Source organism: Pseudescherichia sp., assembly GCF_032052675.1.
GTDB lineage: Bacteria > Pseudomonadota > Gammaproteobacteria > Enterobacterales > Enterobacteriaceae > Pseudescherichia.
Genome location: NZ_DAMBWA010000001.1, coordinates 227708 through 285378 on the forward strand (window position 1 = coordinate 227708; position 57671 = coordinate 285378).

Below are 57671 nucleotides of genomic sequence, written 5' to 3' on the forward strand. Positions count from 1 at the left end.
GCCGAGCTGTGCTGGCCCGGCGCATCCAGGCCGTGGACAGTTTCAAAATGGGTATCGCGCAGGTTGAGCTTCTGCGCGTAGCTGTTCATCATCTTCACAAACTGCGGCTGTCCTCCAGCGACATAGTCCGCCAGCGCTACGCAGGCATCGTTGCCAGAGTCAACGATCAGGCCACGGCTGAGGTCACGCACCGAAATGCGATCCCCCGGCTTGATAAACATCAGCGAGGAGCCATCAAATACCGGATTTCCCTTCGCCCAGGCGTCTTTACCAACGGTAACAATATCGTCCGGCGTGATGCGCTTGCTATCAATAGCGCGGTCAACCACGTAGCCGGTCATCAGCTTGGTCAGGCTTGCTGGATTACGCTGCTGATGTTCATTGCCTGCGGTCAATATCTGCCCCGTGGTGTAGTCCATTAATACCCAGGCACCGGCCTGGATCTGCGGAGGCTGTACAGCGAAAGAGAGATCGGCAGCCAGTGCAGAATTCACGCAAACAGCAAGGAGGGAAGCGGCAATAAACAGACGGCGTTTCAAGAGGATATCCTTAAGGTCGTACAAAAGAGCTGACCTTTTTACGGAAAATGTTGTGTCGGGTCCTGGAACAATTGCAAACAAATGTGACAAAGAGGGAGAGAGACGGAAGCCGCTACGCAGTACAGGTAAAAATAACGCTTTTATTTCTGCTTAGCAGGCAGCATGGTTTACCATAAAGAGGACATACAACAACAGGACGATTTCAGGTGTCAGATTCCGCTGCGCAGCCCACTTTTCTTTTTCACGACTACGAGACCTTCGGTACCAGCCCGTCGCTAGACCGGCCGGCGCAGTTCGCCGCGATCCGTACCGACGAGGCGTTTACGCCTATCGGCGAGCCGGAGGTGTTCTACTGCCAGCCTGCCGATGACTATCTGCCGCAGCCGGAAGCCGTGATGATCACCGGTATTACGCCGCAGCTCGCCCGGGAAAAAGGAGATAATGAAGCCGCCTTCGCCAGGCGGATCCACGACATCTTCACCGTGCCGGAGACCTGCGTGGTGGGCTATAACAACGTCCGCTTCGATGACGAAGTCACGCGCAATATTTTCTACCGCAACTTCTACGATCCCTATGCCTGGAGCTGGCAGCACGGCAACTCCCGCTGGGATCTGCTGGACGTGATGCGCGCCTGCTACGCCCTGCGGCCGGAAGGTATCAACTGGCCGGAAAACGATGATGGCCTGCCAAGCTTCCGCCTGGAGCACCTGACGCAGGCTAACGGCATCGAGCACAGTAATGCCCACGACGCGATGGCGGATGTCTACGCCACCATTGCTATGGCACAGCTGGTCAAAGCCCGCCAGCCCAAGCTGTTTAACTACCTCTACACCTACCGCAGCAAACAGAAGCTGACCACGCTGATCGATGTGCCGCAGATGAAACCGCTGGTGCATGTTTCCGGCATGTTCGGCGCCGACCGGGGCAATACCAGCTGGGTTGCACCGCTGGCCTGGCACCCGGAGAACCGAAACGCAGTGATCATGGTGGATCTGGCCGGGGATATGTCTCCTCTGCTGGAACTGGACGCCGACGCGCTGCGCGAGCGTCTCTATACGCCTAAGGCGGATCTGGGCGATGAGTCCGCCGTACCGGTGAAGCTGGTGCATCTTAATAAGTGCCCGGTGCTGGCGCAGGCGAATACGCTGCGTCCAGAAGACGCCGATCGGCTGGGTATTAACCGCCAAGCCTGCCTGGCGAACCTGCAGATCCTGCGCGATAACCCAGTGATTCGGGAGAAAGTGCTGGCTATCTTTGCTGAAGCAGAGCCGTTTGTACCTTCGGAAAACGTTGACGCCCAGCTATACAATGGCTTCTTTAGCGATGCCGATCGCGCAGCAATGAAAATCATACTGGCGACCGATCCGCAAAACCTGCCGGCGCTGGATATCACCTTTGCCGACAAGCGCATTGAGAAGCTGCTGTTTAACTACCGGGCGCGCAATTTCCCCGGCACGCTGGATGAGAACGAGCAGCAGCGCTGGCTCCAGCATCGCCGTAACGTCTTTACGCCGGAGTTCTTGCAGGCATGGGCGGAGGAGCTGGAGGCGCTTTACCAGCAGCACGCAGGCGATAGCGAGAAGCTGGCCCTGATTAAAGCGCTCTATCAGTATGCGCAAGAAATCGTGTGAATAAAGATCGTAGGTTGGGCAAGGCAGAGCCGCCGCCCGACATGAGCGACACCGCCGGATGGCGCTGCGCTTATCCGGCCTACTCTCTGACATCCAGCATCGCATAAAAAAAGCCAGCTTCTCAGCTGGCTTCTCTTTTTACTTACGGCTTAGCGCATTACGCAACGTCTTCGTACTGCGGAACCGGGTTGCGGAAGCTTTTGGTCACGCAGGCCAGATAGACCAGACCAATACCGCCCCAGATCAGGCCCAGAATCATTGAGCTCTCTTCCAGGTTCAGCCACAGCGCGCCCACGGTCAGGGCACCACACAGCGGCAGGATCAGGAAGTTGAAGTGATCTTTCAGCGTCTTGTTACGCTTCTCACGGATCCAGAACTGCGAGATCACCGACAGGTTAACAAAGGTGAAGGCCACCAGCGCACCGAAGTTGATCAGCGCCGTCGCGGTGACCAGGTCAAAGTTAATCGCCAGCAGAGCAATCGCGCCAACCAGCAGCACGTTCCAGGCCGGGGTACGCCATTTCGGGTGCACGTAGCCAAAGAAGCGGCTCGGGAATACGCCGTCGCGACCCATCACATACATCAGGCGAGAAACGCCCGCGTGCGCCGCCATACCGGAAGCCAGTACGGTGATGGTCGAGAAGATCAGCACGCCGAACTGGAAGGTTTTACCCGCCACGTAGAGCATGATTTCCGGCTGCGACGCATCAGGATCTTTGAAGCGGCTGATGTCCGGGAAGTAGAGTTGCAGGAAGTAGGAGGCCACGATAAAGACCAGGCCGCCAATCAGCGCCGTCAGGAAGATCGCTTTCGGGATCACGCGCTCGGCGTCTTTGGTCTCTTCCGACAGAGAGGAGATGCCGTCGAAGCCCAGGAACGAGAAGCACAGAATGGTCGCACCGGTGATCATCGGCACTACGTGCGCGCCTTCTGACCAGAACGGACGGGTGCTGGTCAGCGTACCCGCGCCTTCGCCGTGCGCTACACCATAAACAATCAGACCGACGATAGCTGCCACAATACCCATCTGCAGAATAACGATCAGGGTGTTGAAGTTGGCAACGGATTTAATGCTGCGCAGGTTCGAGATGGTCATAAAGGCCACCAGCGCCACCACAAAGATCCACGACGGCACGCTGGGCACCAGCGCTTCGAAGTAGATTTTAGCCAGCAGGATGTTGATCATCGGCATGAACAGGTAGTCCAGCAGCGACGACCAGCCCACCATAAAGCCAACGGCCGGGCTAATGGATTTCTGGGCATAGGTATAGGCTGAGCCAGCAGACGGGAAACGACGCACCAGTTTACCGTAGCTCAGCGCAGTAAAGAGAATAGCCACCAGCGCAAACGCATACGCGGTCGCGACATGACCATCGGTCAGACCAGAGACAATGCCGAACGTATCGAACAGCGTCATCGGCTGCATATAGGCAAGACCCATCATAACAACCGGAATCAACGTAAGCGATTTACGCAGTTCCACGCGAGAGGTTTTTGGAGTAACGTTATGCGACATGGTCAGCCCCCATTACGGCGAATGCCGTCGCAATAGCAAAAAATTGCCCCATTTTGTTTCTTTCCTCAGCGACAACGACTGTCGGTTTTTAAATGTGTATCTATCCGGTACGAAGCCCGGCCTCTTGGTTTTAAATGACGTTTTGATGCAAAAAAATAACCGACGCGTTTAACGTCGGTTAGTGTCATTTTTTGCAGGCGACATATTTTGCCCCAAAGTGAGGCGCGATGACAAGATGGTATACCACCATCAGGCCATTCTTTTTTAACGCATGCCTGATTCACGGCCACTCACCGAATCGTAAACGCCAGCGATCGCACTACTTGCTAAAATTTCCGTGCACCACCAGCCGCTTGCCAGCCCTGCAGTCTGCTCATTCCAGCCAATCCATACCGGTTCGGCTGGCATCTGCGCGACCACCCGCTTCTCTACCAGCGCACCGCTGTTCAAAAAAAGCTGTGCCAGGTAGCGTGGCAGATAACCGCAGCCAAGACCGCCAATGAGCAGATCCAGTTTAGCCTTAAAATCAAAAACGGCGATCGCCTCCTGATCCTCCAGCAGCAGTTGGGAACGCGAACAGCCTGGACTCGCCTCCCCCACTACGATAGCGCGGTGGCGTTTGATCTCTCGCCGGGCAAGCGGCTCTGCCGCCTGGGCCAGCGGATGGTGGGGGGCTACGGCAAATACCTGCTCGAGGCTGCCGAGGCGGGCAAAGCCAAATCCGCTTAGCGGAGGGGGGTCGTGCAGCGCGCCGACGATAATATCGGCTCGCCCTTGAATCAATGCCTCCCACGAGCCGGACAGCACGCCGTTGATAAATTTTAGCCGGGTGACACTGTGCTGCTGATAAAAGACGTCGATAAGCGGCAGCAGCAGCGAGAAGGGAAAAGTATCATCCACACCAATGGTGAGATAGTTCTCCCAGCCCTCGTTGAGCTTAATAGCCTGCTTCTCCAGCTCGCGCACCGTATGCAGCACCTCGCGCCCCTTCTCCAACAGCATCTGGCCGGTACGGGTAAATTTTGCCCGATGGCCGCTGCGGTCAAGAAGCTGGATGTTGAGATCGCTCTCCAGCTTATGCACGGTGTAGCTCAGCGCGGAGGGCGTTTTGTAGAGCTTCGCCGAGGCCGCGGCAAAGCTGCCCTCTTTTTCGAGGGCATCAAGGATAACGAGAACATCCAGCAATGGTTTCATGTTCGCCCCATAGGGTATGCGATCAGTCCCCAGGCTGCTGCCCCTACTCCATCGGCATGATCAGCGGATCGGGGTACTGGTATTCAAACCCTAATTCATTGGTGATGCGGCTTCCATCAACGAGCTTGCCTTTGCTGCCGGCTCCGCTCTCGGTAAACAGCGGCGGCTCGAGGCCCAGCTGACGTGCCATCACCGGGTAAAATTCGGATCGCGCCGGGTGTCGGGGGGCGCATAAATTGTAGATATGCCCCCCTTTCGGCGCCTGCAATAACAGCGTAATCGCGGCGATAACGTCCTCCAGATGCACCAGATTGACGCCGTGGCCTCCGTCAGGGGCGGTTTTACCGGCAAAGAAGCGGCCCGGATGGCGGCCCGGCCCGACCAGCCCGGCAAGGCGTAAAATATCCACCGAGGTACCCGGCAGATTGTGCAGCCACTCCTCCAGCTCTTTTAAGGTACGCCCGCTTTGGGTCACTGGTTGCAGCGGCGTGCTCTCTTTGACGTTGCCCTCTGCATTACCGTATACCGAGGTTGAACTGGTAAAGATAATGCGCGGAATACGCCTCGCCAGCGCGCTGTCGACAATCTCCTGCACCGCCTGCAAATAAAAGGTGTCCCCGCTGCCGCTCCGCCGGGCGGGCAGCGTGACCACCAGCGCATCTACGTTCATTAACGCTTCCAGATCGTCGGCGTCGCACACCAGCTCCGGTTCAAGCTTCAGCGGGTAGCTTTCAATACCGCACATGCGCGCCGCCTCGACGCCGTCCTGGGTGGTTTTACTGCCGGTAACCTGCCAGCCCTTTGACTGCAGCGAGAGCGCCAGCGGCATCCCCAGCCAGCCTAAACCGACAATCGCGACTTTTTTCATCCTTAATTCTCCCGGCTTTCATACGTTAGGATTAAGGCTACGCCAGGCAAGCGCAACTGACAATTCAGGAAGCAAGATGAAATGATTTAATGTTGAAAAAAAGCCCTTGCTTTCAGCGGGCAAAGTGGTTTAGGTTAACTGACAAGACATGAATAAGCATTCATTGGAAATTTTATGACACGCGTTCAATTTAAACACCACCATCATCACCATCATCCTGACTAGTCTTTCAGGCGATGTGTGCTGGAAGACGTTTGGATCTTCCAGTGGTGCATGAACGCATGAAAAAGCCCCCGGAAGATCCTCTTCCAGGGGCTTTTTTTTGAACCTAATTCAGGCAGGATAAGAGGATAAGCAGAATGTTAGATAACTCCCGTTTACGCATAGCTATGCAGAAATCTGGCCGTTTAAGCGATGATTCTCGCGAACTGCTGGCCCGCTGCGGCATTAAAATCAATCTGCACACTCAGCGCCTGATTGCGCTGGCAGAGAACATGCCTATCGATATTCTGCGCGTGCGTGACGACGACATTCCTGGGCTGGTTATGGACGGCGTAGTGGATCTCGGCATTATCGGCGAGAACGTGCTGGAAGAGGAGCTGCTGACCCGCCGCGCTCAGGGCGAGGACCCGCGTTACTTTACCCTGCGCCGCCTCGATTTCGGTGGCTGTCGCCTGTCGCTGGCTACTGCCGTTGACGAGCCGTGGGATGGCCCGGCGGCGCTGGACGGTAAACGTATCGCCACCTCCTATCCGCACCTGCTGAAGCGCTACCTCGATCAGAAAGGCGTCTCCTTTAAATCTTGCCTGCTGAACGGCTCCGTCGAAGTGGCTCCGCGCGCTGGCCTGGCCGATGCCATCTGCGACCTGGTCTCGACCGGGGCGACCCTTGAGGCCAACGGCCTGCGTGAGGTAGAGGTCATCTACCGCTCTAAAGCCTGCCTGATTCAGCGCGACGGCGAAATGCCTGCGGCCAAGCAGCAGCTGATCGACAAGCTACTGACCCGTATCCAGGGCGTCATTCAGGCCCGCGAATCAAAATACATCATGATGCATGCCCCGACCGAGCGTCTGGAAGAGGTGATTGCCCTGCTGCCGGGTGCCGAGCGTCCGACCATTCTGCCGCTGGCGGGCGATCAGCAGCGCGTGGCGATGCACATGGTAAGCAGCGAGACGCTCTTCTGGGAGACGATGGAGAAGCTGAAGGCGCTGGGGGCCAGCTCTATTCTGGTGCTGCCGATTGAGAAGATGATGGAGTAACAGCAGTTTTAATGTGCCCGGTGGCGCTGCGCTTACCGGGCCTACAGGTCTTGTAGGCCGGATAAACAACGTGCCATCCGGCAAAAAGGAAAACGATTATGAGCTTTAATTCCATTATCGACTGGAGTATATGTAGCGACGATCGGCAGCGCGATCTGTTGATGCGCCCGGCTATCTCTGCCTCGGAGAGCATCACCCGCACGGTGGTGGAGATCCTCGACAACGTTAAAGCGCGCGGCGACGATGCCCTGCGCGAGTACAGCGCTAAATTTGATAAAACCGAGGTCGGCGCGCTGAAGGTTACCGCGCAGGAGATCGCCGACGCCAGTGCCCGCCTGGGGGACGATATCAAGCAGGCAATGGCCGTGGCGGTGAAGAACATCGATACCTTCCACCAGGCGCAAAAGCTCCAGCCTGTGGATGTGGAAACGCTGCCCGGCGTGCGCTGCCAGCAGGTGACGCGTCCGATTGCCTCCGTGGGTCTCTATATTCCCGGCGGCTCCGCGCCGCTCTTCTCAACGGTGCTGATGCTGGCCACCCCGGCGCGCATCGCGGGCTGCCAGCGGGTGGTGCTCTGCTCGCCGCCGCCGATTGCCGATGAGATCCTCTATGCCGCCAGCCTCTGCGGCGTGCAGGAGGTCTTCAAGGTCGGTGGAGCGCAGGCTATTGCCGCCCTGGCCTTTGGCACCGAATCCATCCCCTCAGTGGATAAGATCTTTGGCCCAGGCAACGCCTTTGTGACCGAAGCGAAACGCCAGGTAAGCCAGCGGCTGGACGGGGCGGCGATTGACATGCCTGCCGGGCCTTCCGAGGTGCTGGTGATTGCCGACAGCGGCGCAACGCCGGATTTCGTCGCCTCGGATCTGCTCTCCCAGGCCGAACACGGCCCTGATTCCCAGGTGATCCTGCTCACGCCGGACGCGCAGATGGCCGCCGCGGTCGCCGATGCCGTTGAGCGCCAGCTGGCCGAGCTGCCCCGCGCCGAGACCGCGCGCCAGGCGCTGGCCGCCAGCCGCCTGATCGTCGCACAGGATTTGGCTCAATGCGTGGCTATCTCTAACGCCTACGGCCCGGAGCACCTGATTATTCAGACCCGCGATGCACGTTCGCTGGTGGACGGCATCACCAGCGCCGGATCGGTGTTTCTCGGCGACTGGTCGCCAGAGTCGGCGGGGGACTACGCCTCGGGGACCAACCACGTGCTACCGACCTATGGCTATACCGCCACCTGCTCAAGCCTCGGACTGGCGGATTTCCAGAAGCGCATGACGGTGCAGGAGCTCTCCCGCGAGGGCTTCTCCGCGCTGGCGGCGACCATTGAGACCCTGGCGGCGGCCGAGCGCCTGCACGCCCACAAGAATGCCGTTACCCTGCGCGTTAACGCCCTTAAGGAGCAAGCATGAGCATCGAAGAATTAGCGCGCGAGAACGTGCGAAACCTGACGCCCTACCAGTCTGCTCGCCGCCTGGGCGGTAAAGGCGACGTCTGGCTGAACGCCAACGAATTCCCTACCCCGGTGGCCTTTGAGCTGACCCAGCAGTCGCTCAACCGCTACCCGGAGTGCCAGCCGAAAGCAGTGATTGAGGGTTACGCCCGCTATGCTGGCGTGCAGCCGGAGCAGGTTCTGGTCAGCCGCGGCGCGGATGAAGGTATCGAGCTGCTGATCCGCGCCTTCTGCGAACCGGGCAAGGACGCAGTGCTCTACTGCCCGCCGACCTACGGCATGTACAGCGTGAGTGCCGAGACCTTCGGCGTCGAGGCGCGCACCGTTCCGGCGCTGGAGAGCTGGCAGCTCAACCTGGACGGCATCGCCGACGCCCTCGACGGGGTGAAGCTTATCTATGTGTGCAGCCCTAACAACCCAACCGGGCAGATTATCGACCCGCAGGATATGCGTGCCCTGTTAGAGATGACCCGTGGCAAAGCGTTGGTGATTGCCGACGAGGCCTACATTGAGTTCTGCCCGCAGGCGACGCTCAGCGGCTGGCTGGCAGAGTATCCGCACCTGGTGATCCTGCGCACCCTGTCGAAAGCCTTTGCGCTCGCCGGCCTGCGCTGCGGTTTTACCCTGGCAAGCCAGGAGATTATCGCCCTGCTGCTGAAGGTGATTGCCCCCTACCCGCTCTCGACGCCGGTCGCGGAGATCGCCGCCCAGGCGCTCTCCCCGGCGGGCATTGATGCCATGCAGGGACGTGTGGCGCAGATCCTTAATGAACGCCGCTACCTGATTGAGCAGCTGCGCACCATTCCCTGCGTGGAAACGGTGTTTGATTCAGAAACCAACTATATTCTGGTGCGTATGACTGCCTCAAGTGCAGTATTTAAATCCCTGTGGGATCAGGGCATTATTCTACGCGACCAGAACAAACAACCCTCTTTAAGCGGCTGCCTGCGGATCACCATCGGCACCCGGGAAGAGAGCCAGCGCGTCATCGACGCCCTACGTGCGGAGCAAGTATGAGCCAGAAGTACCTTTTTATTGACCGTGACGGCACCCTGATTAGCGAGCCGCCGAGCGACTTCCAGGTCGATAGCTTTGAAAAACTGGCCTTTGAGCCAGACGCTATTCCGGTGCTGCTGAAGCTACAGGCCGCAGGCTTTAAGCTGGTCATGATCACCAACCAGGATGGGCTGGGTACGGCCAGCTTCCCGAAGGAGCACTTTACCGGCCCGCACAACCTGATGATGCAGATCTTCACCTCCCAGGGCGTAGTTTTTGATGAAGTGCTGATCTGTCCGCACCTGCCCGCCGACGAGTGCGACTGCCGCAAGCCGAAGGTCAAGCTGGTTGAGCGCTACCTCGCTGACGAGGCGCTGGACAAAGCCAACAGCTATGTGATTGGCGATCGGATGACAGACGTGACCCTGGCCGAAAACATGGGCATCACTGGCCTGCGCTACGATCGCGAGACGCTTAACTGGCGCGCCATTGGCGATCGGCTGACCAAACGCGATCGCTATGCCCACGTCGAGCGCAAGACCAAAGAGACGCAGATTGACGTGAAGGTGTGGCTGGATCGTGAAGGTGGCAGCAAGATCAACACCGGCGTTGGCTTCTTTGACCACATGCTGGATCAGATTGCCACCCACGGTGGGTTCCGCATGGAGATTCAGGTGAAGGGCGATCTCTATATTGACGATCACCACACCGTAGAGGATACCGGCCTTGCGCTCGGCGAGGCGCTGAAGCTGGCCCTCGGCGACAAGCGCGGCATCAACCGCTTTGGTTTTGTTCTGCCGATGGACGAGTGCCTGGCCCGCTGCGCGCTGGATATCTCCGGACGTCCGCACCTTGAATACAAGGCCGAGTTTACCTACCAGCGCGTGGGCGACCTGACCACTGAGATGGTTGAGCACTTCTTCCGCTCGCTCTCTTACACGATGGCCGTCACCCTGCACCTGAAAACCAAGGGCAAAAACGATCACCACCGCGTAGAGAGCTTGTTTAAAGCCTTTGGCCGTACGCTGCGCCAGGCGATCCGTGTGGAAGGCGATACCCTTCCCTCCTCTAAAGGAGTGCTGTAATGAACGTGGTGATCCTCGATACCGGTTGCGCCAACCTGCACTCGGTGACATCCGCGATTGCCCGCCACGGCTACGCGCCGGTGGTAAGCCGCGATCCGGACGTGGTGCTGCGCGCCGATAAGCTCTTTTTGCCCGGGGTGGGTACGGCGCAGGCCGCAATGGATCAGATCCACCAGCGCGATCTGGTCAACCTGATCAGAGCCTGCACCCAGCCGGTGCTCGGGATCTGCCTCGGCATGCAGCTGCTGGGCAGCCGCAGCGAAGAGACCCACGGCGTTGAGCTGCTGGGGATTATTGATGAGCCGGTGGTCAAGATGGAGGACGTCGGCCTGCCGCTGCCCCATATGGGCTGGAACCGCGTCTACCCGAAAGCGGGCGATCGCCTGTTTCGCGGCATTGAGGATGGGGCTTACTTTTACTTCGTGCACAGCTACGCCATGCCGGTGAACGCCCAGACCATCGCCCAGTGCCACTACGGCGCGCCCTTCACTGCCGCCGTGCAGAAGGATAACTTCTACGGCGTCCAGTTTCATCCGGAGCGCTCTGGCGCGGCGGGCGCGCAGCTGCTGAAAAACTTCCTGGAGATGTAATGATTATTCCAGCGTTAGACTTAATTGATGGCACGGTAGTACGCCTGCATCAGGGTGACTACGCGCAGCAGCGCGACTACGGTAACGATCCGCTGACCCGCCTGCAGGGCTATGCTGCCGAGGGCGCAGAGGTGCTGCATCTGGTTGATCTCACCGGGGCGAAAGATCCGGCTAAGCGGCAGATCCCGCTGATTAAAACCCTGGTGGCTGGCGTAAACGTGCCGGTGCAGGTCGGCGGCGGGATCCGTACGGAAGAGGACGTTGCCGCGCTGCTGGCGGCGGGCGTCGCCCGTGTGGTGGTCGGATCGACCGCGGTAAAATCTCCGGAGACCGTTAAGGGCTGGTTCACGCGTTTCGGCGCAGAGGCGCTGGTGCTGGCGCTTGACGTGCGCATTGACGCCGAGGGCGTAAAGCAGGTCGCGGTCAGCGGCTGGCAGGAGAACTCCGGCGTTTCGCTGGAGGAGCTTATTGAAATTTATCAGCCCGTTGGCCTGAAGCATGTCCTGTGCACGGATATCTCCCGCGACGGTACCCTGGCGGGCTCCAACGTCTCGCTGTATGAAGAGGTGTGCGCGCGTTATCCGCAGATCGCCTTCCAGTCCTCTGGCGGCATCGGCGGGCTACAGGACATCGCCGCCCTGCGCGGTACCGGCGTACGCGGCGTGATCGTTGGCCGGGCGCTGCTGGAAGGCAAATTTAACGTAACGGAGGCGATCCAATGCTGGCAAAACGGATAATTCCCTGTCTGGACGTGCGCAATGGCCAGGTGGTAAAAGGCGTACAGTTCCGCAACCATGAGATCATCGGCGAAATCGTGCCGCTGGCAAAGCGCTATGCCGAGGAAGGCGCAGATGAGCTGGTCTTTTACGATATCACCGCTTCCAGCGATGGGCGCGTGGTGGATAAGAGCTGGGTCTCCCGGGTAGCGGAAGCCATTGATATCCCCTTCTGCGTGGCAGGCGGGATTAAATCCGTTGACGATGCGGCGCAGATCCTCTCCTTCGGCGCGGACAAGATCTCCATCAACTCGCCAGCGCTGGCCGATCCTGAGCTGATTACCCGGCTCGCCGACCGCTTTGGCGTGCAGTGTATCGTGATCGGCATCGACACCTGGTTTGATGAAGCCACCGGCAAGTATCACGTTAATCAGTATACCGGCGACGAGAGCCGTACCCGCGTCACCACCTGGGAGACGCTGGACTGGGTGCAGGAGGTACAGAAGCGCGGCGCGGGTGAGATTGTGCTTAACATGATGAACCAGGACGGGGTGCGCAACGGTTATGACCTGACGCAGCTGAAAAAGGTGCGCGAAGTATGTCATGTTCCGCTGATCGCCTCCGGCGGTGCGGGAACCATGGAGCACTTCCTGGAAGCCTTCCGGGACGTTGATGTGGACGGCGCGCTGGCCGCTTCCGTCTTCCACAAGCAAATTATTAATATTGGTGAACTAAAAGCGTACCTGGCACTGCAGGGCGTGGAGATAAGGATATGTTAACAGAGCAACAACGCAGCCTGCTGGACTGGACTAAAACCGATGGGCTGCTGCCTGCCGTGATCCAGCACGCGGTGTCCGGTGAAGTGTTAATGCTGGGCTATATGAACCAGCAGGCGCTGGCGAAAACCGAAGAGAGCGGACTGGTCACCTTCTACTCGCGCACCAAGCAGCGCCTGTGGACCAAGGGTGAAACCTCCGGTAACGTGCTTAACGTGGTCAGCATCACGCCGGACTGCGATAACGACACGCTGCTGGTGCTGGTCAACCCCGTCGGGCCGACCTGCCACACCGGCACTACCAGCTGCTTTGGTGAAGAGAAGAGCCATCAATGGCTGTTCCTCTACCAGCTGGAGCAGCTGCTGGCGGCGCGCAAAAGCGCCGATCCTGCCAGCTCCTATACGGCGAAGCTCTATGCCAGCGGTACCAAGCGCATTGCGCAGAAGGTGGGTGAAGAGGGTGTTGAGACCGCCCTTGCCGCGACCGTTCATGACCGCGAAGAGCTGACTAACGAAGCGTCCGATCTAATCTACCACCTGCTGGTGCTGCTGCAGGATCAGGATTTGGATATGACGACGGTCATCGAAAATCTGCGTAAGCGGCATAAATAAAAAAGACCGGGGAAGACCGGTCTTTTTTTGTAGGATACAGTGCTGATCGGGTCGCTTGATGTCGGGTGGCGGCTGACACCTTACCCGCCCGGCAAATAGCGCAGCGCCATCAGACGCGTGACTGGTAGTTACGCAGCGTGTTACGCCCCAGTACTACCCCGGAGCCGATAATCCCGCCCAGCAGCACAGCAAGGATCAGGATAATGGCTTTTTTCGGGCTATCGCGACGAACAGGCAGGTTCGGCTTCATAACGTAACGATAAGCATGAATGGTTGTCGGGTCGAGTTTCAGCTTCTCGATATCCAGCATATTCTGTTTGTTCTGGTAGTAGGCAGTGGAGAAAGTTAACGGACGAGACGCTTCATTCTCCATCATGGAGTTAAGCGCATCGCTGCCTAACAGGAACATGCTTTCCTGTGTGACGTCTTGCGTCTGCTGGATCCGCGGCGTGGTCACTTTGGCCGCCTCGGCATATTTCAGCGCCTCGGCAATCTGCTTCATACGCAGATCTTTCTGCTCCTGGGCCACCGTCTCCATGTTTTCTATGGAGTCGTTAAGGGTCTTAAGCTGCTGCTTGATGTTATCGTTAAGGTCAACCACCAGCTCTTTCGCGATTTGCTCATCCACCTGCTGAATATATTGAGCGAGCTGCTTTTGCGCCGCGTCCGCCGATTCAGCAACGTAAGAGACGTTTAACGGCAGGTTTTGCCCCTTCACGGTGGGTTCAATGGTTAATGTTTCCGGTACGTCCTGGTTATCTAGCGCTTCGGAAAGGGCACTAAAAGCAGAATTAAAACGACTGATGGCCCGGTCCTGAACATCGAGCATCTTCGGGGCCGCGCCACCGTAGATGATATTCAGCGCGTTGCTGTAGGTCGCAATCTGCGCCGCATCAGGCTGGGTAATAATCGCCGTCGAGGTCCATTTCTCCTTGGCAACGAACAAATAGGCTACAGCAAGAAGAATAAAAACGACGATAAATGCACCAATTGTCCACTTACCCCGCCACAATTGCATTACTAAATCAATCAAATCAATCTGTTCCGGGTCACTGCTTCTGCTGACCACGTTATTGTTGCTTTGCGTCATACGATCCTTAACGGCAAAAAGCGCAAAAAAGAGATTTATTTATGTAGTGTATCGTCTGCTGTAGAATTTTCTATAGGAATACGGTCTGTTATATCGAAAAGATTGGTTTGGTAACCCGTGTCTGGCACGTTATCATAGCCGCCATCCCGGTACTCTCAAGTACCCGCAAGATAAAGTATTAATGAGGATCGATATGAAATTTTTGGTAACCGGCGCGGCAGGTTTTATCGGCTCAAATGTCAGCAAGCGTCTGCTCGACGCCGGGCATCAGGTCATTGGCATTGATAACCTGAATGATTACTACGACGTGAACCTGAAACAGGCGCGCCTCGATCACCTTGCAAATGGACGCTTTACCTTTCGTCAGCTTGACTTGGCAGACCGTGAAGAAATGGCGACACTGTTCGCTGAAGAGAAGTTCGACCGCGTTATCCACCTTGCCGCCCAGGCTGGGGTGCGCTACTCGCTGGAAAACCCGCATGCTTATGCCGATTCTAATCTGGTAGGCCATCTGAACGTACTGGAGGGCTGCCGCCACAACAAGGTACAGCACCTGCTCTATGCCTCTTCAAGCTCCGTGTATGGCCTGAACCGCAAAATGCCCTTCTCCACTGACGATTCGGTTGATCACCCGGTTTCACTCTATGCGGCGACCAAAAAAGCCAACGAACTGATGTCGCATACCTATTCCCATCTTTATAACCTGCCGACCACCGGCCTACGCTTCTTTACCGTCTACGGCCCTTGGGGCCGCCCGGACATGGCGCTGTTCAAATTCACCAAAGCGATGCTCGAAGGTAAAAGCATTGACGTCTATAACTATGGCAAGATGAAGCGTGACTTCACCTATATCGATGATATTGCTGAAGCCATTATTCGCCTTCAGGATGTGGTTCCGCAGGCAGACACCAGCTGGACGGTAGAAAGCGGTTCCCCGGCAACCAGTTCTGCGCCCTACCGTGTCTATAACATCGGCAACAGCTCACCGGTTGAACTGATGGACTACATCACGGCGCTGGAAGAGGCACTGGGTATTGAAGCAGAAAAAAATATGCTGCCGATTCAGCCAGGTGATGTGCTGGAAACCAGTGCCGATACCCAGGCGCTGTATGACGTGATTGGCTTTAAACCGCAAACCTCCGTCAAAGAGGGGGTGAAAAACTTCGTGGAGTGGTATCGCGAATTTTATAAAGTTTAAAAAGCCATAAAATAACAAAACCCGGTGCGATACCGGGTTTTTTAGGTCTGCTAAAAGTCAGTCGCTGCCAAACAGATCGCGGGTATAGACCTTATCTGCTACGTCAGCCAAATCCTCTGCCATCCGGTTAGAAATGATCACATCCGCCTCTTTCTTGAAGGCATCCAGATCGCGCACCACGCGAGAGTGGAAAAATTCCTCTTCCTTCATTGCCGGCTCATAAATAATTACCTGCACGCCCTTAGCCTTGATACGCTTCATGATTCCCTGAATGGAAGAGGCGCGGAAGTTATCAGAGCCGCTTTTCATGATCAGACGATAAACGCCCATCACTTTCGGGTGACGCGCCAGGATGGAGTCAGATATAAAGTCCTTACGGGTGCGGTTAGCATCAACAATCGCGGAGATCAGGTTATTGGGCACCGACTGGTAGTTAGCCAGCAGCTGCTTGGTATCTTTCGGCAGGCAGTAGCCGCCATAGCCAAAAGATGGGTTGTTGTAATGGTTACCGATACGCGGGTCGAGGCAGACGCCTTCGATAATCTGTTTGGTGTTCAGCGCCAGGCTTTCAGCGTAGCTGTCCAGCTCGTTAAAGTAGGCAACGCGCATGGCCAGATAAGTATTGGCGAACAGCTTGATGGCTTCCGCTTCGGTAGAGTCGGTAAATAGCACCGGGATCTCTTTTTTAATGGCCCCTTCCTGAAGCAGGGCGGCAAAACGCTCTGCACGCTCGGAACACTCGCCAATCACGATGCGTGATGGATGCAAGTTGTCATAGAGCGCTTTGCCCTCGCGCAGAAACTCTGGCGAGAAGATCACGTTATCAATGCCGAGCTCTTCTTTGATGGACTGGGTAAAACCCACCGGAATAGTCGATTTGATCACCATCACCGCTTTCGGGTTTATGGTGATCACATCCTTAATTACCGCTTCAACACTTGCGGTATTGAAGAAGTTGGTTTTGGGGTCGTAGTCGGTCGGCGTGGCGATAATCACGTAATCCGCATCGCGATAGGCATCTTGTTTGTCGGTGGTGGCGCGGAAATTCAGCGCCTTGTTGGCAAGATAGTCCTGGATCTCTTTATCGACAATCGGAGAGATTTTCTGATTGAGCATGTCCACTTTGGCCTGCACAATGTCCAGTGCCACCACTTCATGATGCTGAGCAATCAAAATACCGTTTGAAAGACCAACATAGCCTGTTCCTGAGATGGTTATTTTCATTCTTTCACTTCTTCGATTATATGAGTGTAATGCAGCGCCATCGCGCCATCGCAATAAATAACTGTTGTGGTTTTTACCTCTTCTCATGAGCTGCTGTCAAGGCAAAGACTCTGTTAATAGAATGAGGAAAATCAGCCAGTTATTCTGTTAACAGACGTTTTCGCGTCAAAAGTGAAACAAATGAGCAGCGAGGAGATAAAAAAAGCCCGATGGATTTCACCGGGCTGAGGTATTAAACGAGGCTAATTCAGATTAATCCAGCCACTCGGTGTGGAACACACCCTCTTTATCGGTACGCTTATAGGTGTGGGCACCGAAGTAGTCGCGCTGTGCCTGAATCAGGTTAGCAGGAAGAACCGCCGCACGGTAGCTGTCGTAATAGGCAACGGCTGCGGAGAAAGTCGGAACCGGAATACCGTTCTGTACCGCGTAGGCTACTACGTCACGTAATGCCTGCTGGTAATCGTCTGCGATTTTCTTGAAGTACGGTGCCAGCAGCAGGTTAGCGATACCAGCATTTTCTGCGTACGCATCGGTGATTTTTTGCAGGAACTGCGCACGAATAATGCAGCCAGCGCGGAAAATCTTCGCAATCTCACCGTAGTTCAGATCCCAGTTGTTTTCGTTCGATGCGGCACGCAGCTGGGAGAAACCCTGTGCGTAGGAGACGATTTTACCAAGATACAGCGCGCGACGCACTTTCTCAACGAAATCGGTTTTGTCACCGGCTGTTTTAGCCTGTGGGCCTGACAACACTTTCGAAGCCGCAACACGCTGCTCTTTCAGAGAGGAGATATAACGCGCGAATACGGATTCCGTAATCAGGGAGAGCGGCTCACCCAGATCCAGCGAGCTTTGGCTGGTCCATTTACCGGTGCCTTTGTTGGCGGCTTCATCAAGGATCACATCGACCAAGTATTTACCCTCTTCATCTTTTTTAGTGAAGATGTCTTTGGTGATGTCGATCAGGTAGCTGCTCAGTTCACCGTTGTTCCACTCGGTAAAGATTTCTGCCAGTTCTTCGTTAGAGAGATTCAGGCCGCCTTTCAGCAGAGAGTACGCTTCTGCAATCAGCTGCATATCGCCATATTCAATACCGTTGTGCACCATCTTCACATAGTGGCCCGCACCGTCCGGCCCGATATAAGTCACGCACGGTTCGCCATCTTCGGCAACGGCGGCGATTTTGGTGAGGATAGGCGCAATCAGCTCGTACGCTTCTCTCTGACCGCCAGGCATGATAGATGGACCTTTCAGTGCACCTTCTTCACCGCCGGATACGCCGGTACCGATGAAGTTAAAACCTTCTTCGGAGAGTTCACGGTTACGACGAATGGTATCCTGGAAGAAGGTATTACCGCCATCAATAATGATGTCGCCTTTTTCGAGGTAAGGTTTCAGGGAGTCGATGGCAGCATCAGTGCCCGCGCCCGCTTTCACCATTAACAGGATACGGCGAGGCGTTTCAAGAGACTCAACGAACTCCTTCACCGTATAGAACGGAACCAGTTTCTTACCTGGGTTCTCAGCGATGACTTCTTCGGTTTTTTCACGGGAGCGGTTGAATACGGAGACGGTATAACCACGGCTTTCGATGTTGAGCGCCAGGTTGCGCCCCATCACTGCCATACCGACAACGCCGATCTGTTGTTTGGACATTATTTACTCCTGTCAGGTGTGGACGCCGCGCCTATACGCAGCTTGGAAATTATATAACTTTAAATGGAAATTAGCACAATGAATAGCTAAATCATAAAAACACTTTTAATAAAAAAAATTCTTATCCAAATTTATTCTTCTAATAAGCTTTTCATAGGCAGTTTAAATCTTTTGCTGTATAAAAACTTTAAGGCACTAAATAAATGCCAGAAAAAATGCGCGCTTAATAATCTCCTATTATTATGCTGAGCCTTGTGAACAGCTTTGATACCAGGAATATATTTTAAATTAAAACCCTGTTTTTTTGCTCTAAAGCATATATCTATATCTTCACAATACATAAAATAGTTTTCATTAAATCCTTTTAGTGAAGCGTAAACATCTGCTCTGAAAGCTATGAAAGATCCAGCAGCCCACTCCATATCAATACAAGGTTCTTTAGAATTTTCAGCTATGTCTTTATAACTTGCACCACTATCCATAAGAGATCTTAGAAATGTAATAAATGTTGGATACTTCCTTATAGAGAAATCCCGTAAAGTAAATTCCTCATCTTTATATAATGAGATACCACATAGGTCAATCATATATTCTTTCATTAAAATAATCAATTTTTCTATGCTTTCATCACTAATGACCACATCCGGATTTATCAAGATAAAGTAATCATTATTTGTCATGCTCAAACTATTTTGGCAGTAATTAAATATATAATTATTGTTACCACCGAAACCTAAACCATAAGATTCATCCAAATAATATATTTTGTTTTGTAAGCAATATTCTTTTAACTTAACACTGTCATTGCTGGCGTTATTTTTTAAAATAACTTTAAACTTATTTGACAGCTTACTTAAACTGTCAAGATCAATAATCATATCAGCATGATTATGTGACACTACGGCTAAATATATATTCATTTATGGACCAATATAATTTATCACAGTAATTTAGAAGTAGACACAATAAAAACAACAACAATAAGAGTTAAAACAAAGCGAAAGATGAATCTTCCCGAAAGGCTGAATAATTGTAAAAGGGAAGCAATAAAAAGCAAATCATAAAATGCAAAAAAATCGGAAAATCTGATAGATAACGCATCATTTATTCGAAAGAACCAATATAACCCTAATCCCGTCAAGGATATAAAAAAAAGGATATAAAATAAAAAATAGTTTTCGACTGTAACGGTTGATTGATTCTTGTATAACCAATAAATAAAAATCATATATGAGATTAATTTCACAGCAATGTAACTGTTAAAAATAGGTGCAGATATGATTTCATATTGTCCATTCAGGTAAGGAGAAATCCTAGCCTGAAGAATTGGAATCGTCATCATCTGTTCTATTATAGGTTTAAACGGATCCAAGATGACAATGCATATAAGAATAGCAAATATAAATAGGATAGAACCTAATAAATTTTTTTTTTGTCGTTTAAATAAATAGCGTTTTATAGGTAATATTAATAACATCAGTAGTGCTGAAAGATGAATACAAAGCGCTATGCATAATAGTAGAAAAGCTTTAGTCTTGTTTCCTTTAATGTACAAATATGTAAATAAAGAACTGACACCTACTGCCGCACCAGCTCTATACTGTATGACATCATGTATTATAAATAACCTTGCTATATAAAGGATAACTACCCAAAAAAAAACCTCTCCTGTATAAAATTTTTTCACGAAAAAGAATTTAAAAAAAAGAGAGATAAATACTAAAGAAAAAATCACTCCATCAATACCCAACCCAATATTATATGAAATATTAGATAAAACAAAAAACGCAGGATCTTTAAAATAAACCCATTGGTTATTTAAAGAACCCCTTATAGAAGTTTCATACCAATTTAGATAGGAATAAAAATCAGGGGTTTTACTTATATCGTAAAAAAAGAAAAAAATACAAATAGCACATCCAAAAAAAATAATAACAAAAAAATCTAGGGCGCGACTCATCGTTTTTTACCTGAGTATCCTAAAACGCCATCTTTAATACCAGTAATCATCGCTTTAATATGGTTCAATCTGTTTTTAGTAAAGAAAGCATAGACGATAAACCGTGGTAATAATTTGAGCATCTCATGTTTTTTCCACTGCGGATGAATATATTTTAGCCTAAGTAAAAGAAATACATTTCTGAAATAATAATAATGCCTTATAGGTGAATGGTTCACATATTTTTTCCGGGCAATTCTTACAGGTTCTCCACCTATTTCATGTGTCATCGTAAGCCAAGGCAGACCTAAAATTTCGTAACCAAAATATCTAGCTCTTAGACACCATTCGATATCAACAAAATCAATAAATAAGTCATCTTTCATTAATCCAATTTTTTCGAGCGTGCTAAGTTTAAGCATCGAACCAGATGTAATAACGTAAGAGGCGCTTATAGGCAAATTACCTTCTGCAGGTTGCCTCTCTATGCAATTATCCTTACAAAGGATAAATTCTGCTTTCCTTTCAATAGCTTTATCATAGTATGCAGGTGACACTAAGCAAACCTTTTCTGGCGATTCGCGTATGTAATCTAATAATGATAATATTAGAAAATCCTCCGGTTCACTATCTTGATCGAGCAAAAGAGCATATTTATAAGCATCATTGATAAGATCTTTGATACCAATATTTAGCGCTGTTGCGATACCTTGATTACCTTCTAAAAAAATAATTTTTGCCCGAGGTATATGATAGCTTCCATTAATTTCACTATTATCCACAATAACTAAACTATGCTTTTCACTCAATTTTATTGCAGCGTTAATATTCTCACGAGTAGGATTATAAAAAACAATGACAATACCTAATTCTTTACTATCCATACTTAAACCCCCATTAATTTCATCAAAATTATATTAATTTTTGCTTTTAGTTTTCTTTTGAGATTGTCGCGATTATTATCATGCTTATGCAATTTAAAGTGGTGATGTTTAAATCTAGCATCGCTCTCGCCTAAAGAATATATTTGATGTTGATGAATCCAAGCAACATAAGTTAAAGATAATTGATCACGTTTACTTTTTGTTAAATACTCATTGAACCAACTTTTTAATAAAAGATCCAATTTGTTATTTTCTTTCCTAACTATTATATTACATTCATACAATCCACTTTCCACAGGGAAACCTACATTTTTATAATCTTTAATTTGTTTTGCAATAACCCAATACCATTCATGACCTATTTTTAAGCATTCGAGAGCTTCTTTATATAAACAGTCACGCCCAAAATGATTATACATAAATATGTCACCATCTTTCTGCGAGACATCTTGTAAAAGCGAAGATAAATCATCACATATTTCTATATTACCATCAATGTATATTGTCTGTTTATAATCCAATAAATAGCCAAACTCACGCGGACATATTTTTATTGCTCGATTTAATGTTTTTCGATCATATTTATTGCAGATATCACTTTCGCTTAATAAATGTAATTTCCATGGAAAAGGGACATCAATATTTTCATCGCTAAAGCATATATAGTCGATATTGTTGTTAATAACGACTGGTTTGCGGATGATATCATAACCACCTGTTATACAGGTATAGACTGCAATTTTATTTTGCATATAAAAAAACTGACCTTTTTATTTTTTTCCATATGAAATTGTAGAAAAAACATGAAAAATTTATAATTTGAGCTAGCGCCAAACCGATTAACCAACCTTCTGCTCCTATATAATTAAGCATTATAATACCTAATATTAAAGAGAGGATTGCAGTCGCAGAATTAATAATGATTATTACTTTCCCTGCCCCATTCAAGGTGAGATAACCTGTAATTACTGGGCCATATATTGAAAAAAACATAAGCAAACATGCAGAATATAACATGTATCTAATTTCTAAATTATACTTTCCAAATATATAAAGCTGTATTTCATAGTTAAAAATCAGCACTAAAGACGTAATTGCAACCATAAATACCGTATAAAGCACGATAACGAAATAAATGACTTTATAATACTTTTGAATATTTTCCCTAAATAACCTTGCCAATTTAGGATAAGCCGCAACATGAGTTAAAACTCCCAATGAAATGAATAGGTTCATAAACTTCTCGGTTGCTGAATATATACCACCTGAAGCTAATCCTTCAAAATGAGTGATAACAAAGACCCCTGACATTGTATATAAAGCAGATATTATTTGAGAGAAGAATAAGCTAAGCCCATTTTTTAAAACAGGTAATGGATTCATAAGACAAAAGGAAACAATATACTTTCTTGCCATTAAAAACGTAAGTAAGCCGTTAATTATTGCGGACAGAATCAAACATAATATAGGTAAAAATAAAGAACTCGAATTTTTTATAAAAAGATAAGCAATTAAAAGGGTAAATAATGAACCAGCGATTGAACAGATACTACTTGCAATAAACCGACCATTTGATTGTAAATACCAAACACTATTCAACACCCATGATAGAGGCATCAAAATAAAAAGCAGATATTCAAAACTATATTTTTTAGAATACCCGTAAAAATAAGCCATAAAAATAAAGGCTGAAAATAAAAATAACACAATCTTCGCCGTAAATATTTTATTAAAAACTGAATTTCTGTCCTCATTTTCAGCAATTAATTTTGGGCCAATCATGTTAAATGAATATTGCACAATCAAAGAAATATAAGAGACCGCACTTAATACAAGAGCAATTTTCCCATAATCATACAACCCAATTTTTTTTATGATTAATGGAGAAACATAGAGCACCGTCACACCGCCGAAAAAATACTGGATTATTAATGAAAAATTATCCACTAATATTTTTTTATATAGATTCATGATAATACTAACTCGAGTGAAAATAATGAAAATAAAGCACAGTTAATTATAACCGTGCTAAAATCATTGCTTCAGGCTCAAATTAAAAATTTAATTTATCCAAACATGGTTGGTTATTATCTTTTTCAGATAATAGTGGAGCACCTTGCAGCGGCCAATTTATATTTATACTCTGATCATTCCAAGCAATTCCTCTATCACTCACAGGATGATAATAATTTGTAGTCTTATACACAAATTCTGCCATCTCGCTTATAACAAGAAAACCATGTGCAAAACCTTCCGGTATCCATAATTGGCGTTTGTTTTCTGCAGAAAGATGCACCCCAACCCACTTACCGAAAGTTGGCGATGATTTACGAATATCTACTGCAACATCAAATACTTCACCGAAAACGCAGCGTACTAGTTTACCCTGCGCGTATGGCTCCAGCTGATAGTGTAATCCACGAAGCACACCTTTACAGGACTTCGAGTGGTTGTCTTGAACAAATTCAACTTTACGACCAACGGCCTCTTCAAATACTCTCTGATTAAAACTTTCGAAGAAAAATCCGCGATCGTCACCAAACACCTTTGGTTCAAAAATTAGCACGTCAGGAATAGCGGTTTTAATTACGTTCATAACTTAATAACCTTTAATCATCTTGAGCAGATATTGACCGTAAGCATTTTTGGATAGCGGTGCGGCAAGCTTTTTGACCTGTTCGGCATCGATAAAGCCTTTACGGAAAGCAATCTCTTCCGGGCAAGAGACTTTTAAGCCCTGTCGCTCTTCAATCGTCTGGATAAAGTTACTGGCCTCAATCAGGCTCTGATGAGTACCCGTGTCAAGCCATGCGAAACCACGACCCATCATGGCCACTGACAGCTTACCCTGCTCCAAATAGAGACGGTTGATGTCGGTAATTTCCAGCTCGCCGCGTGGAGACGGCTTAAGATTCTTCGCCATTTCCACCACGCTGTTATCGTAGAAGTAGAGGCCAGTTACCGCATAGTCGCTCTTCGGCTCCAGCGGTTTCTCTTCCAGAGAGATCGCCGTACCGTTGCTGTCAAATTCCACCACGCCATAGCGCTCCGGATCGTTAACGTGGTAGGCAAATACCGTCGCCCCACTCTCTTTGCTTACGGCTGCTTCCAGCTGTTTCGGCAGATCGTGACCGTAGAAGATGTTATCCCCTAGCACCAGCGCGCAGTTATCGTCACCAATAAACTCTTCGCCGATGATAAAGGCCTGAGCCAGGCCATCCGGGCTCGGCTGTACTTTATACTGTAGGTTCAGGCCCCACTGGCTACCGTCACCCAGCAACTGCTCAAAGCGTGGCGTATCCTGCGGTGTACTGATGATCAGAATGTCACGAATGCCCGCCAGCATTAACGTTGAGAGCGGGTAGTAGATCATCGGCTTGTCATAGATCGGCAGCAGCTGCTTGCTGACGGCCATAGTGACAGGATAGAGACGCGTGCCAGAACCGCCGGCCAGAATAATACCTTTACGTGTTGTCATTTTTTTCTCTGCATACAGAAAATGCCCGTTTCCGGGCATTAGAAATGTCAAATTAGAATGAGGTGGTGGTAAACAGCTCAGCCAGCATGCGTTTAATACCCACATCCCAGGCAGGCAGAACCAGATCAAAATTTTGCTGGAACTTATCCGTGTTTAAACGGGAATTGGTCGGTCTGCGAGCCGGCGTCGGGTAGGCAGAGGTCGGAACGGCATTAAGCTTCTCAATCGCCAGTTCGATGCCTGCCGCTTTCGCTTCGGCGAAGACCAGCGCGGCATAATCATGCCAAGTCGTTGTCCCGGACGCTACCAGATGGTATAAGCCCGCCACTTCTGGCTTGTGCAGCGCGGTACGGATGGCGTGCGCCGTGCAGTCGGCCAGCAGCTCCGCGCCAGTAGGGGCACCAAACTGATCGTTAATCACTGACAGCTCCGGACGATCCTTGGCCAGGCGCAGCATGGTTTTGGCAAAGTTGTTGCCTTTACCCGCATAGACCCAGCTGGTGCGGAAGATCAGGTGCTTGGTGCAGTGCTCCTGCACCGCTTTCTCGCCAGCCAGCTTGGTTTCACCGTAGACGTTCAATGGCGCAACGGCATCGGTTTCCAGCCACGGCGTTTCTCCAGTTCCTGGAAAAACATAGTCGGTGGAGTAGTGGATCAGCCACGCGCCGAGCTTTTCGGCCTCAACGGCAATGGCTTCGACGCTGGTCGCGTTTAAGAGCTCAGCAAATTCACGCTCGGACTCGGCTTTATCAACGGCGGTATGGGCCGCTGCATTGACAATAACATCCGGACGCACGCGGCGAACGGTCTCCGCCACGCCTTCCGGGTTGCTAAAATCACCGCAGTAGGTGGTTGATTTAACGTCAACCGCCGTCACTGTACCGAGCGGCGCCAGCGCACGCTGCAGTTCCCAGCCTACCTGGCCCGTTTTACCAAACAGCAGAATATTCATTCTTAACGTTCTCCGTAATTCTGCTCGATCCAGGTCTTATAGCTGCCGCTTTTCACGTTATCCACCCACTGCTGATTATCCAGATACCAGCGGACGGTTTTACGGATACCGGACTCAAACGTCTCTTCTGGCTTCCAGCCCAGCTCGCGGCTGATTTTATCCGCATCGATGGCGTAGCGGCGGTCGTGGCCCGGACGGTCTGTCACATAGGTGATCTGGTCGCGATAAGAGCCCTCTTTCGGCACGATCTCGTCCAGCAGGTCACAGATGGTATGCACCACGTCCAGGTTCTGCTTCTCGTTATGGCCGCCGATGTTATAGGTCTCGCCAGGTGCACCCTGCGTCACCACGGTATAGAGCGCGCGGGCATGATCTTCAACGTAGAGCCAGTCGCGGATCTGATCGCCTTTGCCATAGATCGGCAGCGGTTTGCCCTCAAGGGCATTGAGGATGACCAGCGGGATCAGCTTCTCGGGGAAGTGATACGGGCCGTAGTTATTGGAGCAGTTGGTGACCAGCGTCGGCAGACCATAAGTACGACGCCATGCGCGCACCAGGTGATCGCTTGACGCTTTTGAAGAGGAGTACGGGCTGCTGGGGGCATAGGCGGTCTGCTCGGTAAACAGCGGCAGCGCCGTGCCCTGCAGATGTTCGTCCGGGTGCGGAAGATCGCCATACACTTCGTCGGTAGAGATATGGTGGAAGCGAAACGCGTTTTTCGCCTCGTCGCTTAAGGTCAGCCAGTAGGCGCGCGCGGCCTCCAGCAGAACGTACGTTCCGACGATATTGGTTTCGATAAAGTCAGCCGGGCCGGTAATGGAGCGGTCAACGTGGCTCTCTGCCGCCAGGTGCATGACTGCATCAGGCTGGTGCTCGGCAAAGACGCGAGCAACCTCAGCGGCATTACAAATATCCACGCGCTCAAAGGCATAACGATCGCTATCGGCGACGTCAACAAGCGATTCCAGATTACCGGCGTAAGTCAATTTATCAACATTCACAACGGAATCTTGGGTATTTTTAATAATATGTCGGACGACCGCAGAGCCGATGAAACCCGCTCCGCCAGTAACAAGGATTTTCACGCTATCAATTCCGTCAATTCAATAAGGAAGGGGTGTTTTACGCGAGACTGTGTGAAACAGGTTAGCCTCACTCCGTTCGCAGGCACGCTACCGCCCCAGGCTCAACAGCTACCTGTGGACTGTACGGACCGATTTTGTACAACAACTCATGCCTACCAATGAGATATAGGCGATAAATCAGATGCTAATTGTCATCCCAAACGCGCAGAGAAACAAGGAAAATTCTTATGGTTTTGCTGTATAATTAATCATCACAACCCCTTGATCTACAAGAATTTGGGGGTTGTAAAACAAAAACGGCAAGGGATAGTTCATCGCGATTTATTACCGCTTAGTGAACGATCTCTTGCCGTTGAATTAAATAAATATTACTTAATCGTGACTTAGGCCTGGCTTTGGCTCAGCAGCTTCTGAATGCTATTGCGGAACTTTTGCCCTTCCTTCAGGTTACGCAGACCGTACTTCACGAACGCCTGCATGTAGCCCATTTTCTTACCACAGTCATAGCTGTCGCCGGTCATCAGCATCGCGTCAACGGACTGTTTTTCCGCCAGGCGAGCGATAGCGTCGGTAAGCTGAATACGGCCCCACGCGCCCGGCTCGGTTTTCTCCAGCTCTGCCCAGATATCCGCCGACAGGACATAGCGCCCTACCGCCATCAGGTCAGAATCCAGCGTCTGCGGCTGATCCGGTTTCTCGATAAAGTTGGTAATACGGCTCACTTTACCTTCGCTATCCAGCGGCTCTTTAGTCTGGATCACGGAGTATTCGGAGAGATCGCCCTTCATGCGTTTTGCCAGCACCTGGCTGCGGCCGGTCTCGTTAAAGCGGGCTACCATTGCCGCCAGGTTGTAGCGCAGCGGATCGGCACTGGCGTTATCCAGAATAATGTCCGGCAGCACCACCACGAAAGGGTTGTCGCCGACGATAGGACGCGCGCAGAGAATGGAGTGGCCCAGACCCAGCGGCTGCGCCTGGCGCACGTTCATGATGGTCACGCCCGGCGGGCAGATAGACTGCACTTCCGCCAGCAGCTGACGCTTAACGCGCTGCTCCAGCAGAGCCTCAAGCTCATAGGAGGTGTCGAAGTGGTTCTCCACCGCGTTTTTAGAGGAGTGGGTAACCAGAACGATCTCTTTGATCCCTGCAGCAACCACTTCGTCGACGATGTACTGGATCATTGGCTTATCGACGATCGGCAGCATCTCTTTTGGGATCGCCTTGGTGGCAGGCAGCATGTGCATCCCCAGACCCGCTACCGGAATAACCGCTTTCAAATTAATCATTATCACTTCCACCTATAAAATGGTTGCTGAATTATAGCCCTTTGATCTCGTTTAGCCAGTACGATTTAGCTGAATAACAGCTATCAATTAAGGCATCTGCAATAGATGTAATACGAAGCCGTGGGTTGAGGCTCCAGGAATCCTCGCAAAATGGCCGTACAACAATTATGAGCGCTTTGCCGGCAGGGAAAAGTTTAATTTTTCAGCGTTAATAACCTGCTGATCGAGTCGGTCAATATCTACCGAGCTTTGCCCTTTTTCATTTACGGCTTGAATATTTGCCAGTGAAAGCAGGGTATCCCGCTTCGCCATAAAGCGGCCGCGCACGTCCTTACGCAGGTCGAAGTGGAGCTTCAACGCCGGGCCTGTCGCGGCCTCCTGCATTATCTGAATATTGCGCATAAACAGGTGCTGGGGCTTATTATGCATCTCCAGCGAGGCGCGCTGAATATTGAGGTTGGTGATAGAGACAAACGAATCGGCATTCCCCGATGAGATCTGGATCCCACGTAATTTCCGCATCTGCTCGGCGTTGTCGAGATGGATCGCGTTTAGTCTGAAGTTTTGTGGTATCGAAAGATAATTGCCTTTGATTACCCCATAACCAATTAACATTCCGGCGCTGTTGCGCATTTTAACGTCGTCTATCACGAAATTATCGCAGCCGTAAATCGCTACCGTCGCGTTATCAATGCCCGCTTTTTTACTGTAGTCGGGAGTGATATCCGTGGCCGTGATATGACGAATCACAAAGTGCTTGCCGTTTTCGACATGTACCAGCTGGCGACAGTGGCTGCCGGTAATGTTGGCGACAGTAAAATGCTTTACCGCCTGGTCTTCCGGATAGTCGTTGTCATAGGTGCTGCCCGCCAGCCCGATGCCGATCCCCCAGTTGATTTTGCCGTTGGTACAGTCGATATGGTCGATGACGTGGTCGGAGATGAGCAGGTTGCGATCGTTAATCGCCACGTTCCACTCGATGGCGTCCCCTTGCAGATAGCTGAAACGGCCGTTGGTGATGCGCGCCCCGTCTATCTGGTTGTGAAAGCCCTGGCGCAGAATGGCGTAGTTGGCTTTGGTCACCGTAATATTATCGATGACCAGGTTACGCATGACCCGCTTCTCTTTGCCGCCGATATAGATCTGCGTCACCGGGCCGTAGCCGCTCATTGTTACACCCTCGATAGTGCAGTCCGAGCCGCGTACGTCGAGAGTGATATTATAGAGGCTTCCGCCCTCTTCCCCGCGTACCCGGCAGCCGTCCTGCAATACGAAGCGCCCTTTACCGTTGCCCTTGAGCGCACCACGGATCAGCAACGTCTTACCTGCCGGGATAAATATTGCGGTGTTGATGTTCTCGCAGATGACACCCGCCGGCACCAGCACCGTGCTGGCTTCGGCAAAGGCCTGCTTAAACGCGGCGATAATGTCATTTTTCAGGTAGCGGCGGATATCAACGCTGCCGGACGCCTGAGCCTGGAGCAGCGGCGAGTGCAGAAGGGGCAGCGCCGCCAGGGCAGAGCCTGCCCCAATAAAGCGACGGCGTGAGAGTAGGATATCTGACATATAACCTCTGGCTTAGAGCGCTTGCAACAGCGTGGCAAGCCGCTGGTTAATGATTCGCTGATTAAACTCGGTTTCAACTTTTTCACGGGCGCGGGAGACGACCGGCACCAGCGCCTCCTGCTGGATAGCGCTCAGCGCCGCCAGCCGGTCCGCGAGGGCCTCAGGATCGTTCTCCGGCACCAGCCAGCCGGACCGATCGGCGTCGATAAGCTCCGGGATACCGCTGTGGACGGTGGAGACCACCGGCAGACCCACCGCCATCGCCTCCATCAGCGCCACCGGGATCCCCTCCATATCGCCATCCGCGCCGGTGATCGAGGGCAGCAAGAAGAGATCCGCCTCGTCCAGCATCGCCTTCACCTCGTGGCTCGGCTTGAAGCCCGGCATCTCAATCATCTCCTGCAGACCATACTCGGCAATCAGACCACGCAGACGCTGCTCCCACGGCCCGATACCGAGAATGCGATAGTGGAAGGCAATGCCCCGCGCCTTGAGCAGACGGCAGGCCTCAATGGCCACGTGCAGCCCCTTTTTCTCGGTCAGGCGGGCAACGGAGATGATATTCAGCGGGTTTGCCGGGGCCTGCACCAGACGCGGAGAGAAGCGTGACATATCAACACCCATGCGCGAGACGGCAATTTTATGCGCCGGACAGCCCATATTCATGAGCCGTCCAGCCCACAGCTCGCTGATGGGCAGCATCAGGTCGCCCCGGCGAAAGAGCTGTTGATACTCCGGCGTATAGTGGCTGAGAACCGCCCGGCTGGAGATGTCGATGCCGTGGAATACGGTGGCGATTTTGCCGTTAAGGACGCCGAGCTCGCGCAGCTTGGCGGCGGTAACGCCCGCCGGGCCAAAGTGGGCGATAAAGACGTCGGCATGAAACGTGCGCGGCGCGAGGCCGCACATGGCTGCAAGGATCAGGTTGCGTGCCTCGGCCCCGTAGCGTCCGACATTAAGCGCCCGCCATGTCGCGCTCCGCCCTGCCCCGCGCAGCAGCGCCGCGCCGCGATAGCGCAGCTTCGCCAGCTTGCCCTGTGGCTCGTCCAGCAGCCAGTGGGTCTTCTCCGCCAGCCGATACTGCTGAAACGCGGCATGGGTATTGCTCAGATCCCCTTTATGCATCGCTACGATCTCAACCTCGTAGCCCATCTCAATAAAAGCGACGATCTGATCCAGCACGAAGGTCTCCGACGAGAGGGGGAACTTCAGCAAAAAGAAACTGACCTTCATTTACCCTCCCGGACGCGCTTCAACACCGATTCCACCATCTCCATGCCGTGCTGTCGCTCGTGGGCCACGGCATCGTTGAGGCGCTGCTCCAGGACCGGGAGCTGACCGAGGGTGTCGGCCACCATTGCCTCCAGCGAGCCGTCCAGCAGATGACGAATATCGATCGCCATCTCCGGCATCCCCAGCTGCTGCATAATGCCCGCCGACTTGTGTTCGTAGTTGATGGCAATCGCCGGGGTGCCAAAGTTCATGGAGATAATCGCCGAGTGCAGACGCGTGCCCACGGTCAGATCGCAGGCGGCAAAGATTTTGCCCATCTCAAGGTCGTTCAGCTCGTCCATCACCACGTGATAGCGCGAGGGATCGCTGACGTGCTCCCGCAAGTTGAGCGCCACCATGCGATCGTCTTTGTTGTAGCTGTCGATGCCGGTACAGGTGGAGAGCGCCAGCACCTGGTAGCCCGCATCAATAATGCGGTTGACCACCCCGGCAAAGGCCTTCTCGTAGGCTTTCTGCGTGGTGCCGAGCCGCTTGTCGAAGGGGGCCAGCTCGCGCAGGGTAATGGCGACCGTCTTCTCTTTTGCCGCCATATCGAGCCAGTGTGCGACCGCATAGTTCGGCACGAATGTCTCGTCGTGATCCACCAGCCAGGCGGTATCTACCCCCTGCTCGACTTTCACGGTGGTGATCTGGCTCTGCTCCATCAGCTCCAGGCTGACGCGCTCGCGGAGGATGAGCGCGTCGCAGTGGCCGAACACGTAGTTCGCCAGCTGGTTAAACTGGGCATCCTGGAACGGGCCAACGCTGTGGCCGATCATATAGAGCGGCTTTTTCGCCATAAAGGTGCAGAGAGCGTGCTCAAACTGCGGCACGCCGTAGAGATCGACAAAGAACGAGCCGCCTACCTGGATAATGGCGTCATAGCCTGACAGCAGGCGGACGAAATCGGTAAAGCCCTGGGCGATGGCGATGTTGCGCAGCTTGCCGCTGTCGGTCACCCGGGAGAGCAGCACCTGATGCTGATAGCGGCGGCGCAGCACCTTCTTGACCCGCCCCATCACTCCGGCGGCGTTATTGTGCTGCTTCATCTGGCTATAGAGCGGATCGCCCATTACCGGGCGGTTCAGCAGCCAGGAGGAGCTCACCGGGTAGCGGCTCATCACGTCCACCTCGGCGTTCGGCTCCAGTACGGCTATCGCGTCCAGCAGGCCGCGCAGGATGGCGCTGTCGCCACGGTTCCCGCAGGTATGGTTGCCCAGAATTAATAGTTTCATAGTGACCTCAATAAACAAAATTGGATTAACCTGCCCGCAGGAGCGTTCTTAATTTTTCATTGCGGCACAGCTGGCGTTTGATCTCCACCACCAGCGCGTTACGCGACAGCGCGAGGGTAACCGCGAACGTCAGCGCACCCGCGGCGATCTGGACGATCAGCAGGGTCACCAGCGGCAGATGGCCGCTCAGCGCCAGCCCCAACCCGTAGCTCACCGCCAGCATGGGCAGCGAGAGGTAGAACGGCAGCCAGAGGCTAAGGACATACTGACGGTAGCTCGGGCCGAGCACCGGCCTGATCATCACGAAGTAGCTCAGTACGGTATTGATCACCTGTACCAGCAGGAAGCCCAGGGTAACGCCCAGCGCCCCCGCCCACTGGCCGCCGAGAATAATGGCGGGCACAAAGAGCGCGGTTTTGAACAGGTTAAACTTAAAGCTGATATCGACCCGCGCCTTGGCCATCAGCAGGGAGCCAATCGGGTTCCCCACGGCGCGCAGCAGGCCGACGATGCACAGCAGCTGCAGGATCGGGATAATGCCGCGCCACTTCTCGCCAAACACCAGCGGAACCATGTTATTGGCGACCACCATCAGGCCCAGCAGCACCGGGAAGTTGATGATCCCTACCGCCGACAGCAGCTTGTAGAAGTTGAGCCGCAGCTTGGCCGTATCGTCCTGGATTTTGGCGAACGCCGGGAACAGCACGCGGGTGATGATGGGGTTAAGCTTCATCGGCGGCACCACCGCCACGTTGTAGGCAAGGTTATAGCCCCCGGCTACGCTGGCCCCGAGAATACGTGCCAGCACCAGCGTGGAGAGGTTGGTATTGATGTAGTTGATGACGCTATCCGCCGTCAGCCAGGCGCCAAAACGCAGGTTGGCGCTGACCGAGGCGAGGGAGAAGTGCAGGCCCGGACGGTAGATTTTGCGGCCAAAGAAGCCAAACAGCAGCGTACGTACGGCGGTGTTAACCAGGTAGCCAACGATGGCGGTCATCGCCAGCGGCCAGAACCAGGCCCCAATCACCGTCACGCTGAAACCCGCCACCACGGAGAGCGTTTCGATTGCGCCAATTTTGCCGAACTCTAACTCTTTTTGCATCAGAGCGCGGAACTGCTGGCCGTGGGGGATCACCACGAAGGCCAGCGACAGGGTTTTGATAAGCGGGGCGATATCCGGGTTGTGCAGTACCCGCGCCAGGGTATCGCTCAGGAGGAACATCGCCACGCAGACCAGCAGCCCCAGCCCGACGTTCAGCCAGTAGAGCGTGGTCAGCTCCAGCTGGCTGATCTCTTTGCGCTGGATAATGGAGTTGGCAATGCCAAAATCGGACAGCGTGTCGGCGAGCGCAATAATCGTCAGCGCCACGGTCAGCAGGCCAAACTGGTGGCTATCGATAATGCGCGCCAGCCAGGTCATCTGTACCAGTCCGAGGCCAATGATGGTGACGGTGGCCATCGCCGACCATTTGGCCCCGCTCAGGGTTTTTTCTCTCAGGCTCACAGTGTGCTCACTCAGTAGGCCGCTTTGTTAACAAAGCCTTTGAAAATGGTCAGGAAAACGATCTTGATGTCGAACCAGAGGCTCCATTCGCGAATGTACTCCAGGTCGAACTCGATCCGTTTCTCCATCTTCTCCAGGGTGTCGGTCTCTCCGCGCCAGCCGTTGATCTGCGCCCAGCCGGTAATGCCTGGCTTGACCTTATGGCGCAGCATGTAGCCCTGGATCAGCGTCCGGTACTGCTCGTTATGCGCCACGGCGTGCGGGCGCGGGCCAACAATCGACATGCCACCGGTGAGGACGTTAATAAACTGCGGCAGCTCATCGAGCGAGGTGCGGCGCAGGAAGTTGCCGACGCGAGTGACGCGGGGATCGTTCTGCGTTGCCTGGGTGACTACGCTGTCGTTCTCCATTACCTTCATAGAGCGGAACTTCCACACCATGATCGGCTTACCGTCCATGCCGTAGCGGGTCTGACGGAAGATCACCGGCCCCGGCGAGGTGAGCTTCACGGCGGCGGCGATGCTCAGCAGCACCGGAGAGATCATCAGCAGGATCAGCGACGACAGTACGATGTCTTCGACGCGCTTCAGCACCCGGTTCAGGCCAGAGAGCGGCGTGTCGTACAGCGGCACCACCGGGATCCCATTCATCTCCTCAATACGCGAATGCAGGATATTGAAGGTAAAGACGTCGGGGATCAGGATCACCGAGCAGGTGGTATCCGCCAGCTCGTTCACCAGCTTTTTAATGCTGGCAGCGTCATTCATCGACATGGCGATATAGACGTTGTGAATTTTCGCTGCCTTGGCGTCCTCAATGAGCTGCTCGATAGTGCCCGCCCAGTCCGCCGAGACCCCCTCGGGGCTCACGTCGTGATAGACGCCCACCACCTCGAAGCCCAGCCACGGCTCGTTGCGGAAGCTCTCCAGCAGCATCTGCCCTACCGGCAGATCGCCAGCAATAGCCACCCGGCGGGTGTTGTAGCCACGGTTACGCAGCCAGCCCGCGCCGAAGCGGATCAGCGAGCGGCAGACCACCAGGCCAATGCTGCTCAGCACGTACCAGGCGAAAAACAGCGAGAAGTCGTCATTAAAATCAGCATTGAAGGCCATCAGCCCGGCGCTGAAAATGAGGCTCAGGGTCCAGTTTTGCAGCAGCAATACCAGCTCGGTGGAGATTTTTACTCCGCGCCACGAGCGGTAGAAATCGGTCATACCGCCAATCATCTGGAAAACCACTAAGGCGATAAGTGCCATCAGCAGATGCAGATAGAAAAAGGGTAAGGCGTTTGCCTTACAGACCACCCAAAGCCCGCCAAACAGGATAGTGATGTCCGAAAATCGCTGCACCATAGAGATTAACGATGCATTCGTTTTGGCTCGCTCGCGCTTTTTTAAGTTTGTCATCGTTGTTCCTGTTCATTTATGCCCTCTCCGAAGAGAGGGCTCGCAACGGCTACCTGTCGAGCAGCGCCAGAATTTCCTGCGTCTTCGCCTCCATCAGCGAGACGTCGCCCTGAGACTCGACGTTCAGGCGCACCACCGGCTCGGTGTTAGAGGAGCGCAGGTTAAAGCGCCACGTTGGGAAGGCGACGCTGAGGCCATCGGTACGATCAATCTCCTGTGCACCGCGGGCAAAATGCTGCTCGACGCGGGCAATGGCCTGCGCCGGTTCGCTGAGGGTACGGTTGATCTCGCCGCTGGCCGGAAACGCCGCCATGCGATCGCGCACCAGCGCCGACAGCGGCTGACCGGAGAGGCACAGCAGCTCGGTGACCAGCAGCCAGGGGATCATGCCGCTGTCGCAGTAGGCAAAGTCGCGGAAGTAGTGGTGGGCGCTCATCTCGCCGCCGTAGATCGCATCCTCGGTGCGCATCCGCTCTTTGATAAAGGCGTGGCCGGTTTTCGACATTACCGGCGTGCCGCCGGCCTGGGTCACCACGTCAACGGTGTTCCAGGAGAGGCGCGGGTCGTGGATGATCTTCGCGCCGGGGTGCTTCTCCAGGAACGCCTGCGCCAGCAGGCCAACAATGTAGTAGCCCTCGATAAACTGGCCGTCACCGTCGAACAGGAAGCAGCGGTCAAAGTCGCCATCAAAGGCGATGCCCATATCGGCCCGGTGCGCAATCACCGCATCGCGGGTGCTGTCCCGGCACTCCGGCAGCAGCGGGTTGGGAATACCGTTCGGGAAGTTGCCGTCCGGGGTGTTATGCACTTTGATAAAGGTCACCGGCACCTTCAGCGCCTGGAATCGCGCCTCGATGGCGTCAATCACCGGACCCGCCGCACCGTTGCCCGAGTTGATCACCAGCGTTAATGGCTTGAGGTTCGCCACGTCGATATAGCCCAGCAGGTGGTCAATATAGGCATCGCGCAGATCGATCTGCTTATAGCTGCCGCGCTTCGCTGGATTGACCGGCGGGAAGTCGTTGGCCTCCGCCAGACGCTGCACGTCGCGCAGGCCGGTATCGCCGCTGATCGGGCGCGCACCCTTGCGCACCAGCTTCATGCCGTTGTAGTCCATCGGGTTGTGGCTGGCGGTGACTTCGATACCGCCGTCAATCCCCAGATGGAAGGTGGCGAAGTAGATCTCTTCCGTGCCGCACATACCAAGGTCGAGCACGTCTACCCCGGCATCCTGTAACCCCTTCGCCAGCGCCAGCTTCAGCGCCTCGCTGGTCAGGCGCACGTCGCCCCCCAGCACGATGGTCTCCGGCTTCAGGTATTCGCCATAGGCGCGGCCAATGCGCCAGGCGATCTCTTCATTGAGCTCCGTGCCCAGCCTGCCGCGAATATCATAGGCTTTAAAACAGGTTAATTTTTCCATAATGGCCTCCATAGGCCCGGTAAGCGCACGCTGCCGGGCAGAGTTAATGCGTACTAAACTCGCCCGTAGCGGTCTTCGAAGCGCACCACGTCGTCCTCTTCGAGGTAGCCGCCGGAGCGCACCTCAATCAGGTCCAGCGGGATCTTGCCGGGGTTTTCCAGGCAGTGGGTCGCGCCAAGGGGGATGTAAACCGACTCGTTCTCACCGATCAGGCGGATCTCGTCGTTAATGGTCACCTTCGCCGTGCCCGCCACCACGATCCAGTGCTCGGCCCGGTGGTGATGCATCTGCAGAGAGAGCCCCTCCCCCGGCTTGACGGTGATGCGTTTCACCTGGTAGCGATCGCCCGAGTCGATGGAGTCATATTTGCCCCACGGGCGGTACACCTCGCGGTGGATATGGTGCTCATGGCGACCGTCGGCCTTGATCTGCTCGACCACCTTTTTGACGTCCTGCACCGCGTTGCGGTCGGCGATCAGCACTGCGTCTTTGGTCTGAACCACCACCAGGTCTTTGACCCCGACGGTGGTAACCAGCCCCGACTCGGCATAGACGTAGCTATTTTCGGTTTTGTGGCTGATGACGTCGCCGTGATGGACGTTTCCCTCCGGCGTATGGGGGCTGATCTCCCACAGCGAGGACCAGGAGCCGACGTCGCTCCAGCCTGCGTCCATTGGCACCACTACTGCATCGGCGGTCTTCTCCATCACCGCGTAGTCCACCGACTCTTCCGGACAGGCGAGGAACGCCTCTTCATCAACGCGGATAAAGTCGAGATCCGGATCAAGGGTGCGCATGGCGTTCTCACAGGCTTCAAGAATGTCCGGGCGGAAGCGCTTTAATTCGTCGAGATAGCGTCCGGCGCGGAACAGGAACATGCCACTGTTCCAGTAGTACTCGCCGCTGGCAACGTAGGCCTGCGCCGTTTCCAGATTGGGTTTTTCGACAAACTGTGCCACTTCGAAGGCAACGGTATCGATCCCGTTCTGGCTTACTTCGCCACGGCGGATGTAGCCGTAGCCGGTCTCGGGCAGATCCGGCACGATGCCGAAGGTCACCAGCTTGCCGCTTTCGGCGTAGGGCATCGCTGCCCGTACCGCCTCGCGGAACGCCTCTTCCTGCTGGATCACGTGGTCGGCAGCGAGCACCAGCAGAAGCGGATCCGCATCAGGGCTGTTGCGCTTAGCGGCCAGCGCCGCAAGCGCGATGGCGGGCGCGGTGTTACGCCCCGCCGGTTCGAGAATGATGTTTTCGGTCAGCTTGTTGAGCTGACGCAGCTGCTCGGCAACGATAAAGCGGTGCTCCTCGTTGCAGATGACGACCGGGCTTTCGCACTCGACGCCGTTCAGGCGGTTAATAGTCGCCTGTAACATCGTCAGCTCGCCCTTCAGGCAGAGAAACTGTTTGGGGTAGAGCACGCGGGAGAGCGGCCACAGGCGGCTACCCGAGCCACCAGCCATGACTACCGGAAAAAGGGGGGTTGTATTCATGATTATCCCTGGATATCGGCAATAAATTGGCTCAACACGCTCTCTTTTTCGAGCGTGCGTTCGGCATATTCACGTGCCACCGTGTTGTTTTTTGGCAGGGCTAACGCCTGCTCGATTCCGCTTACCAGCGCGTCCACCGACTCCGGCTCGACGCAGACGGCAATACCCGGAAACGCGGTGCAGAGCTGGCCCAGCTCGGTATCCGCTTCTGCAGTGATCACCGCGTTGCCGCCTACCGCCAGAATGTTGGTTAGCTTGGAGGGCAGCACCGCGTCCGCCGCGCCGCGCTTCTGGATCACCAGATGGCAGTCGCCCATTTTTAAGAGCGCGGGCAGCGCCTCGTAGGGCTGCAGCGGGAAGAATGTGACGTTCTCCAGCCCGCGTTCGCGGACTAATTTTTCCAGCCGCGCCTTGCCGCCGCCCTGGCCGACAATCACAAACTGCCACGGCTCGGCACGCAGACGCGCTGCGGCCTCAATGACGCTCTCCAGCCCCTGCTTCTCGCCAATGTTGCCGGAGTAGAGAATGATGCGTTTGTCGTCCGGCAGGCCGAGAGAGGCGCGCAGCTGGGCGACCTCGCCCTCGCTGACGTCGCGAAAACGTGCCACTTCTGACCAGTTCGGGAAGAAGATGACCCGCTCTTCGGCGACGCCCTTCTCCCGGGCTTTGTTCATCATTGAGCGGGAGATAGTGGAGACGTTATCCACTCCGAGCAGGCCGCTGCGCTCAAAGGCGCTGGCCAGCTTCGCGACCTTGCCGCCCTTGCCCTTGCCCGCCATCCCGAGACCGAGCATGGCATCGACCTCGTAATCCTGAATATGCAGCAGCGTACGCGCTCCGGAGAGCTTCGCCAGCAGGCGCATCCCCGGCGTGCAGAACAGGGTCGGCACCACGCCGATGATGCGATCCGGCTTCCAGCGGCGCTGGGCCAGCAGCGGGAAAAAGCTGCTCAGGGCGAAGCTGCCGAGGTGAACCAGTCGCTTGATAGTCGAGGGCTGCTTCGGCACGTAGAGCGGACAGCGCCAGACGGTCGCGGCCCCCTCTTCCCGACGGTAGCGCCACGCCGAGTAGCGCTCGCCCACTTTCCACTCCGGATAGTAGGGCGGCGCGGTGATAACCCGCACGTCATGGCCCTGCTGGGCCATCCACTCCACCATCTCACCGGTGTACTTGCCGATGCCGGTTAGCTCCGGTGAGTAGTTAATGCCGTAGACTAATATCCTCATAGTCCCGGCACTCCGGCTTTACGCTCATCCATAAAGTACGCCCGGCTGTTGTCGTGCACGTTCTCGTCTGCCACCAGCGCCGCTGGCGTTAACCAGCGGTACGCCTCGTGCTGCGCATCCGGCAGGGCCAGATCCGCCTGGTTTACCTTCAGGCGGAAGCCGAGCACGATGTAGTGGGTGCTGAAGTCAGTCCCGGAGAAGTTGTCGTCATAGAAGTGCTGCCAGACGCCGTAAAACTCCCCCGCCGTCAGCGGCAGACGCACGCCCAGCTCGGCCTGCGTCAGTCGCTCGAACGCGTCAGCCAGCGGCTCGTCTTTCTGCACGCGCCCGCCGGGCACAAACCAGAAGCCCTGCGCCGGACGGTTGGTCCGCTTGCCGAGCAGAAACTCGCCGCGCGCGTTCTCAACGATCAGATCGATGGAGATCAACGGCGTGGAACGCACCACGGTGGCAAAATCTTCCTGACTTAAAAACATGCCTACCCCCGGAACCGGTGCTGGTTTTCAAGGAACCACTGGTAGGTGCTTGCCAGCCCCTGCTCCAGTGAGATCTCATGACGCCAGCCCAGCGCGTGCAGGCGTGAGACATCCAGCAGCTTGCGCGGCGTGCCGTCGGGTTTTGAGGCATCGAACACCACCCGGCCCTTAAACCCTGTCACCTGGGCAAGCGTCTGGGCCAGCTCGCGGATGGTGCAGTCAACGCCGGTACCGACGTTGATGTGCGACAGCATCGGTTCGGTGTTCTCCAGCCACACCTCGCGATCCAGCTCCATCACGTGGATGCTGGCTGCGGCCATGTCATCGACGTGCAGAAACTCGCGCATCGGCGTGCCGCTGCCCCACACCACCACGTCGGTCGCATTCTGCTCGGTGGCCTCATGAAAGCGCCGCAGCAGCGCCGGGATCACGTGGGAGTTGCTCGGGTGGAAGTTGTCGTGCGGACCATACAGGTTGGTCGGCATCACCGAACGGTAGTCGCGGCCATGCTGACGGTTATAAGATTCGCACAGCTTGATCCCGGCAATTTTGGCAATGGCGTACGGCTCGTTAGTGGCTTCCAGGGTCCCCTGCAGCAGCTCGCTCTCGGCGATCGGCTGGGTGGCCAGCTTCGGATAGATACATGAGGAGCCGAGGAACAGCAGCTTGTTCACGCCGTGCGTATGCGCAGCGTGAATGATGTTGCTCTCGATCATCATGTTTTCGTAGATGAAGTCAGCCGGATAGGTGTTGTTTGCCACAATACCGCCCACCTTCGCCGCCGCCAGATAGACCTGATCGATCCGCTGTTCGGCGAAAAAGGCGTTCACGACGGCCGCATCCAGCAGGTTCAGCTCATCACGGGTGCGCAGGACCAGCTCAACGTTGTCGCGCTGCTCCAGCTGGCGCACAATGGCTGATCCCACCATGCCGCGATGGCCAGCCACAAAGATACGTTGTTTACTCATGCTCAGGACTCCAGCGCGATGGCAACCTCGTAGCCGTGGGACTTCAGCAGCGAGTGTTTCTTAGCCGCTTCCAGGTCTTTCGCGACCATCTCAGAGACCATCTCCTGCAGGGTGGTTTCCGGTTTCCAGCCCAGCTTCTCGTGCGCCTTGGTCGGATCGCCGAGCAGGGTTTCCACTTCTGCCGGACGGAAGTAGCGCGGATCGACGGCAACAATCACATCGCCCGCCTTCACGCCCGGTGCGTCATGGCCGGTGACCGAAACCACAATACCCTTCTCATCTACGCCGGTACCTTCAAAGCGCAGCTTGATACCCAGCTGAGCAGCCGCCATCTCAACGAACTGGCGAACCGAGTACTGCACGCCGGTGGCGATAACGAAATCTTCCGGGTGATCCTGCTGCAGCATCATCCACTGCATCTTCACGTAGTCTTTGGCATGGCCCCAGTCGCGCAGGGAGTCCATGTTGCCGAGATAGAGGCAGGATTCGAGGCCCTGGGCAATGTTGGCAATCCCGCGGGTGATTTTACGGGTCACGAAGGTCTCGCCGCGGCGCGGGGATTCGTGGTTGAACAGAATGCCGTTGCAGGCGTACATGCCGTAGGATTCACGGTAGTTAACGGTGATCCAGTAGGCGTAGAGCTTGGCAACCGCATACGGCGAGCGCGGGTAGAACGGCGTGGTCTCTTTCTGCGGGGTCTCTTGCACCAGACCATACAGTTCAGAGGTGGACGCCTGGTAGAAACGGGTTTTCTTTTCGAGGCCGAGGAAGCGGATCGCCTCCAGCAGGCGCAGGGTGCCCATGCCGTCAACGTCGGCGGTATATTCCGGCGACTCGAAGGAGACTGCGACGTGGCTCATCGCCCCCAGGTTGTAGACCTCGTCCGGCTGAACTTCCTGCAGGATGCGGGTCAGGTTGGAGCTGTCGGTCAGATCGCCATAGTGCAGATGGAATTTCGGGTTGCTGGCGTGCGGATCCTGGTAGATGTGATCCACGCGCTCGGTGTTGAACGAGGAGGCGCGACGCTTGATGCCGTGAACCTCATAGCCTTTCTCCAGCAGCAGCTCTGCCAGATAAGAGCCATCCTGCCCGGTAACGCCGGTGATGAGAGCGACTTTAGACATAATTTTATTCTCCAGACTTATCAGAAATTATTCAGTTTCTACGCGTTCGCGTATCACCACTGCGGGATTGCCACGGCAGATGGCGTTGGCCGGTAGCGATTTAAAAACGCTGCTCCGCGCCCCCACCACCGTGCCGCTACCAATCGTGACTCCTGGGGCAACGAAGACATCCGTTGCCAGCCAGCACTTCTCGCCAATCACGATAGGCGTCGCGTTAATATCAAAATGCGCGCTTAAATAGTCGTGACTGCCGGTACACAAATAACACTTTTGTGACACTACCGAATTCGCGCCGAGGGTAATCTCACCCAGCGTATATAAAACGGCCTCGTCCCCTACCCAGCTATAGTCTCCGAGGGTTAATTTCCACGGATAGGTAATTTTTACCGACGGTCGGATTACTACGTTTTTTCCGATTTTTGCGCCAAACAGACGCAGTAAAAAGGCCCGCCAGCGATACATGACCTGCGGCGACCAGGCAAATAACGTGGCCTGCACCGCCCACCATAGCTGGACTTTAATAGCACCAGCCCCTCGGAACCCTTTCGGCACCGAGAATCCTTTTAAATCCTGCATGGTTATCCCTTATATTTAGGCTTTGTGATATAAGGCTTTTGTCTTTCCGGTAGTGCGTACGCGTAATAACCAGGAGAGCTGCGCCCAGAATCCCGGCACACGCAATATTTTACGCTGGACCTTTCGTGCATCCTCGCATAGCTCAAGATTATTGGACGTTGAGACGCCGCCCATAGAAAATTCCGATACCAGTCCCTTAATGCGTTTAAAGGGGTAACCCGCTTTAAACATTCTGGCGGCCAACGCATAATCCGATGACACTTTATATTGCAGATCGTAGGGATAGGTTTTTAAGCCGCTCACCGGGAAAAAGATCGCCTGGTGGCTGGCAGGCAGGCTGTGGTAAATATACCAGCCGTGCTTGGCGCTGCGGCGTATTTTTGTCCCGTCACCAAAGTCCAACAGCGCGTCGCCAATATACATTGCCTTTTCGCGCTCATCTGCCAGCTGACGAACCACGTTGGCGACGTCCTCATGGAAGATATCGCCCGAGTTCAGGAACAGGGCAAAACGCCCTTCGGCCAGCGCAACGCCCTTGTTCATGGCGTCATAGATGCCGTTATCCCTCTCGCTAACAAAGCGTAAGTTATACTCGCCGTTGAGATTTTCCAGAAATTCCTGGGTGCCGTCGTTAGAGCCGCCGTCTACCACAATCCACTCAAAAGTAATGTCTTTTGCCTGCGCCAGGTGGGCCAGTGAGGCATGCGTTTTCACCACGCCCGCATAGTTACGGAAGGCAACGGTAATGACACTGAGCAGCATTTTTTCACCTCATCAGGATTGAGTAATATTTAGCGCCTTGCGCAAAATAAACGGGCAAACGATCAAAAATGCGTATTCCGGGCTAAAAATCGAACCGGTAAAAAAGAGTGATACCGGCATAAACAGATAAAGCTGAACACGATAATTCTGATTATTCCCAAATGCGTTGATCATCATTTTTAAGACTTTACTCATGTACCAAATGGTCAGTACTACAGCGCACCAGGAAAAATAAATAATCAACAGATACAGGCCATTGTCTATTGTTTTTCCGACGTCCGCACCGTTAAAGATTCCGAATGATGCAACATATTCATAAAGCGATCCAAAACGTACTGCGCCATCGATATTGGTTAAAGCGCTGCCTACCATCGCCAGCGGACCGATGATTCGATAATAGGAAGAGGAGCCTTCCGTACCGAGATCGCCGAGTCGTTCGGAAATATACGGAAATGCAAACACGATACCGACCATAAAAACGGCTAACGATATTATTGCCAGCGGCAGCTTTTTCTTAATTGCCTCTTTATTCAGATACTGAAACGCCCACTCCAGCAAATAAAAAAGAATAAAGGTCATGACGCCGGAGAAAGATCCTGAAAGAACTATCCCTGCCAGAATCATACCATCAGTTTTAGGGGTCTTGATACCAAACTGTTTGATACTGAGCCAAATTGAGATTAATGCCAGAGCGAAGAAGGCGGGTTCAAAATAGAGCGCCGTGGTTCGCTTGCCGCCAAACTTGATAAAATTCAGAACGTAGCTGTTGGAATAGATCAGATATTTGGAAATGGTCTCCATCAGGCTGCTGCCGCCGGAGAGAATAATCTGCGCCATCTCCATCGCCGCCAGAGTCACTATCAGCCCCACCACCATATAGAAGAAGCGCAGGATCTTCCGGTAGTTGTGGGGCGAGACAACCTTAAAGCGAATGCTCCACACCATACCGATAATAATGACAATGTTAATAAACAGCAGCGTAGAGGTAGCGTACTTGCTGGCGTTAAATGACCGTCCAAACAGGTAGTTAAAGACGGTCAGCCCTGCGCCAATCCCCAGCGCAATCAGCAGCTTCTTGACGCTGATCCTGTCAACGAAGAGCAGCAGCAGCACCGGTAAGAACGTCACGATAGTGATGGGGAAACTCTCTCCCAGCTGAGCGATTTTGACGTTGACCAGCAGATAGGTCAGCGGCAGCAGCAGATAGCTACAGACTCTGATAGAACGCGACATACTCCTCCAGCATCTGCTCTCCGCTATAGGCCTGACGGCTGCGCGCCCTGAACGCCTCCAGCGAGGTGCCAAATACCGCCTCGGCAATCTCCGCTTTTGGCCGCTGAACCAGCGCCAGTACGTCACTCTCACTAAAGGTCATGCCGCCGGATTTGCGCAGCACCTCGTGCGCCGCATCGCTGTGGGTGGCAATCACCGGCACGCCAATCGACAGCGCCTCGCACAGGATCAGCGGATAGTTATCTACCCGAGAGCTAAAGACCAGCGCATCCATCTGGTTCAGCTCGCTCATCAGCTGGCGCTTGTCGGTTAAAAAGCCGTGGTTGATGACGTTCTCGCCCTCAAAGGGGGAGAACTTGCCAAAGGTGTGCAGTTCGATGCCGTGGCCAAGCGCCATCATTTTTTGTACCAGCGCCTGATTGGTTTTACCGTCGTAGCGCAGATCGTGAGCAACAACGGCAATTTTGGGTGCGCCCTGGCCGCGCGCTATCAGCGGCAGCTCGGCGAGGATCGCCTCGGTGGCGACATCGATACCGTTGTTAACAATCTTGCAGCGACCCGAACCGTAGATGCTGTTAAACGCGTCGGCCACGTGCTGGCTGGGGGAGATAAAGTGGCACCCGAGAGCGATCATCTCGCTAAACAGGCGGCGCTTGCCCGCCACCAGGCTATGAGCGCGATCGACCTTCACCGGGGGATAGTTATCCAGCGTCGGGCATGCCTGGCAGTGGGTTTTCCACCCCTCGCAGCCATCGGTAAAGGCACAGCGGCCGGTCACGCTCCAGTGATCGTGTAACGTCCAGACCAGGGTCACATCCTGACGGCTGGCGGTCACCCGCTGACAGAACGCCACCACTGCCTCCAGCTTTAGCCAGTAGCTGTGCATGACGTGAAAGTGCAGTACTACCGGCCCCGAGGTGCGGATCACATCGAGATAGAGGTCATTGAGATCGCCAAACAGATCGCGGTTAAAGAGGCGGAACAGCGCCAGATTGGCGATGGAGGTCAGGCGCGGCGTGTGCTTAATCACCTCTGGATAGCTGTCATGGCTGACGCTCTTCCTGCCACCTTTACCATAGCCGTAAACAAAGCGTGAGCGCAGGCCCTGCTGCAACGCCCGCTGGTGCAGGTCGAGCGCCACGCCCGCTGCGCCCCCTTCGGCCAGGCGCACGTTAAACTGTAAGATATTCATTGTCTCACCTTCACCCGGGCTTTCTCCCCTACTACCAGCGCGTTGTCCGGGACGCTGTCCAGCACCACGCTGCCCGCACCGATGGTGACGCCGTTGCCAATGGTGATATCACCAATGATGACCACGTTTGCTCCCAGCTCTACGCCGTTACCAATCACCGGACAGGCCAGACTGTCGCCGCCGCGGTTGCCGATGGTGACGCCGTGACGAATGGTGAAGTCATCTCCCGCCACGACGTTTTTGTTAATGACCACGGCATAGCCATGATGAATGGTAAAACGGCGTCCGATGGTCGCCGCAGCCTGGATCTCATAGCCAAACAGGCATTCGGTTATAAAGCGGTAAAGCAGCAGCACCGGCGCGGCCCACACATTGTTAATGACGCTTTTTTTGCGCCACACCGAGCAAAAATGAGCGATACGGTAGGCCGACACCATGCAGCAGGGGCGCAGGCTCCAGTGGTTCGCGCGAAAATCCTCCAGGCGCATTATTTACTCCGTAGCCCATAAGCCAGGCGCTTGCCGTTGCGCACGGAGAGCAGGGTCAGCAGCGTGCGCAGGGTCATCCGCTTGTTGCGGATCTGGTAGAGCGTAAAGAGCTGATACTTCTTGCTGGCGCGATCGAACTTATCTTTATGCTTGCGATAGAAGTGGAAGTAGCCGGAGAACTTCTTCGGCGAGGTGGTGATCTGCATCTCCCCGTGGTTGACGTGCAGGATCTGCGTCGCCTCCTCTACCTTCCACGGCTCGCCATACTCCACCACCATCCGCAGGAAGATGTCATAGTCCTGGGCCGCCTTCAGCTCAACGTCGAACAGGCAGGCCTTGAAGCGCGATGCCAGGGTAAAGACCTGGTTGCCAATAATGTTGCGCTTATAGAACAGCGTCCGTGAATAGGGTGATTTCGGATAGAGCGGCAGGCTGGCCGGCTGGGCGTAGACCTCCCCTTCGCAGACGTAGTCGTTGGCGTAGAGGAACGCGTGGGTCACCAGCTGGTGCTTGTGCTCAAGGAAAACCGACAGGCGGTCCGGCGTCCACTCATCGTCGTCGTCGATACCGGTAATATAGTGACCGCGCGCCTGCAAAATCGCCTGGTTACGCACCGCGCAGGCGCCGGAGTTAAACGGGTTCCGCACGTAGGTCACCCGCGGATCGTTAAGGTCTGCAACGTACTGCTGAAGCTGTTCAAAATTCGCCGAGCAGTCGTCAACGACGATCATCTCCCAGTGCGGATAGTCCTGGCGTAAAACCGATTTGATAGCGCGGATCGCCAGCTGCTGACGATTCCATGTCGGCATATAAATAGAGATCATTGGGTAATTAGCTGTTGTCATTTCTTGTCCCCGAGGTTGCCTGTAGGTCTTATTTGGCGTCCGATTTATATTCGTACTCGTAATAGCCGTAATCCTGATATCCCGTCGCCCGACGGAAGATGGAGTTGAGTATCACGCCTTTCACCTGAATGCCGTTCTGGTCAAAGCGGCTCAGGCTGGTCTCCACCTCTTTCAGAGTGTTAACCGCATAGCGCGCGACCATCAGCGTGGTGCCGGCATGGCGTCCAACCACCGCCGCATCGGTCACCGCGAGAATAGGCGGCGTATCGATCAGTACCAGATCGTACTGGCTGCTGGCCCACGCGATCAGCTGTGAAAAACGTTCGCTCATCAGCAGCTCGGAGGGGTTAGGCGGCACCTGACCGCGCGGCACCAGATCGAAGTGGGTAATGGCCGTCGGTTTGACGCAGGTGGAGAAATCCCCCTTCCCTGCCAGAATGTCGGAGAGACCGTTGACGTTATCGGTGCCGAGCAGCTCATGGGTGTAGCCCTTGCGCATGTCACAGTCGATCATCAGCACGCGTTTGTTGGTCTGGCTGATCACCGCCGCCAGGTTGGCACAGACGAAGGTTTTACCGATCGACGGGCTGACCCCGGTCATCATCAGCACGTTATTGCTGGCCTGCATCATGGCGAAGTGCAGGCTGGTACGCAGGCTGCGGATCGCTTCGATGGCCAGGTCGGTCGGGTTACCCACCGCCAGCAGCTGGCTCTGCTTGAAGCGCTTGGTGCCTTTCTGGGTATTGACGCTATCGCGCGCCTTCTGCCACTCGGAGAGCGGAATGCTGGCGTAGACGCTGATGCCGTTCTCCTCCAGCACCTGCGGGCTCTCGATACCGCGGTTAAACAGCGAGCGCAGCAGCACGCCAACGATGGAGAGCATCAGGCCGAGGATAATGCTGCCAAGGATAATCAGCGCCTTTTTCGGCTTCAGCACGCCGGGCTGATCGATAGCCGGATCGACAATGCGGACGTCCCCTACCGTGCTCGCTTCGGTGATCTTCAGCTCCTGCTGTTTATTCAGCAGCTGCATATAGACCTGCTGACCGGACTCCACGTCACGGGTCAGGCGGACAATCTCCTGCTGTGTTTTTGGCATCGCAGAGACGCGCCCGCTGAGGCGGCCCTTCTCCTCCTCCAGCGCCCGACGTTTCTCCAGCAGCGTGCGGTAGGCCGGGTGCGCTTTGGTATAGAGCTTGGAGATCTCAGCCTCTTTAAAGGTCAGCTCGTTGAGCTGGGCGTCAATGTTAACCATTGAGTCCAGCACCGCCTTGGCCTCCAGCGGCAGATCTACTGAATCCTTGTCCTGGCGGAAGGCGTTAAGCTTGTTCTCCGCTTCATCGAGATTCGCCCGCACTTCCGGAAGCTGTTTCGCAAGGAAGGCCAGGCTTTTTGCTGCCTCTTCCGACTTACGCTCGACGTTCTGCGCCAGATAGTTACGGGTGATGCTGTTGAGGATGGCACGGATCTGGTTGCGATCCTCACCGGTAAAGCTCAGGCTAAGTACGCCGGTATCCTTCCCGTTCTCCGTTACCGACAGATTATTTTGTAGGTTGTTGATCACGCCCAGCGTTGAGAATTTCGTTACCGTAAACTCGCTGCCTTCAGCCGCCTGGATAGCGCTGACCTCGAAGGTGACGCCCTCCTTCTGCAGCAGCTTGCCTACCTCGCCGCGGGCGCTAAACCCGGCGTCGCTGGTCAGCTGATACTGCTTTGGCCCCAGTACGCTAAGCGTAAACACCTGCCCGCTTGCGCCTTTGGGCAGCGTAAAGGTGGTGACCTTAACGGTTTCGTTCTGGCGACCCTGAAGGCGATCCCAGCCAGCCCCAAAAATCGGGAAGGTGTTTTTCGTCACGCCGATATCCAGATCCAGATCGTCAACCGTCTTGCCGAGCACCATTCGCGACTTAATCAGCTGGATCTCTGCATCCGAGGCGGGGGGCTTGTTGGAGAGTGCGCTGTTGAGGTTCTGCACCAGCGAGCCGCCGGCATCCTGCTCAATCTGCACCAGGGCGTCAGCACTGTAGATGGGGGTGGCAAACAGGGTGTAGATCGCCGCCGCCAGCGCAAACAGGGCCGTAATGCCCAGCACCCACCAGCGCGCCTCAATAATGGTTCCCACAAGGCGGCCAATATCGATCTCATCACCGCCCGTCTGTGGGGCAGCAGCATGGTGTAATTTTTCTGTCATGGTTATCCCTGCTGAACGTGCAACGCCTGCGCCCACTGGCGGGCCGAGCGATCGAGTAAGGTGTAGACGGCCTCAAAGGCCTCGCGGCTTTTGCGGTAGGGATCGGGGATCTCGCGCTCGCCGTCCCAGTGACCGAACAGCATCACCTTGCCGCGCATCTCCGGTGCGATTTCACACAGCGCGGCGATGTGGCGCTTCTCCATTACCAGAATCAGGTCATACTCCCGGCACATCTTGCCGGTGAGCTGCCGCGCGCTGTGTCCGGCCAGCGACAGCTGGTTATCCTGCGCCACGCTGGTCGCCGTAGCGTCCGCGCCTTTTCCTACCAGCGCCCCCAGCCCGGCGGACTCCACCGTCAGGGCTGGCTGATAGTGTTTCAGCAGCCGCTCACCCGTCGGAGAGCGGCAGATATTGCCCACGCATACCACTAAAATTTTGTTAAACATGAGCGTTACCAGTTGTGAACGTCGCTGGCGGTGTCGGTCATGTAGCGAACGCCACTGATCGTCGGCAGCAACTGGTTGATAAGGCGGTTCCAACGGGTAACCGGCGCGGTGGTGACGTAGACCACGTCGTAAGGCTGAAGCCGGAACTCCGTTGCCATCACCAGCGAGATCGCATCGGACATATCGAGCTGGTAAATGTTGGCCATCTTACCGCCGCGACCGCCCTCGCCTTTCAGCGGACGGATCACAAAGATACCGCTGGCGTCGGAAGAGGTAAGATCCAGACCTTCGGCCTGGCCCAGCGCTTCGGTCAGGGTCATGCCGCTGAAGTCCATCTTGAGCGTGCTCTGTTTTTTCACTTCGCCCATCACGAACACTTTCAGATCGTCATTGCGCGGAACGAACAGAATGTCCCCTGGATAGAGCAGGCGGTTCTGGCTAAGATCGCCGTTCTGCATCAGCGCCTGCAGGGAGATGCGCTGTTCGCGGCCCTCATGGGTGAGCACCACGTTGCGCCAGTCGGCGGCGTCGGTCAGGCCACCGGCGGCGTTAATCGCATCCAGCACGGTCAGCGGCACGTTGGTAATAGCCTGCTGGCCTGATTTGTTTACCTGCCCGGAGATATAAGCTTTCTGCGAGCGGAAAGCGGCGATATTAACGTCCACCTGCGGGTCGGCGATGTACTGCGCTAAGCGGCCGGTAATATCACTGCGGATTTCAGCCAGGGTTTTGCCCACGACGTGGACTCTGCCGATATAGGGGTAGAACATGGTGCCGTCGGGCTGCACCCAGTTACCGGCGTCGCTGGAGCTGCGGTACTGGCCGGCGGGGGTGGTCAGCTCTGGGTGATCCCAGACGGTAACGTTGAGGACATCACCCGGTCCCACGCGGTACTGGTAGCTGGAGATCTCTTGATCCAGCGACATATTGGGCTGCGCGACGTTGGGTCGGGGTCGAAGCTGTTCTACCAGTCGGGGGGTCAAAGGATAAACATTCACCATGCGGTCAAGATCGAAATCAGCATCTTGCTGTTTAATCACATCCTTACCCATTGTGGTCATATTGCTTCCGGGGAACACCGTGCAACCACTCATCAAGGCCACAGATACCAATAATGGCATCAATTTCATTTTGGATTTCATCATTGATTATTTATCACTTTGGCAGAGTAATTATCCTGTGCAATTTAAATAGCGCCGCTTTCGCCGCACATTTAACAGAATGCATTTAATGACTGTTAAATATAACTGGCATCAATCCTAAAAAGCGCCTGGTCAAATGCAACCGACTGATAGCATGAGCGAAGGTGATTAATACCCCTTATGATCCAGAGACATAACATAAAAGCACGGGCGGATAACGCCGGGCAGGACAACGGCAAAATAGTTTAGTAAAGTAGCGCGTTAACGCTGAAAGAATTGTTGCAGCTAAAGGAATTACAGGCAAGGCTCCGCTTTACCTGATGCCAGTTTTTAAGAATAAGATTAAGTCGCTATTTTTAGCGTTTTAGGAATTACTTCATATTGACAAAAAAAATAGACACTTTTACATCTGCGATATATCCTAAATTACATTCCCGCAGAGACGGGTAATTATTTTTTTGGAGGGTGAGAAACGTATTATGGAATGGATTGCCGATCCATCAATCTGGGCCGGGCTACTGACGCTGGTGGTGCTTGAGCTGGTGTTAGGTATTGATAACCTGGTCTTTATCGCCATCCTTGCCGAGAAGCTGCCGCCTGCCGAACGCGATCGGGCGCGGGTCACCGGCCTGGTGCTGGCGATGCTGATGCGCCTGCTGCTGCTGGCCTCTATCTCCTGGCTGGTGACCCTCACTACGCCTCTCTTCTCGGTGCGCGGCTTTAGCTTCAGCGCCCGGGATCTGATCATGCTGTTTGGCGGCCTCTTTTTGCTCTTTAAGGCCACGGTCGAACTCAACGAGCGGCTGGAGGGTAAGGACAGCGATAACCCCACCCAGCGGCGCGGCGCTAAATTCTGGGCGGTGGTGGCGCAGATTGTCGTGCTGGATGCGGTCTTCTCGCTGGACTCGGTGATCACCGCCGTGGGTATGGTCGATCACCTGGCCGTGATGATGGCGGCAGTGGTGATTGCCATCGCGCTGATGCTATTAGCCAGCAAGGCCCTGACGCGCTTTGTTAATAATCATCCTACTATTGTTATTCTCTGCCTCAGCTTCCTGCTCATGATCGGCTTCAGCCTGATTGCCGACGGCTTCGGGTTCCATATCCCGAAAGGCTATCTCTATGCCGCCATTGGCTTCTCGGTGATGATTGAGGCCCTTAACCAGCTGGCGATCTTCAACCGCCGCCGCTTTCTCTCTGCTAACCAGACGCTGCGCCAGCGTACTACCGACGCGGTGATGCGTCTGCTGAGCAACAGGAAGGAGGATGCTGAGCTGGACGTTGAGACCTCGTCCATGCTGGCAGATCACGACGACAGCCAGATCTTTAACACCCAGGAGCGTCTGATGATCGAGCGGGTGCTGAATCTTAACCAGCGCACCGTCAGCAGCATCATGACCTCCCGCCATGATATTGAGTACATCGATCTCAGCGCCCCCGAAGAGGAGATCCGCGCCCTGCTGGATAAAAACCAGCACACCCGTATGGTGGTAACCGGCGGCGATCAGCATGAGGATCTGCTGGGGGTAGTGCACATTCTCGATCTGCTTCAGCAATCGCTGCGCGGCGAGCCGCTTAACATCAACGTGCTGATCCGCCAGCCGCTGGTCTTTCCTGAGGGGCTACCGCTGTTGCAGGCGCTGGAGCAGTTCCGCAACGCGCGGACGCACTTTGCCTTTGTGGTGGATGAGTTTGGCTCTATCGAGGGGATTGTGACTCTTAGCGACGTGATGGAGACCATCGCGGGCAACCTGCCGAACGAGGTAGAGGAGATTGACGCCCGCCACGATATTCAGAAAAACGCCGACGGCAGCTGGACGGCAAACGGCCATATGCCGCTGGAGGATCTGGTGCACTATGTGCCGCTGCCGCTGGATGATAAGCGGGAGTATCACACCATCGCCGGCCTGCTGATGGAGTATCTGCAGCGTATTCCTAAAGTGGGAGAAGAGGTACAGGTCGGTGACTATCTGCTGAAAACCCTTCAGGTAGAGAGCCACCGGGTACAGAAAGTGCAGATTGTGCCGCTGGAGACAGAGGACGCGGAGTACGAAGTTTAACGAGCGAGAGGGCCCAATAACAGTTGTAGGCCCGGTAAGCGAACGCGCCACCGGGCATAACTATGCCGATGCGATAACGCCGGGCGGCACTGCGTTTGCCCGGCCTACGTGGGATCAGCAGATAACGTCAGGCATCACAGTTTATCAATCAGCTTTTTAATATCTTTGCTGCGCTGGCTATCTTTGTTGCGATCCGCCCAGTCGTTAAGACGGCGTTTCGCTTCATCCTGCAGGTGCTTACGCAGAACCTGATCCACCTGGAGATTGTAATTGAGCGCCTGCCATTTGCCGTAGACGCGCAGCGGGATTGGCGTGTTTTTCAGGAACTCAATAAGCTTCCCGTCACCCTTCCAGCCCTCGGTAACCTGCACGTTAAAACGGGTATCGCAGAGCTGTTTCACCAGATCGAGCGTGCCCTGACCAGTGAGATTCAGCAGCGCGGAGTGTCCCTGCATATCGTCGAGCGCCATCTGCCCATGATCGAGGGTTAAATCGGTGCTGAAGCTGTCGAGTTGCGTGGCGCTATCGTAATTCTGCTGGGCCTGTACATCGCTGCTGCGGGCTACCGCCTGCTGGATCAGCTGCTGGAAGTTCAGCCCCTCCATGCGCGTTTTGGCCATCTCAACATGAGCGCTGCCCTCCCAGCTGCGGCGAAATGCCTCTGCATCGACCCGGTCACCATCGAAATCTCCCGCCAGCGACAGTTTGCCGGTCAGCGCCAGCGGATAGTCAAAGGCTTTCAGCACTGTGCCAATCTCAACGTTATCAAGCTGCGGCTGGAAGGCGCTTTTCGGCACTTTACCTCGTACATCGAGGCTTCCCGGCAGCGAGAGCGTACCCTCACCCAGCTTTCCGGTGAGGGCTGAGAGCGTCAACAGACCCGCGTTATTGGTGATATGGCTGCTCACGTTGGTAAAGTCCATGCCTCGCCAGCGAATCTTTTTCGCCGCCAGCGACACGTTGGCCGTAAAGCCGCGCAGGCTGCTGTAGTCATTACCGTCAACGTCGCGGGCGATCACTGGACGCGGCAGAGTCATCAGGCTCTGCCCCTGCTGCGTTGCGGTCGCGTTGGTCGCCGGGTTGGTTACCGCACCCAGCAAATTCTCCAGATTCAGATTATCGAACGCCAGATCGAGTACCCAGTCGGGCTTATCATCCAGCGTTACGCTGCCGCTGCCGGTCACCGCGCTGTCGTTGGCGGTCATGTTCAGCTGGCTAAAGGTGAGCTGTTTTTGCGCTTCGCGCCACTGTGCCTGGAAGCTGCCCTGCCCGGTAATCCCCTGGGCAGGGACGTCGCCGCCCTGGAGCTGCCAGTTGAGCTGCTCAACGACGGCGGTTAAATTATAGGGATAGTCGGCGGCATTCACGTTCGCCTTCAGCGCCAGGGTCAGGTCGCGCTGGTTGCGGTTGATCCGCCCCGAAAAGTCGACGCTGGCGTGGTAGTTTTCGTCCTGATCCATCTTCAGATGGATATTACGCACCGTCACCTGCTCGTCGTCCTTGTGCTGGAATACCAGCACGCTATCGGCAATTTGCAGGTGAGAGACAGCCCAGGACCAGCCGCGATCGGTTTCAACCTGCGGCAGCGCGTTCTCCTGTGGCGCAACCGGCGCATCTTTCGGCTCTGCCGCCTCGGTTTGCGGCGTGAGCTGGACAACCGCGCTTTTCAGCATCACCTGCTTCACGTGCAGCTGATGAGAGAGCAGCGGCAGCAGCGCGACGTCCAGCCGCATGTTATCCGCCGTCACCAGCGGCTGCGGCGCGCCGGGCGCCGTCAGCGACATGCGTCCCGAGAGAATGCTCAGCCGGGGCCAGACGTGCCAGCGCAGCGGCTCGTCAAGCTTCAGCTGATAACCGCTGCGCGACTCAACCTGTCGCACCATGTAATCCCGAAAGTCGTTCGGGTTTACCAGCAGCACCAACGCAGAGAGGCCGGCGACCAGCACGACCAGTAAAATCATCAGCGTGGTTAACACTCTTCTCATGGCATCCTCAACGAGCAACTCTTACAAGGCGCAACAGGCGCTCAGTCTTTATCAATTCGGCTAGCCACCGCGCCCTGCTGATCGCGGTACTTTGCGTCCTGGCGACGGTTATAGGGGCGTGCGGCAGGGCCGGAGAGCGGCTCAAAGCTGAGCGCGCCGATAAGCATTCCCGGACGCAGGGCCAGCGGCAGCTTACCGGAGTTGTAAAACTCCAGCACGATGCAGCCGGACCAGCCCGGATCGATACGGTGGGCGGTCACGTGCACCATCAGGCCCAGCCGCGCCAGCGAGGAGCGGCCGTCCAGCCAGCCCACCAGATCCGCAGGCAGGGTCACGGACTCAAAGGTCACCGCCAGCGCCAGTTCACCCGGGTGCAGGAAGAAGGCATCGCCTTCCGCGAGCACAATCTCATCGCTCATTACCCGATCCAGCGCGGCGCTCACTTCATCTTTGGGGCCACTCAGATCGATAAAGGCAGCGGTGTGGCCACGGAAGGTGCGAAACTTGTTGCCCAGACGAACATCCACTGTCGCACCGTTGATGCGCTCCACCGGGGGGCGCGGGTTAATCGACAGGCGACCATCGTCCAGCCAGGCTTCAATATCGCGGTCACACAAACGCATAGCACTTTCTCCTTAGGTGTTGCCCGCCCGGCTAAGTTTAGCCCGGGCAGGCACATTATCTCTGAACGGTACACAATTCGCGCCGTTTATTCAAAACCAGACGTCCTAAAAAACCCGGTTATTCAAAAAACTGGCTGATTTTGGCCTTCAGGATATCGATAGCAATGCGGTTTTTGCCGCCGCGCGGCACGATAATGTCCGCATACTGTTTGGAAGGCTCAATAAACTGCAGGAACATCGGACGCACCGTTTTCTGATATTGCGCCATCACCGAGTCCATAGAGCGGCCACGTTCGTTAACGTCGCGCTTGATACGGCGCATCAGGCAGATATCCAGCGGCGTATCGACAAAGATTGAGAAGTTCATCGCTTCGCGCAGGCGTGCGTCGGTCAGCAGCAGGATCCCCTCAAGAATAATCACCTTCTTGGGTTCAATGTGGATGGTCTCAGCGGTACGGGTATGCTCAACGTAGCTGTAAACCGGCAGCTCTATAGGATTGCCGCCTTTCAGGGTCTGCAAATGTTCAAACAGCAGATTGTGATCCATTGCGCTGGGATGGTCGTAGTTCGTTTTAACACGCTCTTCCATCAACAGGTGACTTTGATCCTTGTAGTAGCTATCTTCTGGGATAACGCCAATATGTTCATCACCAACCTGTTCGCGCAACTCGCGGTAAAGCGTACTGGCAATGAGACTTTTACCTGAAGCGGATGCGCCGGCGATGCCGATAATGACGCACTGATGGGACTTATCAGTCATAAATTTTTGCGACCTGATTAACCTGGAAGTAAAGAAGGGAGACGCTATAGCGTCAAACGCGGCAATTATAGGGATTTCGCTCTCGTGATACCAGTCGAATGCGCAAACGTCTGCCACAACGGCTCCGATCCGACATATTGCCCTTTTCGCAAATTAAAGCGTTTAATTTTACAGCGTTCAGCCGCCTTTTTTGGCAGACTAAGTGATTAATAACACTATGATGTCAAATTATGAGCGGTCACGATAGGAATTGTAAATTGTTTGTACTAGCATAATCCAAATTTCAATTTTACCCGTCCGGGCTTTATGAACCTGGCGGCACAGGGACTGCGGATAAAGCGGTAATGAATAAACAATACCAGCGCGTTTTGGTTACTACCCCAAATCCCCTACTGAGGCTGCTCAGTTTAGGACTGGTGACCTTTATTTTCACCCTGTTTTCCCTTGAGCTGACCCGTTTCGGTACCGTTCTTGCGCCACTGTGGTTCCCGACCTCTATTATGATGGTGGCCTTCTACCGCCACGCCGGACGCATGTGGCCCGGCATCGCCGTTGCCTGCACGCTGGGCAGCCTGGCCGCGTCATTTCTGCTCTTTCCCGCCAGTGAATTAAACTTCTGGTATCCGGCGATCAATATTATTGAGGCCCTGACGGGCGCCGTGCTGCTGCGTAAGATGCTGCCGTGGTACAACCCGCTACAGAACCTGAGCGACTGGATCCGCCTGACCCTCGGCAGCGCTGTGATCCCTCCCCTGCTGGGTGGCGTGCTGGTGTGCCTCGTGTCCGGCAGCGAAAACCTGCTGCAAACCTTTATGATCTGGGTGCTTTCAGAGTCCATCGGCGCGCTGGCGCTGGTCCCGCTCGGGCTGATGTTCAAGCTGCACTACCTGCTGCGTCACCGCAAGCCGCAGCTGCTGCTGGAAACCCTGGTGACGCTGGCCGTGACGCTCTTTCTCAGCTGGCTCTCCATGACCTATCTGCCGTGGCCCTTTACCGCCGTTATCGTCCTGCTGATGTGGACCGCCGTTCGCCTGCCGCGACTCGAGGCCTTTCTTATCTTCCTCGTCACCATCATGGTGGTGTCGCTGATGATGGTTCATAACCCCCTTGAGTTCACCAATTTCAACAGCAGCGCGATGCTGAACGCGCCCTGGCTGCCGTTCCTGATGATCCTGTTGCCAGCCAACGTCATGACGATGGTGATGTACTCCTTCCGCGCCGAGCGTAAACACATTACCGAAAGCGAAGCCCGCTTTCGCAATGCGATGGAGTACTCTGCCATCGGCATGGCGCTGGTGGGGACGGACGGCCAGTGGTTACAGGTCAATAAAGCCCTGTGCAGCTTTCTCGGCTACTCCCAGGATGAACTGCGCCTGCTGACCTTCCAGCAGCTTACCTGGCCGGAAGATCTCAACAGCGACCTTGAGCAGCTTGAGTCGCTGGTGCGCGGCGACATCGATAGCTACTCGATGGAGAAGCGCTACTACACCCGCACCGGGGATATCGTCTGGGCCCTGCTGGCGGTGTCGCTGGTACGCCATCCTGACGGCACGCCGCTCTACTTCATCTCTCAGGTCGAAGATATCAACGATCTGAAGCATACCGAGTGGGTCAACAAGCGGCTGATGGAGCGCATTACGCTGGCCAACGAGGCCGGGGGA

The 57671-nt window shown here is 54.5% G+C and carries 54 protein-coding genes and 1 other annotated feature (2 of these 55 running past the window's edge); of the genes, 13 read left to right on the plus strand and 41 right to left on the minus strand.

The genetic code is table 11. The features are described 5' to 3' along the window. Nucleotides 1-545 carry the beginning of a serine-type D-Ala-D-Ala carboxypeptidase DacD gene (gene dacD / locus RTX96_RS01110; protein ID WP_141092930.1) on the minus strand. 625 nt of this gene lie to the left of the window's left edge, so 545 of the gene's 1170 nt are visible here — the first part of the coding sequence; it begins with the start codon at nt 543-545; its stop codon lies off the left edge, out of view. A gap of 200 nt (nt 546-745) precedes the next feature. On the opposite strand from dacD, the gene sbcB reads away from it, so the two are divergent. Continuing rightward, a complete protein-coding gene (gene sbcB, locus RTX96_RS01115; RefSeq protein ID WP_312669880.1) occupies nt 746-2170 on the plus strand; it encodes an exodeoxyribonuclease I in 1425 nt (474 codons plus the stop codon). Nucleotides 2171-2327: 157 nt separating this feature from the next. On the opposite strand, the gene RTX96_RS01120 is transcribed toward sbcB, so the two are convergent. The 4 genes from RTX96_RS01120 to RTX96_RS01130 form a co-directional block, all read right to left on the minus strand. Further along, nucleotides 2328-3686, minus strand: a complete 1359-nt coding sequence (locus tag RTX96_RS01120) for an APC family permease (RefSeq protein ID WP_181016582.1) — start codon at nt 3684-3686, stop codon at nt 2328-2330. After that, complete coding sequence (gene yoeI, locus RTX96_RS20830) at nt 3676-3738, minus strand: membrane protein YoeI (RefSeq protein WP_103819469.1); 63 nt, start codon at nt 3736-3738, stop codon at nt 3676-3678. The genes RTX96_RS01120 and yoeI overlap by 11 nt, the downstream gene beginning before the upstream one ends. A 212-nt stretch (nt 3739-3950) precedes the next feature. Continuing rightward, on the minus strand, nt 3951-4880 hold the full coding sequence (locus RTX96_RS01125) for a LysR substrate-binding domain-containing protein (RefSeq protein ID WP_312669881.1): 930 nt from the start codon (nt 4878-4880) through the stop codon (nt 3951-3953). Nucleotides 4881-4923: 43 nt separating this feature from the next. Next, nucleotides 4924-5748, minus strand: coding sequence for an SDR family oxidoreductase (locus tag RTX96_RS01130; RefSeq protein ID WP_103819179.1), 825 nt, complete (start codon nt 5746-5748; stop codon nt 4924-4926). 174 nt (nt 5749-5922) lie between these two features. On the opposite strand from RTX96_RS01130, the gene hisL reads away from it, so the two are divergent. The 9 genes from hisL (at nt 5923) to hisIE (ending at nt 13225) form a co-directional block, all read left to right on the plus strand. Next, nucleotides 5923-5973: a his operon leader peptide gene (gene hisL, locus RTX96_RS01135; protein WP_001364200.1), complete on the plus strand. Its 51-nt coding sequence runs from the start codon at nt 5923-5925 to the stop codon at nt 5971-5973. Then, nucleotides 5949-6072 (plus strand) — a sequence feature (His leader region). It overlaps the preceding gene by 25 nt. Before the next feature lie 35 nt (nt 6073-6107). Then, on the plus strand, nt 6108-7007 hold the full coding sequence (hisG, locus tag RTX96_RS01140) for an ATP phosphoribosyltransferase (protein WP_103819178.1): 900 nt from the start codon (nt 6108-6110) through the stop codon (nt 7005-7007). A gap of 98 nt (nt 7008-7105) precedes the next feature. Continuing rightward, on the plus strand, nt 7106-8410 hold the full coding sequence (gene hisD, locus RTX96_RS01145; RefSeq protein WP_312669882.1) for a histidinol dehydrogenase: 1305 nt from the start codon (nt 7106-7108) through the stop codon (nt 8408-8410). Further along, nucleotides 8407-9468, plus strand: coding sequence for a histidinol-phosphate transaminase (hisC, locus tag RTX96_RS01150; RefSeq protein WP_312669883.1), 1062 nt, complete (start codon nt 8407-8409; stop codon nt 9466-9468). The genes hisD and hisC overlap by 4 nt, the downstream gene beginning before the upstream one ends. After that, nucleotides 9465-10532: a bifunctional histidinol-phosphatase/imidazoleglycerol-phosphate dehydratase HisB gene (gene hisB / locus RTX96_RS01155; protein WP_312669884.1), complete on the plus strand. Its 1068-nt coding sequence runs from the start codon at nt 9465-9467 to the stop codon at nt 10530-10532. The genes hisC and hisB overlap by 4 nt, the downstream gene beginning before the upstream one ends. Beyond that, nucleotides 10532-11122: an imidazole glycerol phosphate synthase subunit HisH gene (gene hisH / locus RTX96_RS01160; RefSeq protein ID WP_103819174.1), complete on the plus strand. Its 591-nt coding sequence runs from the start codon at nt 10532-10534 to the stop codon at nt 11120-11122. Before hisB ends, hisH begins: the two co-directional genes overlap by 1 nt. Next, nucleotides 11122-11859 (plus strand): 1-(5-phosphoribosyl)-5-[(5-phosphoribosylamino)methylideneamino]imidazole-4-carboxamide isomerase, encoded by a 738-nt coding sequence (gene hisA, locus RTX96_RS01165; RefSeq protein ID WP_103819173.1) that lies wholly within the window; start codon nt 11122-11124, stop codon nt 11857-11859. The genes hisH and hisA overlap by 1 nt, the downstream gene beginning before the upstream one ends. Next, entirely contained in the window at nt 11841-12617 is a 777-nt protein-coding gene (hisF, locus tag RTX96_RS01170) for an imidazole glycerol phosphate synthase subunit HisF (protein WP_312669885.1), read from the plus strand. The genes hisA and hisF overlap by 19 nt, the downstream gene beginning before the upstream one ends. Beyond that, nucleotides 12611-13225: a bifunctional phosphoribosyl-AMP cyclohydrolase/phosphoribosyl-ATP diphosphatase HisIE gene (gene hisIE / locus RTX96_RS01175; RefSeq protein ID WP_312669886.1), complete on the plus strand. Its 615-nt coding sequence runs from the start codon at nt 12611-12613 to the stop codon at nt 13223-13225. The genes hisF and hisIE overlap by 7 nt, the downstream gene beginning before the upstream one ends. 109 nt (nt 13226-13334) lie before the next feature. On the opposite strand, the gene wzzB is transcribed toward hisIE, so the two are convergent. Continuing rightward, nucleotides 13335-14315: an LPS O-antigen chain length determinant protein WzzB gene (gene wzzB, locus RTX96_RS01180; protein WP_312669887.1), complete on the minus strand. Its 981-nt coding sequence runs from the start codon at nt 14313-14315 to the stop codon at nt 13335-13337. A gap of 193 nt (nt 14316-14508) precedes the next feature. Here wzzB and RTX96_RS01185 point away from each other — a divergent pair, with 193 nt between their 5' ends. Then, a complete protein-coding gene (locus tag RTX96_RS01185) occupies nt 14509-15513 on the plus strand; it encodes an NAD-dependent epimerase (protein ID WP_312669888.1) in 1005 nt (334 codons plus the stop codon). 57 nt (nt 15514-15570) lie between these two features. Here the strand turns inward: RTX96_RS01185 and ugd are convergent, their stop codons facing one another. The 32 genes from ugd to RTX96_RS01345 all read right to left on the minus strand — a co-directional run bounded on the left by ugd (nt 15571) and on the right by RTX96_RS01345 (nt 50585). Then, nucleotides 15571-16737 (minus strand): UDP-glucose 6-dehydrogenase, encoded by a 1167-nt coding sequence (gene ugd / locus RTX96_RS01190; RefSeq protein WP_312669889.1) that lies wholly within the window; start codon nt 16735-16737, stop codon nt 15571-15573. A gap of 252 nt (nt 16738-16989) precedes the next feature. After that, nucleotides 16990-18396: an NADP-dependent phosphogluconate dehydrogenase gene (gene gndA, locus RTX96_RS01195; RefSeq protein WP_312669890.1), complete on the minus strand. Its 1407-nt coding sequence runs from the start codon at nt 18394-18396 to the stop codon at nt 16990-16992. Nucleotides 18397-18527: 131 nt separating this feature from the next. Continuing rightward, nucleotides 18528-19316 carry a glycosyltransferase family 2 protein gene (locus RTX96_RS01200; protein WP_312669891.1) on the minus strand — a complete coding sequence of 263 codons (789 nt, stop codon included), beginning with the start codon at nt 19314-19316 and terminating at the stop codon, nt 18528-18530. Between the two features lie 20 nt (nt 19317-19336). Then, on the minus strand, nt 19337-20356 hold the full coding sequence (locus RTX96_RS01205; RefSeq protein ID WP_312669892.1) for an EpsG family protein: 1020 nt from the start codon (nt 20354-20356) through the stop codon (nt 19337-19339). Beyond that, on the minus strand, nt 20353-21219 hold the full coding sequence (locus tag RTX96_RS01210) for a glycosyltransferase family 2 protein (protein WP_312669893.1): 867 nt from the start codon (nt 21217-21219) through the stop codon (nt 20353-20355). The genes RTX96_RS01205 and RTX96_RS01210 overlap by 4 nt, the downstream gene beginning before the upstream one ends. Nucleotides 21220-21221: 2 nt before the next feature. Further along, on the minus strand, nt 21222-21971 hold the full coding sequence (locus RTX96_RS01215; RefSeq protein ID WP_312669894.1) for a glycosyltransferase domain-containing protein: 750 nt from the start codon (nt 21969-21971) through the stop codon (nt 21222-21224). Then, nucleotides 21961-23190, minus strand: a complete 1230-nt coding sequence (locus RTX96_RS01220) for an oligosaccharide flippase family protein (RefSeq protein WP_312669895.1) — start codon at nt 23188-23190, stop codon at nt 21961-21963. Before RTX96_RS01220 ends, RTX96_RS01215 begins: the two co-directional genes overlap by 11 nt. Before the next feature lie 82 nt (nt 23191-23272). Beyond that, nucleotides 23273-23815: a dTDP-4-dehydrorhamnose 3,5-epimerase gene (rfbC, locus tag RTX96_RS01225; protein ID WP_312669896.1), complete on the minus strand. Its 543-nt coding sequence runs from the start codon at nt 23813-23815 to the stop codon at nt 23273-23275. Nucleotides 23816-23818: 3 nt separating this feature from the next. After that, nucleotides 23819-24697 carry a glucose-1-phosphate thymidylyltransferase RfbA gene (rfbA, locus tag RTX96_RS01230; protein ID WP_312669897.1) on the minus strand — a complete coding sequence of 293 codons (879 nt, stop codon included), beginning with the start codon at nt 24695-24697 and terminating at the stop codon, nt 23819-23821. Between the two features lie 52 nt (nt 24698-24749). Beyond that, nucleotides 24750-25649 (minus strand): dTDP-4-dehydrorhamnose reductase, encoded by a 900-nt coding sequence (gene rfbD / locus RTX96_RS01235; protein ID WP_312669898.1) that lies wholly within the window; start codon nt 25647-25649, stop codon nt 24750-24752. A 2-nt stretch (nt 25650-25651) separates the two neighbouring features. Then, entirely contained in the window at nt 25652-26734 is a 1083-nt protein-coding gene (gene rfbB, locus RTX96_RS01240) for a dTDP-glucose 4,6-dehydratase (protein ID WP_312669899.1), read from the minus strand. 383 nt (nt 26735-27117) lie between these two features. Further along, entirely contained in the window at nt 27118-28020 is a 903-nt protein-coding gene (galF, locus tag RTX96_RS01245; RefSeq protein WP_103819158.1) for a GalU regulator GalF, read from the minus strand. 165 nt (nt 28021-28185) lie between these two features. Further along, nucleotides 28186-29586 carry a colanic acid biosynthesis protein WcaM gene (wcaM, locus tag RTX96_RS01250; RefSeq protein ID WP_409418549.1) on the minus strand — a complete coding sequence of 467 codons (1401 nt, stop codon included), beginning with the start codon at nt 29584-29586 and terminating at the stop codon, nt 28186-28188. Between the two features lie 12 nt (nt 29587-29598). Next, a complete protein-coding gene (gene wcaL, locus RTX96_RS01255) occupies nt 29599-30819 on the minus strand; it encodes a colanic acid biosynthesis glycosyltransferase WcaL (protein WP_312268172.1) in 1221 nt (406 codons plus the stop codon). Further along, complete coding sequence (wcaK, locus tag RTX96_RS01260; RefSeq protein ID WP_312669900.1) at nt 30816-32093, minus strand: colanic acid biosynthesis pyruvyl transferase WcaK; 1278 nt, start codon at nt 32091-32093, stop codon at nt 30816-30818. Before wcaK ends, wcaL begins: the two co-directional genes overlap by 4 nt. A 25-nt stretch (nt 32094-32118) precedes the next feature. Next, nucleotides 32119-33597: an MOP flippase family protein gene (locus RTX96_RS01265; protein WP_312669901.1), complete on the minus strand. Its 1479-nt coding sequence runs from the start codon at nt 33595-33597 to the stop codon at nt 32119-32121. 11 nt (nt 33598-33608) lie between these two features. Further along, nucleotides 33609-35003 (minus strand): undecaprenyl-phosphate glucose phosphotransferase, encoded by a 1395-nt coding sequence (gene wcaJ / locus RTX96_RS01270; protein ID WP_103819154.1) that lies wholly within the window; start codon nt 35001-35003, stop codon nt 33609-33611. A gap of 49 nt (nt 35004-35052) precedes the next feature. Next, nucleotides 35053-36423, minus strand: a complete 1371-nt coding sequence (gene cpsG, locus RTX96_RS01275; protein ID WP_312669902.1) for a colanic acid biosynthesis phosphomannomutase CpsG — start codon at nt 36421-36423, stop codon at nt 35053-35055. A gap of 53 nt (nt 36424-36476) precedes the next feature. Beyond that, entirely contained in the window at nt 36477-37919 is a 1443-nt protein-coding gene (gene cpsB / locus RTX96_RS01280) for a mannose-1-phosphate guanyltransferase (protein WP_312670011.1), read from the minus strand. After that, nucleotides 37916-39139, minus strand: coding sequence for a colanic acid biosynthesis fucosyltransferase WcaI (gene wcaI, locus RTX96_RS01285; RefSeq protein ID WP_312669903.1), 1224 nt, complete (start codon nt 39137-39139; stop codon nt 37916-37918). Before wcaI ends, cpsB begins: the two co-directional genes overlap by 4 nt. Continuing rightward, a complete protein-coding gene (locus tag RTX96_RS01290) occupies nt 39136-39615 on the minus strand; it encodes a GDP-mannose mannosyl hydrolase (protein WP_103819150.1) in 480 nt (159 codons plus the stop codon). Before RTX96_RS01290 ends, wcaI begins: the two co-directional genes overlap by 4 nt. A gap of 2 nt (nt 39616-39617) precedes the next feature. Beyond that, the gene (locus RTX96_RS01295) at nt 39618-40583 is read right to left on the minus strand and encodes a GDP-L-fucose synthase (RefSeq protein WP_312669904.1); all 966 of its coding nucleotides are present in this window, start codon (nt 40581-40583) and stop codon (nt 39618-39620) included. A gap of 2 nt (nt 40584-40585) precedes the next feature. Further along, nucleotides 40586-41707: a GDP-mannose 4,6-dehydratase gene (gene gmd, locus RTX96_RS01300; protein WP_042389850.1), complete on the minus strand. Its 1122-nt coding sequence runs from the start codon at nt 41705-41707 to the stop codon at nt 40586-40588. A gap of 27 nt (nt 41708-41734) precedes the next feature. Next, nucleotides 41735-42283, minus strand: coding sequence for a colanic acid biosynthesis acetyltransferase WcaF (gene wcaF, locus RTX96_RS01305; protein ID WP_103819148.1), 549 nt, complete (start codon nt 42281-42283; stop codon nt 41735-41737). A 15-nt stretch (nt 42284-42298) separates the two neighbouring features. After that, nucleotides 42299-43045, minus strand: a complete 747-nt coding sequence (wcaE, locus tag RTX96_RS01310; RefSeq protein WP_312669905.1) for a colanic acid biosynthesis glycosyltransferase WcaE — start codon at nt 43043-43045, stop codon at nt 42299-42301. Nucleotides 43046-43057: 12 nt separating this feature from the next. After that, nucleotides 43058-44278, minus strand: a complete 1221-nt coding sequence (gene wcaD / locus RTX96_RS01315) for a colanic acid polymerase WcaD (RefSeq protein ID WP_103819146.1) — start codon at nt 44276-44278, stop codon at nt 43058-43060. Further along, nucleotides 44253-45470, minus strand: a complete 1218-nt coding sequence (gene wcaC / locus RTX96_RS01320; protein ID WP_312669906.1) for a colanic acid biosynthesis glycosyltransferase WcaC — start codon at nt 45468-45470, stop codon at nt 44253-44255. Before wcaC ends, wcaD begins: the two co-directional genes overlap by 26 nt. Further along, nucleotides 45467-45958 carry a colanic acid biosynthesis acetyltransferase WcaB gene (wcaB, locus tag RTX96_RS01325; protein WP_312669907.1) on the minus strand — a complete coding sequence of 164 codons (492 nt, stop codon included), beginning with the start codon at nt 45956-45958 and terminating at the stop codon, nt 45467-45469. The genes wcaC and wcaB overlap by 4 nt, the downstream gene beginning before the upstream one ends. Then, nucleotides 45958-46803, minus strand: a complete 846-nt coding sequence (gene wcaA / locus RTX96_RS01330; protein ID WP_103819143.1) for a colanic acid biosynthesis glycosyltransferase WcaA — start codon at nt 46801-46803, stop codon at nt 45958-45960. The genes wcaB and wcaA overlap by 1 nt, the downstream gene beginning before the upstream one ends. A 28-nt stretch (nt 46804-46831) precedes the next feature. Beyond that, complete coding sequence (wzc, locus tag RTX96_RS01335; protein WP_103819142.1) at nt 46832-48994, minus strand: tyrosine-protein kinase Wzc; 2163 nt, start codon at nt 48992-48994, stop codon at nt 46832-46834. 2 nt (nt 48995-48996) lie between these two features. Further along, nucleotides 48997-49440 carry a low molecular weight protein-tyrosine-phosphatase Wzb gene (wzb, locus tag RTX96_RS01340; RefSeq protein ID WP_312669908.1) on the minus strand — a complete coding sequence of 148 codons (444 nt, stop codon included), beginning with the start codon at nt 49438-49440 and terminating at the stop codon, nt 48997-48999. A gap of 5 nt (nt 49441-49445) precedes the next feature. Then, nucleotides 49446-50585, minus strand: coding sequence for a polysaccharide export protein (locus RTX96_RS01345; RefSeq protein WP_312669909.1), 1140 nt, complete (start codon nt 50583-50585; stop codon nt 49446-49448). A gap of 476 nt (nt 50586-51061) precedes the next feature. On the opposite strand from RTX96_RS01345, the gene RTX96_RS01350 reads away from it, so the two are divergent. Continuing rightward, entirely contained in the window at nt 51062-52642 is a 1581-nt protein-coding gene (locus RTX96_RS01350) for a TerC family protein (RefSeq protein WP_103819139.1), read from the plus strand. Nucleotides 52643-52776: 134 nt separating this feature from the next. Here RTX96_RS01350 and asmA read toward each other — a convergent pair whose 3' ends face one another. The 3 genes from asmA to udk form a co-directional block, all read right to left on the minus strand. After that, nucleotides 52777-54627, minus strand: coding sequence for an outer membrane assembly protein AsmA (gene asmA / locus RTX96_RS01355; protein ID WP_312669910.1), 1851 nt, complete (start codon nt 54625-54627; stop codon nt 52777-52779). A gap of 41 nt (nt 54628-54668) precedes the next feature. After that, nucleotides 54669-55250, minus strand: coding sequence for a dCTP deaminase (gene dcd, locus RTX96_RS01360; protein WP_103819137.1), 582 nt, complete (start codon nt 55248-55250; stop codon nt 54669-54671). Nucleotides 55251-55368: 118 nt separating this feature from the next. Continuing rightward, on the minus strand, nt 55369-56010 hold the full coding sequence (udk, locus tag RTX96_RS01365) for a uridine kinase (protein ID WP_103819136.1): 642 nt from the start codon (nt 56008-56010) through the stop codon (nt 55369-55371). Between the two features lie 344 nt (nt 56011-56354). On the opposite strand from udk, the gene RTX96_RS01370 reads away from it, so the two are divergent. After that, a protein-coding gene (locus RTX96_RS01370) for a diguanylate cyclase (protein ID WP_312669912.1) crosses the window boundary here: on the plus strand, nt 56355-57671 show its start. Its footprint extends 2013 nt past the window's final position; the window shows 1317 of its 3330 coding nt (coding positions 1-1317); the start codon lies at nt 56355-56357; its stop codon lies off the right edge, out of view.

Coding starts and splice junctions, on each gene's coding strand:
- wcaA (WP_103819143.1), bottom strand. CDS start 46,803: ATGACAACAGCTAATTACCCAATGATCTCTATTTATATGCCGACATGG.
- dcd (WP_103819137.1), bottom strand. CDS start 55,250: ATGCGTTTGTGTGACCGCGATATTGAAGCCTGGCTGGACGATGGTCGC.
- rfbA (WP_312669897.1), bottom strand. CDS start 24,697: ATGACAACACGTAAAGGTATTATTCTGGCCGGCGGTTCTGGCACGCGT.
- RTX96_RS01295 (WP_312669904.1), bottom strand. CDS start 40,583: ATGAGTAAACAACGTATCTTTGTGGCTGGCCATCGCGGCATGGTGGGA.
- galF (WP_103819158.1), bottom strand. CDS start 28,020: ATGATTAATTTGAAAGCGGTTATTCCGGTAGCGGGTCTGGGGATGCAC.
- wcaD (WP_103819146.1), bottom strand. CDS start 44,278: ATGTCGCGTTCTATCAGAGTCTGTAGCTATCTGCTGCTGCCGCTGACC.
- RTX96_RS01220 (WP_312669895.1), bottom strand. CDS start 23,190: ATGAATCTATATAAAAAAATATTAGTGGATAATTTTTCATTAATAATC.
- hisH (WP_103819174.1), top strand. CDS start 10,532: ATGAACGTGGTGATCCTCGATACCGGTTGCGCCAACCTGCACTCGGTG.
- RTX96_RS01120 (WP_181016582.1), bottom strand. CDS start 3,686: ATGTCGCATAACGTTACTCCAAAAACCTCTCGCGTGGAACTGCGTAAA.
- hisA (WP_103819173.1), top strand. CDS start 11,122: ATGATTATTCCAGCGTTAGACTTAATTGATGGCACGGTAGTACGCCTG.
- rfbC (WP_312669896.1), bottom strand. CDS start 23,815: ATGAACGTAATTAAAACCGCTATTCCTGACGTGCTAATTTTTGAACCA.
- wcaK (WP_312669900.1), bottom strand. CDS start 32,093: ATGAAACTATTAATTCTGGGCAACCATACCTGCGGGAACCGTGGCGAC.
- RTX96_RS01185 (WP_312669888.1), top strand. CDS start 14,509: ATGAAATTTTTGGTAACCGGCGCGGCAGGTTTTATCGGCTCAAATGTC.
- hisB (WP_312669884.1), top strand. CDS start 9,465: ATGAGCCAGAAGTACCTTTTTATTGACCGTGACGGCACCCTGATTAGC.
- cpsG (WP_312669902.1), bottom strand. CDS start 36,423: ATGGAAAAATTAACCTGTTTTAAAGCCTATGATATTCGCGGCAGGCTG.
- hisC (WP_312669883.1), top strand. CDS start 8,407: ATGAGCATCGAAGAATTAGCGCGCGAGAACGTGCGAAACCTGACGCCC.
- RTX96_RS01125 (WP_312669881.1), bottom strand. CDS start 4,880: ATGAAACCATTGCTGGATGTTCTCGTTATCCTTGATGCCCTCGAAAAA.
- wcaJ (WP_103819154.1), bottom strand. CDS start 35,003: ATGACAAACTTAAAAAAGCGCGAGCGAGCCAAAACGAATGCATCGTTA.
- wcaE (WP_312669905.1), bottom strand. CDS start 43,045: ATGCTGCTCAGTGTCATTACCGTTGCCTTCCGTAACTATGCGGGCGTG.
- rfbD (WP_312669898.1), bottom strand. CDS start 25,649: ATGAATATTCTGCTGTTTGGTAAAACGGGCCAGGTAGGCTGGGAACTG.
- wzzB (WP_312669887.1), bottom strand. CDS start 14,315: ATGACGCAAAGCAACAATAACGTGGTCAGCAGAAGCAGTGACCCGGAA.
- wcaI (WP_312669903.1), bottom strand. CDS start 39,139: ATGAGGATATTAGTCTACGGCATTAACTACTCACCGGAGCTAACCGGC.
- wcaC (WP_312669906.1), bottom strand. CDS start 45,470: ATGAATATCTTACAGTTTAACGTGCGCCTGGCCGAAGGGGGCGCAGCG.
- RTX96_RS01130 (WP_103819179.1), bottom strand. CDS start 5,748: ATGAAAAAAGTCGCGATTGTCGGTTTAGGCTGGCTGGGGATGCCGCTG.
- hisD (WP_312669882.1), top strand. CDS start 7,106: ATGAGCTTTAATTCCATTATCGACTGGAGTATATGTAGCGACGATCGG.
- hisG (WP_103819178.1), top strand. CDS start 6,108: ATGTTAGATAACTCCCGTTTACGCATAGCTATGCAGAAATCTGGCCGT.
- RTX96_RS01345 (WP_312669909.1), bottom strand. CDS start 50,585: ATGATGAAATCCAAAATGAAATTGATGCCATTATTGGTATCTGTGGCC.
- RTX96_RS01350 (WP_103819139.1), top strand. CDS start 51,062: ATGGAATGGATTGCCGATCCATCAATCTGGGCCGGGCTACTGACGCTG.
- wcaB (WP_312669907.1), bottom strand. CDS start 45,958: ATGCGCCTGGAGGATTTTCGCGCGAACCACTGGAGCCTGCGCCCCTGC.
- wcaM (WP_409418549.1), bottom strand. CDS start 29,586: ATGTCAGATATCCTACTCTCACGCCGTCGCTTTATTGGGGCAGGCTCT.
- RTX96_RS01200 (WP_312669891.1), bottom strand. CDS start 19,316: ATGAATATATATTTAGCCGTAGTGTCACATAATCATGCTGATATGATT.
- gndA (WP_312669890.1), bottom strand. CDS start 18,396: ATGTCCAAACAACAGATCGGCGTTGTCGGTATGGCAGTGATGGGGCGC.
- hisIE (WP_312669886.1), top strand. CDS start 12,611: ATGTTAACAGAGCAACAACGCAGCCTGCTGGACTGGACTAAAACCGAT.
- ugd (WP_312669889.1), bottom strand. CDS start 16,737: ATGAAAATAACCATCTCAGGAACAGGCTATGTTGGTCTTTCAAACGGT.
- RTX96_RS01215 (WP_312669894.1), bottom strand. CDS start 21,971: ATGCAAAATAAAATTGCAGTCTATACCTGTATAACAGGTGGTTATGAT.
- asmA (WP_312669910.1), bottom strand. CDS start 54,627: ATGAGAAGAGTGTTAACCACGCTGATGATTTTACTGGTCGTGCTGGTC.
- wcaL (WP_312268172.1), bottom strand. CDS start 30,819: ATGAAGGTCAGTTTCTTTTTGCTGAAGTTCCCCCTCTCGTCGGAGACC.
- udk (WP_103819136.1), bottom strand. CDS start 56,010: ATGACTGATAAGTCCCATCAGTGCGTCATTATCGGCATCGCCGGCGCA.
- RTX96_RS01290 (WP_103819150.1), bottom strand. CDS start 39,615: ATGTTTTTAAGTCAGGAAGATTTTGCCACCGTGGTGCGTTCCACGCCG.
- RTX96_RS01210 (WP_312669893.1), bottom strand. CDS start 21,219: ATGGATAGTAAAGAATTAGGTATTGTCATTGTTTTTTATAATCCTACT.
- wcaF (WP_103819148.1), bottom strand. CDS start 42,283: ATGCAGGATTTAAAAGGATTCTCGGTGCCGAAAGGGTTCCGAGGGGCT.
- wzc (WP_103819142.1), bottom strand. CDS start 48,994: ATGACAGAAAAATTACACCATGCTGCTGCCCCACAGACGGGCGGTGAT.
- gmd (WP_042389850.1), bottom strand. CDS start 41,707: ATGTCTAAAGTCGCTCTCATCACCGGCGTTACCGGGCAGGATGGCTCT.
- RTX96_RS01205 (WP_312669892.1), bottom strand. CDS start 20,356: ATGAGTCGCGCCCTAGATTTTTTTGTTATTATTTTTTTTGGATGTGCT.
- hisF (WP_312669885.1), top strand. CDS start 11,841: ATGCTGGCAAAACGGATAATTCCCTGTCTGGACGTGCGCAATGGCCAG.
- wzb (WP_312669908.1), bottom strand. CDS start 49,440: ATGTTTAACAAAATTTTAGTGGTATGCGTGGGCAATATCTGCCGCTCT.